General features: G+C 34.6%; 51 protein-coding genes (1 of these 51 running past the window's edge). 31 read left to right on the forward strand and 20 right to left on the reverse strand.

Annotation, left to right across the window (positions count from 1 at the left end; all coding sequences use genetic code 11):
• Positions 1-360 precede the first annotated feature (360 nt).
• The gene (locus GJV77_RS05960; RefSeq protein WP_155035467.1) at positions 361-1,686 is read right to left on the reverse strand and encodes a sensor histidine kinase; all 1,326 of its coding nucleotides are present in this window, start codon (positions 1,684-1,686) and stop codon (positions 361-363) included.
• A 7-nt stretch (positions 1,687-1,693) separates the two neighbouring features.
• A complete protein-coding gene (locus tag GJV77_RS05965; protein WP_155035468.1) occupies positions 1,694-3,046 on the reverse strand; it encodes a sigma-54-dependent transcriptional regulator in 1,353 nt (450 codons plus the stop codon).
• A gap of 154 nt (positions 3,047-3,200) precedes the next feature.
• Here GJV77_RS05965 and GJV77_RS05970 point away from each other — a divergent pair, with 154 nt between their 5' ends.
• The 11 genes from GJV77_RS05970 (at position 3,201) to GJV77_RS06020 (ending at position 15,994) form a co-directional block, all read left to right on the forward strand.
• A complete protein-coding gene (locus tag GJV77_RS05970; protein WP_155035469.1) occupies positions 3,201-4,442 on the forward strand; it encodes an efflux RND transporter periplasmic adaptor subunit in 1,242 nt (413 codons plus the stop codon).
• Between the two features lie 4 nt (positions 4,443-4,446).
• The gene (locus GJV77_RS05975; protein WP_155035470.1) at positions 4,447-5,151 is read left to right on the forward strand and encodes an ABC transporter ATP-binding protein; all 705 of its coding nucleotides are present in this window, start codon (positions 4,447-4,449) and stop codon (positions 5,149-5,151) included.
• A 3-nt stretch (positions 5,152-5,154) separates the two neighbouring features.
• Entirely contained in the window at positions 5,155-5,910 is a 756-nt protein-coding gene (locus GJV77_RS05980; protein ID WP_155035471.1) for a GIN domain-containing protein, read from the forward strand.
• 1 nt (position 5,911) lies between these two features.
• On the forward strand, positions 5,912-8,323 hold the full coding sequence (locus GJV77_RS05985) for an ABC transporter permease (RefSeq protein WP_155035472.1): 2,412 nt from the start codon (positions 5,912-5,914) through the stop codon (positions 8,321-8,323).
• Positions 8,324-8,383: 60 nt separating this feature from the next.
• Entirely contained in the window at positions 8,384-9,220 is an 837-nt protein-coding gene (locus tag GJV77_RS05990; RefSeq protein ID WP_155035473.1) for a GIN domain-containing protein, read from the forward strand.
• A 34-nt stretch (positions 9,221-9,254) separates the two neighbouring features.
• On the forward strand, positions 9,255-11,684 hold the full coding sequence (locus tag GJV77_RS05995; protein WP_155035474.1) for an ABC transporter permease: 2,430 nt from the start codon (positions 9,255-9,257) through the stop codon (positions 11,682-11,684).
• Positions 11,677-12,972: a TolC family protein gene (locus tag GJV77_RS06000; RefSeq protein ID WP_155035475.1), complete on the forward strand. Its 1,296-nt coding sequence runs from the start codon at positions 11,677-11,679 to the stop codon at positions 12,970-12,972. The genes GJV77_RS05995 and GJV77_RS06000 overlap by 8 nt, the downstream gene beginning before the upstream one ends.
• A gap of 118 nt (positions 12,973-13,090) precedes the next feature.
• Positions 13,091-14,221, forward strand: coding sequence for an Mrp/NBP35 family ATP-binding protein (locus GJV77_RS06005; RefSeq protein WP_155035476.1), 1,131 nt, complete (start codon positions 13,091-13,093; stop codon positions 14,219-14,221).
• A gap of 20 nt (positions 14,222-14,241) precedes the next feature.
• Positions 14,242-14,481, forward strand: coding sequence for a NifU family protein (locus tag GJV77_RS06010; RefSeq protein ID WP_155035477.1), 240 nt, complete (start codon positions 14,242-14,244; stop codon positions 14,479-14,481).
• Positions 14,482-14,600: 119 nt separating this feature from the next.
• Entirely contained in the window at positions 14,601-15,653 is a 1,053-nt protein-coding gene (locus GJV77_RS06015; protein ID WP_155035478.1) for an NAD(P)/FAD-dependent oxidoreductase, read from the forward strand.
• Positions 15,654-15,655: 2 nt separating this feature from the next.
• Complete coding sequence (locus GJV77_RS06020; protein WP_155035479.1) at positions 15,656-15,994, forward strand: 2Fe-2S iron-sulfur cluster-binding family protein; 339 nt, start codon at positions 15,656-15,658, stop codon at positions 15,992-15,994.
• A gap of 151 nt (positions 15,995-16,145) precedes the next feature.
• Here GJV77_RS06020 and GJV77_RS06025 read toward each other — a convergent pair whose 3' ends face one another.
• The gene (locus GJV77_RS06025; RefSeq protein ID WP_155035480.1) at positions 16,146-16,859 is read right to left on the reverse strand and encodes a DedA family protein; all 714 of its coding nucleotides are present in this window, start codon (positions 16,857-16,859) and stop codon (positions 16,146-16,148) included.
• Between the two features lie 23 nt (positions 16,860-16,882).
• Positions 16,883-18,115, reverse strand: coding sequence for a dicarboxylate/amino acid:cation symporter (locus GJV77_RS06030; RefSeq protein ID WP_155035481.1), 1,233 nt, complete (start codon positions 18,113-18,115; stop codon positions 16,883-16,885).
• A gap of 564 nt (positions 18,116-18,679) precedes the next feature.
• Here GJV77_RS06030 and GJV77_RS06035 point away from each other — a divergent pair.
• From GJV77_RS06035 to GJV77_RS06050, 4 genes are all read left to right on the forward strand, one after another.
• Positions 18,680-20,581, forward strand: a complete 1,902-nt coding sequence (locus GJV77_RS06035; RefSeq protein ID WP_155035482.1) for a S9 family peptidase — start codon at positions 18,680-18,682, stop codon at positions 20,579-20,581.
• A gap of 123 nt (positions 20,582-20,704) precedes the next feature.
• Positions 20,705-21,904: a C1 family peptidase gene (locus GJV77_RS06040; RefSeq protein WP_155035483.1), complete on the forward strand. Its 1,200-nt coding sequence runs from the start codon at positions 20,705-20,707 to the stop codon at positions 21,902-21,904.
• Between the two features lie 22 nt (positions 21,905-21,926).
• Entirely contained in the window at positions 21,927-22,754 is an 828-nt protein-coding gene (locus tag GJV77_RS06045; protein WP_155035484.1) for a mechanosensitive ion channel family protein, read from the forward strand.
• Between the two features lie 147 nt (positions 22,755-22,901).
• Positions 22,902-23,486: a DJ-1/PfpI family protein gene (locus GJV77_RS06050; protein ID WP_155035485.1), complete on the forward strand. Its 585-nt coding sequence runs from the start codon at positions 22,902-22,904 to the stop codon at positions 23,484-23,486.
• Positions 23,487-23,808: 322 nt separating this feature from the next.
• Here GJV77_RS06050 and dusB read toward each other — a convergent pair whose 3' ends face one another.
• Positions 23,809-24,801 (reverse strand): tRNA dihydrouridine synthase DusB, encoded by a 993-nt coding sequence (gene dusB, locus GJV77_RS06055; RefSeq protein ID WP_155035486.1) that lies wholly within the window; start codon positions 24,799-24,801, stop codon positions 23,809-23,811.
• Between the two features lie 159 nt (positions 24,802-24,960).
• Here dusB and GJV77_RS06060 point away from each other — a divergent pair, with 159 nt between their 5' ends.
• Complete coding sequence (locus tag GJV77_RS06060) at positions 24,961-27,327, forward strand: hypothetical protein (RefSeq protein ID WP_155035487.1); 2,367 nt, start codon at positions 24,961-24,963, stop codon at positions 27,325-27,327.
• A 45-nt stretch (positions 27,328-27,372) separates the two neighbouring features.
• Here GJV77_RS06060 and GJV77_RS06065 read toward each other — a convergent pair whose 3' ends face one another.
• Positions 27,373-28,524 (reverse strand): Pycsar system effector family protein, encoded by a 1,152-nt coding sequence (locus GJV77_RS06065; protein WP_155035488.1) that lies wholly within the window; start codon positions 28,522-28,524, stop codon positions 27,373-27,375.
• Positions 28,525-28,550: 26 nt separating this feature from the next.
• Between GJV77_RS06065 and GJV77_RS06070 the strand changes: the two genes are divergently transcribed.
• The gene (locus GJV77_RS06070) at positions 28,551-32,267 is read left to right on the forward strand and encodes a BamA/TamA family outer membrane protein (RefSeq protein WP_155035489.1); all 3,717 of its coding nucleotides are present in this window, start codon (positions 28,551-28,553) and stop codon (positions 32,265-32,267) included.
• On the opposite strand, the gene GJV77_RS06075 is transcribed toward GJV77_RS06070, so the two are convergent.
• Complete coding sequence (locus tag GJV77_RS06075) at positions 32,250-33,131, reverse strand: esterase-like activity of phytase family protein (RefSeq protein ID WP_155035490.1); 882 nt, start codon at positions 33,129-33,131, stop codon at positions 32,250-32,252. The two genes, GJV77_RS06070 and GJV77_RS06075, sit on opposite strands and share 18 nt — an antisense overlap.
• 289 nt (positions 33,132-33,420) lie before the next feature.
• Between GJV77_RS06075 and lepA the strand changes: the two genes are divergently transcribed.
• Positions 33,421-35,217: a translation elongation factor 4 gene (gene lepA, locus GJV77_RS06080; RefSeq protein ID WP_155035491.1), complete on the forward strand. Its 1,797-nt coding sequence runs from the start codon at positions 33,421-33,423 to the stop codon at positions 35,215-35,217.
• A 332-nt stretch (positions 35,218-35,549) separates the two neighbouring features.
• Here the strand turns inward: lepA and trxA are convergent, their stop codons facing one another.
• The 6 genes from trxA to GJV77_RS06110 form a co-directional block, all read right to left on the reverse strand.
• On the reverse strand, positions 35,550-35,867 hold the full coding sequence (trxA, locus tag GJV77_RS06085; RefSeq protein WP_155035492.1) for a thioredoxin: 318 nt from the start codon (positions 35,865-35,867) through the stop codon (positions 35,550-35,552).
• A 4-nt stretch (positions 35,868-35,871) separates the two neighbouring features.
• Positions 35,872-37,302 carry an MBL fold metallo-hydrolase gene (locus tag GJV77_RS06090; RefSeq protein WP_155035493.1) on the reverse strand — a complete coding sequence of 477 codons (1,431 nt, stop codon included), beginning with the start codon at positions 37,300-37,302 and terminating at the stop codon, positions 35,872-35,874.
• Between the two features lie 76 nt (positions 37,303-37,378).
• Positions 37,379-38,170, reverse strand: a complete 792-nt coding sequence (locus GJV77_RS06095) for a sulfite exporter TauE/SafE family protein (RefSeq protein ID WP_155035494.1) — start codon at positions 38,168-38,170, stop codon at positions 37,379-37,381.
• Positions 38,171-38,179: 9 nt separating this feature from the next.
• The gene (locus GJV77_RS06100) at positions 38,180-38,812 is read right to left on the reverse strand and encodes a Crp/Fnr family transcriptional regulator (protein WP_155035495.1); all 633 of its coding nucleotides are present in this window, start codon (positions 38,810-38,812) and stop codon (positions 38,180-38,182) included.
• A gap of 86 nt (positions 38,813-38,898) precedes the next feature.
• Positions 38,899-39,312 (reverse strand): YeeE/YedE family protein, encoded by a 414-nt coding sequence (locus tag GJV77_RS06105; protein ID WP_155035496.1) that lies wholly within the window; start codon positions 39,310-39,312, stop codon positions 38,899-38,901.
• A gap of 11 nt (positions 39,313-39,323) precedes the next feature.
• Entirely contained in the window at positions 39,324-39,884 is a 561-nt protein-coding gene (locus tag GJV77_RS06110; protein WP_155035497.1) for a YeeE/YedE family protein, read from the reverse strand.
• Between the two features lie 177 nt (positions 39,885-40,061).
• On the opposite strand from GJV77_RS06110, the gene GJV77_RS06115 reads away from it, so the two are divergent.
• The 8 genes from GJV77_RS06115 to GJV77_RS06150 all read left to right on the forward strand — a co-directional run bounded on the left by GJV77_RS06115 (position 40,062) and on the right by GJV77_RS06150 (position 49,099).
• A complete protein-coding gene (locus GJV77_RS06115; protein ID WP_155035498.1) occupies positions 40,062-40,421 on the forward strand; it encodes a DsrE family protein in 360 nt (119 codons plus the stop codon).
• A 79-nt stretch (positions 40,422-40,500) separates the two neighbouring features.
• Positions 40,501-42,939 (forward strand): bifunctional UDP-N-acetylmuramoyl-tripeptide:D-alanyl-D-alanine ligase/alanine racemase, encoded by a 2,439-nt coding sequence (locus GJV77_RS06120; protein ID WP_155035499.1) that lies wholly within the window; start codon positions 40,501-40,503, stop codon positions 42,937-42,939.
• 57 nt (positions 42,940-42,996) lie between these two features.
• The gene (mscL, locus tag GJV77_RS06125) at positions 42,997-43,443 is read left to right on the forward strand and encodes a large conductance mechanosensitive channel protein MscL (RefSeq protein WP_155035500.1); all 447 of its coding nucleotides are present in this window, start codon (positions 42,997-42,999) and stop codon (positions 43,441-43,443) included.
• A gap of 772 nt (positions 43,444-44,215) precedes the next feature.
• Entirely contained in the window at positions 44,216-44,830 is a 615-nt protein-coding gene (locus GJV77_RS06130; protein WP_155035501.1) for a 4'-phosphopantetheinyl transferase family protein, read from the forward strand.
• Between the two features lie 50 nt (positions 44,831-44,880).
• On the forward strand, positions 44,881-45,591 hold the full coding sequence (locus GJV77_RS06135; RefSeq protein WP_377087317.1) for a Bax inhibitor-1/YccA family protein: 711 nt from the start codon (positions 44,881-44,883) through the stop codon (positions 45,589-45,591).
• 75 nt (positions 45,592-45,666) lie between these two features.
• Entirely contained in the window at positions 45,667-46,308 is a 642-nt protein-coding gene (gene pnuC, locus GJV77_RS06140; RefSeq protein ID WP_155035503.1) for a nicotinamide riboside transporter PnuC, read from the forward strand.
• Positions 46,271-46,669 (forward strand): alternative ribosome rescue aminoacyl-tRNA hydrolase ArfB, encoded by a 399-nt coding sequence (gene arfB, locus GJV77_RS06145; RefSeq protein ID WP_155035504.1) that lies wholly within the window; start codon positions 46,271-46,273, stop codon positions 46,667-46,669. The genes pnuC and arfB overlap by 38 nt, the downstream gene beginning before the upstream one ends.
• Before the next feature lie 246 nt (positions 46,670-46,915).
• Positions 46,916-49,099, forward strand: a complete 2,184-nt coding sequence (locus tag GJV77_RS06150) for a TonB-dependent receptor (protein ID WP_155035505.1) — start codon at positions 46,916-46,918, stop codon at positions 49,097-49,099.
• Positions 49,100-49,166: 67 nt separating this feature from the next.
• On the opposite strand, the gene GJV77_RS06155 is transcribed toward GJV77_RS06150, so the two are convergent.
• The gene (locus GJV77_RS06155) at positions 49,167-49,631 is read right to left on the reverse strand and encodes a hypothetical protein (protein ID WP_155035506.1); all 465 of its coding nucleotides are present in this window, start codon (positions 49,629-49,631) and stop codon (positions 49,167-49,169) included.
• A 150-nt stretch (positions 49,632-49,781) separates the two neighbouring features.
• Between GJV77_RS06155 and greA the strand changes: the two genes are divergently transcribed.
• Together greA and GJV77_RS06165 are read left to right on the forward strand one after the other, a co-directional pair.
• Complete coding sequence (gene greA / locus GJV77_RS06160; protein WP_155035507.1) at positions 49,782-50,258, forward strand: transcription elongation factor GreA; 477 nt, start codon at positions 49,782-49,784, stop codon at positions 50,256-50,258.
• Between the two features lie 17 nt (positions 50,259-50,275).
• Positions 50,276-50,665: an HIT family protein gene (locus GJV77_RS06165; protein ID WP_155035508.1), complete on the forward strand. Its 390-nt coding sequence runs from the start codon at positions 50,276-50,278 to the stop codon at positions 50,663-50,665.
• A 38-nt stretch (positions 50,666-50,703) separates the two neighbouring features.
• Here GJV77_RS06165 and GJV77_RS06170 read toward each other — a convergent pair whose 3' ends face one another.
• A complete protein-coding gene (locus GJV77_RS06170; protein ID WP_155035509.1) occupies positions 50,704-51,858 on the reverse strand; it encodes a sensor histidine kinase in 1,155 nt (384 codons plus the stop codon).
• A gap of 126 nt (positions 51,859-51,984) precedes the next feature.
• On the opposite strand from GJV77_RS06170, the gene GJV77_RS06175 reads away from it, so the two are divergent.
• Genes GJV77_RS06175 through aat form a run of 3 tightly spaced genes read left to right on the forward strand, consistent with a single transcriptional unit; the run spans position 51,985 to position 54,195 of the window.
• Positions 51,985-52,857: a flavin reductase family protein gene (locus tag GJV77_RS06175; RefSeq protein ID WP_155035510.1), complete on the forward strand. Its 873-nt coding sequence runs from the start codon at positions 51,985-51,987 to the stop codon at positions 52,855-52,857.
• A gap of 30 nt (positions 52,858-52,887) precedes the next feature.
• Complete coding sequence (locus GJV77_RS06180) at positions 52,888-53,496, forward strand: DUF3127 domain-containing protein (RefSeq protein WP_155035511.1); 609 nt, start codon at positions 52,888-52,890, stop codon at positions 53,494-53,496.
• Between the two features lie 54 nt (positions 53,497-53,550).
• Positions 53,551-54,195 carry a leucyl/phenylalanyl-tRNA--protein transferase gene (gene aat / locus GJV77_RS06185; protein ID WP_155035512.1) on the forward strand — a complete coding sequence of 215 codons (645 nt, stop codon included), beginning with the start codon at positions 53,551-53,553 and terminating at the stop codon, positions 54,193-54,195.
• Between the two features lie 82 nt (positions 54,196-54,277).
• Here the strand turns inward: aat and GJV77_RS06190 are convergent, their stop codons facing one another.
• The 5 genes in view from GJV77_RS06190 to GJV77_RS06210 are tightly spaced (at most 11 nt apart) and all read right to left on the reverse strand, a layout consistent with a single transcriptional unit that may run on beyond the window.
• Positions 54,278-54,985, reverse strand: coding sequence for a HesA/MoeB/ThiF family protein (locus GJV77_RS06190; protein WP_155035513.1), 708 nt, complete (start codon positions 54,983-54,985; stop codon positions 54,278-54,280).
• Between the two features lie 11 nt (positions 54,986-54,996).
• A complete protein-coding gene (gene thiH, locus GJV77_RS06195; RefSeq protein ID WP_155035514.1) occupies positions 54,997-56,112 on the reverse strand; it encodes a 2-iminoacetate synthase ThiH in 1,116 nt (371 codons plus the stop codon).
• Positions 56,113-56,114: 2 nt separating this feature from the next.
• Entirely contained in the window at positions 56,115-56,891 is a 777-nt protein-coding gene (locus GJV77_RS06200; RefSeq protein ID WP_155035515.1) for a thiazole synthase, read from the reverse strand.
• Entirely contained in the window at positions 56,888-57,508 is a 621-nt protein-coding gene (locus tag GJV77_RS06205) for a thiamine phosphate synthase (protein ID WP_155035516.1), read from the reverse strand. Before GJV77_RS06205 ends, GJV77_RS06200 begins: the two co-directional genes overlap by 4 nt.
• Positions 57,505-57,671, reverse strand: partial view of a thiamine phosphate synthase gene (locus tag GJV77_RS06210; protein WP_155035517.1) — the 3' portion only. The gene runs 490 nt beyond the window's last position; only the last 167 of its 657 coding nucleotides appear in the window; its start codon lies off the right edge, out of view — the gene reads right to left on this strand; it ends in the stop codon at positions 57,505-57,507. Before GJV77_RS06210 ends, GJV77_RS06205 begins: the two co-directional genes overlap by 4 nt.

Below are 57,671 nucleotides of genomic sequence, written 5' to 3' on the forward strand. Positions count from 1 at the left end.
TTAAATGCTGTTGCATTTATTTGTTGAATCTAAGCTACTTAAATGAGTGGATGAATATTTAATAAGAATATAATTTTTTCAAAAGAAGTAACTTGTTTTAGCTCATAGCGCTTTCAAATTGACAGTATCTGTTGCCAAGCTTCTGCTATACGTGCAGTATTCCTGCAGTTTACTAGCCCAGAAGCAGGTTCTTGGCAAGGAAGGTGCAGGAATACTGCACGTATAGGTCAAGAAAGCACGGAAAAAAATTGTCTGTAAGGTAAACTACCTGTTACAATAGTCGGACTGTTAAAAAAAACCAATATTGACTAAATTATTGGATAGGAGTTAGCTAATATCTGTTTTTCGGTACTGAGCCTATTAATACAACGGCAGATTAATACTAAACACAGTAGTTTCTTCCCTTCTCTGATAAGTAAGATATCCCTTATGTAGCTCCACTATGTTTTTAGATAAAGGTAACCCAATCCCTGCTCCTTCTTCTCTAGTGGTATAGAAAGGTATAAATATTTTGTGCTTTATTTCTTCGGGTACACCATTACCTGAATCAGCAATATCAATGAGTACCCGATTGTTTTTTTCAAATAAGCGAACTGAAATGTTTCTAGTTGGTTGTTTGCATACTGCATGTATGGCATTGGTAAGTAAGTTAATTAATACTTGTTCTAGTTGTTGTTTATCTACTTGTATAGCTTGTGTATCAGCTAAGTTCGTTTCAACGGTTATTTGATGTTTTTCGAAGATGGGTAGAAGGGTTTTGAGGGTATTTGTTAATAGACCTTTTAAGTTGACAAGTTGTTTTTTAGGGCTAGGTAGCATCGTAAGTTTGCGGTAATTGTCAATAAATTGTTGGAGGTGGTTGGTTCGATTGACAATCGTTTGTACGCTTAGTTTGATATCGTCAATATCTTCTTCTGATAGATTATCTGTTTCGTTTAAAATTTCTTGAGTATTGTGCGCAAGGGAATGAATAGGAGTCAGTGAGTTCATTATCTCGTGAGAGATAATTTTCATTAAGTTTTCCCAAGTGTCTTTTTCCTTTTTATCTAACACATTTTGTATGGAGTCTAGTAGTACAATGAAATATTCTTGTTCCTGGCTAATAGTAGTTGAGGTTTGCAACATGAACGTTTGTTTGCTCTCTTGTTCTATTTGAATATCTATAGAACCTTTAGACTCTTTAAAGTTGAGCTGGACTAAATGGTCAGTTAATGAAGGCAGAAGTCTATTTAAGTTGTACCAAGTTCTAATGTTCGGAATGTCAAATAATTTTGTAAAATAATCATTGATAAAGAAGACTTCCAATTGATCATCTTTGCGTTCAAAGATAAGAATTCCAGTCTCTAAGCTATTTAATATATTGAGATAGACAAGTTCACGCACTTCATTTTTCTGTTGATCGGCTTGTCGTTTCAGGTACAGTTTATGTAGATTATTCAATAACTCGTTATCTTGAGGTTTAGATGATTTTAAGCTGTAGTCTTCATATAGCATCGCTAGTACAATTCGGTCAATAGTATTGTAGAATTTTTTTTGATAAAAGTAGAACTCGACAAACAAGAGTACAATAAGACTACAGATAAATGCAAATGAATAATACAGCTCTTGATTAAAGATGAACATAGCAGTAAATACTAAAATCAGAATAAGTAGTAAACGGAAAATAAGGTTGAGATGAAAAGACATAAGCGATTTAATAGTCGTTTTTAATATTGTATTTTTCTAGACGTCTGTATAAAGCTGCTCTAGATAATCCAAGTTCATCGGCTGTTTGAGAGATATTGCCTTGGTTTTTCTCTAGTGCTTTGATGATGGATAAGCGCTCCATATCTTGTAAGGTGTTTTCTTCCGTATCACTTTGTTCTACCATAATGGCAGAAATCCCAAAGTTGCTAAGTACTAATTGATCCGTTTCTGCTAAGATCATTGCGCGTTCGATACGATTTTCTAGTTCTCGTATATTTCCCTTCCAGTCATACTGTTGTAGCGCTTCAAAAGTATCCTTATTGATTGAAGAAATATTGCGATTGTACTTAGTAGCATATTGTTCAATGAAGAAATTAACTAGAGGTATAATATCTTCTTTTCGCTCTCTCAGGGGAGGAAGGTTTAGTACCACGGTGTTGATGCGATAGTATAAATCTTCTCTGAACATTTTGTCGTTTACTTCCTTTTCGATATCTGTATTTGTAGCAGTAATGATTCGGATGTCTACAGCACGTTGTTTGGACTCACCTAAGCGAATGACACTTTTCGATTGGATTACTTGCAGTAGCTTCGCTTGTAGGTGTAGTGGTACATTACCTATTTCGTCTAGAAAGATTGTTCCTCCATTGGCTGCTTCGAAGCGACCTTCTGTATCTTGCTTGGCATCAGTAAAAGCTCCTTTGGCATAACCAAATAACTCGCTTTCAAATAGGTTTTCGTTTAGCGATCCTAAGTCGACGTGGATAAAAGGCTGGTCTTTTCTAGGGGAGTGGTCGTGTATATATTTAGCCAAGACGTATTTACCTGTTCCATTTTCGCCAAGGATAAGTGTATTGACATCTGTAACAGCCACGCGATTTGCCATTGTGTACACTTTTTGTATTGAAGGAGCTATACCAAGATAAACTTGTTGATCAGCTGTTGATTCTTCAAGGGTAGTTAGTTTTTTACGTGTTTGTTTGACAGCAGTTTTGACAGTCTCTACTAGTGCTTCATTATTCCAAGGTTTAAGTATATAATCAATTGCTCCAAGTTTTATTCCTTCTACTGCAGTTTCTACATTTCCAAACGAAGTCATTAAGATGACCTGTGTATAAGGAGAAATACGCTTAATTTCTTTAAACCAGAAAATACCTTCTTTTCCATCTTCAAATCCCAAGCGAAAATTCATGTCTAATAAGACTACATCTACAGTGTTTTGAGATAAGTATTCGATTACTTTTTTAGGATTTGTATGGGTGTTTACTGTTTCGAAGTGACGTTTTAAAAGCATTTTAGCTGCAATTAGAATTTCTGAATTGTCGTCGAGGATAAGAATATTAGCAATTGTTTTTCTCATAGTAGTTGAACGGTTTTGCGATATCGGACAAAGTAGTGTTCGTATTCGGACAGTCTGTTTTTATATTTTTATTGTAAATGCTTGGTAAATAGTCTGCTAGTTATTTAATACTATTTGGCATATTTTTTCTTTTAAATACTTAAAAAAGAGTGCTATGGACAAAGTATTACCTCGTAAAAATAGAAAAAAAGTTAAAGCTATTGTAATAGTAATTGGGATATTCCTTTTAACTTTCATTACTTATAAGACTTTCTTTCAAGATGTGGTATTGAATGTATCAAAAAAGGAGGTGCGTATTCGTGTGGTGGAAGAGGGGTATTTTGAAGATTATATTTCTTTTCAAGGACAAGTAGAACCTTTACATTCTATGTTGGTTAATATCGTGGAAGGTGGTGCTATACAAGAGTTATTTGTGGAAAATGGTGCGATTGTAGAAACTGGTGAGCCGTTGGCACGACTATATAACCCAAGTACAGAATACAGTTTTATGTCTCAAGAAAATGCTTTGATCGAACAGATGAATAACCTCAATGTTAGTAAGATGAATATACGCAATCAGGAAATTAATTTAACAAAGGATTTGTTAAGTGTACAGCACGATTATAAAGAGGCAGAATTAATGTATGAGCTGAATAAGAAGTTATACGATCAAGAAGTATTGTCGAAAAGTGATTGGGAGAGGACTAAAGAAACTTTCCGCTATCAGAAAGAGCGAAAATCATTGATAGAGCAAAGCATAAGTAAGGAAAAACAAACGAGTGAAGTACAGCTAGCACAGATTGAGCAGTCATTATATGTGATGCAAAAGAGTTTAGTCAAACTACGTGAAAACAAAGAGAACTTTCTGTTAGTAGCTCCTATATCAGGGAGGTTGTCTTCATTCGATGTGATTTTAGGAAAGACTTATACAGCAGGAGAGAGTATCGGAAAGATAGACGTCATGAAAGGATATAAACTAGTGGCTCAAGTAGATGAGTTTTATCTTGAGCGTATTCAAGTGGGGCAAAAGGGACAGATTGATATGAAAGGTGAGTTAGTAGCAGTAGAGGTGAAGAAAATCATACCCGAAGTAAAGAGTGGGCGATTTGAGGTTCAACTAGATTTCATGATAGACAGAACATTGAAATTACAAGAAGGAACAAGTTTTGGGGTAAAGTTGTTTTTATCAGGAAAGGATAAAACGTTGTTACTTCCTAAAGGTAATTTTTACCAAGAAACCAAAGGGGAGTGGGTATATGTCGTAAAAGGAGATAAAGCAGAACGTAGAAAGGTAGAATTAGCAAGAGAGAATCCAGCTTATTATGAAGTGATTTCGGGATTAGAAGTCGGAGAAGAAGTGATTATATCTAGTTATAGAGATTATTTAAGAGTAGAGTATTTGAATATAAAAGAATAGTATTATGGTAATAAGAATTAAAGAGGTGTCTCGCGTGTTTCAAACAGAAGAAGTTGAAACAACAGCGTTAAATAGAGTAAGTCTGGAAGTAAGAAAAGGTGAGTTTATCTCTGTGATGGGGCCTTCTGGATGTGGTAAGTCCACTTTACTAAATATTATAGGGTTACTCGATAGTGCTACAGAAGGCAGTTATCAGCTATTAGACAAAGAAATGGTAGGACTGACAGAAGGACAACGATCAAAGGTTAGAAAAGAGAACATAGGTTTTATTTTTCAAAATTTCAACCTCATCGATGAATTAAGTGTCTATGACAATATAGAACTACCACTGTTGTATAATAAAGTGCCAAGTGGAGAACGCAAAAAGCGGGTGATGGAAATAGCTGAGCGCTTAAACATCGTTCATCGTCTCAAGCACTACCCACAGCAATTATCCGGAGGACAACAGCAACGTGTAGCAGTGGGAAGGGCTTTGGTTAATAATCCAAAGATTATTTTGGCCGATGAGCCAACTGGTAATTTAGATAGCAAGAATGGAAGTGAGGTAATGGAACTATTGACGGAGTTACATCAACAAGGAGCAACTATTATAATGGTTACGCACTCTAATCATGATGCTTCCTATTCGGAGCGTACAATTCTGATGAAGGACGGTATGATTCTTTCAGAGCGAGTAAATACAAAAATTGTTGATGTTTTTTCAGAGTAAGTTATGATGCGATTTATTATTAGTTTTTTCTTGACTCTAGTAGCTCTAGTGGCAAGTGCACAGGAGACAAAATTTGTTTCAATACAAGGAGATATTAAGACCCTATCAGTGTCTTATCCGATGAATGTTTATATCGATGCAGATACATCTAGTGATCAGGTTAAAATAGAGGCAAATAGTGAGGTGATGGAGTATATCGTCGTTAAGCAAGTTGGTCAGAAACTAACTGTTGCTCTAGATCACAAGGACAAAAAAAGAGGAGGACTTACACTAAAGACAGTGAATATTTATATCAGTCAACAGGGAATAGAAAAGTTCGTTGGAGAGGCTGCGGCAAAGATAGTTGTAGAAGGAAGGGGAAAAGTCGGTACATTAAAAATAGGACTTGATTCAGGAGCATCTTTAGTTGGAGATTTTCAGGCAACGAGTGTGCAGTTGAATTTAGATTCCTCGAGCAGGTATGAAGGAGATATTTCGGCAACTAAACTAAAAGGGAATATTGATTCAGCGGCGATTGCTAAAGTAACTGGAGATGTAAAGATTTTAGAAGTAGATGTGGATAGTATGGGGCAGTTTGAAGGAAGTGCGTTAATCGCAAAAGAGGTATATGTAAAAGCAGATTCGATGGGAAAAGCGAAAGTATACCCTACGGAACAATTGAATGCGTCAGCGGATTCAATGGGAAGCATAGAGTATTATAATACCCCCAAAATATTGAATACAACAATGGATTCGATGGGAACAGTTAAAAAGAAATAAGATGTTAAAGAACTGGTTAAAGATATATTGGTATCAAACAATGAAGCACAAGATGTACTTCTTGTTGACTGTTATCGGTCTGGCTATTGGTATAGCAGCTGTGGTATTGTCGTCATTGTATTATCTGGAGGAATCTAGTTATGACCAGTGGAATCCGAATAAAGAGAAAGTATTTGTTGTAGCAAGTCAACTTGATAAGGACAATATTTGGACGAAGCTTCCATATCCGTTTAAGGAGAAGTTGATGGAATCTTCATCGATTGATGATGTATTGTTTTTAAATGATTATTACGAGAGTGGGCATTTTGTTATCGATGGGAAGATTAAAGCTTATAATCATTTAGTTGAGGTTGAATCTAATTTTTTTGATTTTTTTCCTTACAAGGTTATTAAAGGAGATAAACAAAAACCATTTACTGGGCCGAATACTGCTGTATTGAGAGACAAAATGGCTACTTATCTATTCGGAAATATAGATCCTATTGGTAAAGTAATAGAATATGATCAAAAAGAATATGTAGTATCAGGAATATATTCACTTGAAGAAAAAAGAAGTTCTTTTCAGGCTAATATTTTAGTCAATAGTCAAGACGATAAATTAAAGGAGAATACGAATTGGGGTAGTTATAATGCGACCGCCTGGGTAAAACTAAAAGATGCCAGTAAGAAGCATGAGATAGAACAATTTATTCAGAAACTGATGATTGATAATCTCTATCGCAAATTAGCGAAAGGAGAAGGGGTAACTTTAGAAAAGTATATGGCTAATGAAAAGCTGGAAACATATAGTTTACATCCTTTGGAAGGACAGCGTATGCTCAAGAATAAGATGCATAACGGAACAGCTGAGCGTACTGCTAATGTACAACTACTTTATATCATGTTAGGGCTGTCCACTTTAATTCTAATTCTTTCTGTACTTAATTATATTAATATGGTTACTTCTCAGATGATAGTTAGAAGTAAAGAGATAGGTACGCGAAAAGTAGTAGGAGCAAGTAAGCAAAGTTTATGGTTACAATCAATTGTGGAGACAAGCCTGACAGTTGTTATTTCATTTGCCTTAGCGATGGTAATAATAGAGTTTGCTTTACCGAGTGTCAAAGTATATCTACAAACAAGTATAGTGTTTAACCTATTTCATTTGCTCCCTTATTTAGTTGTCTTGTATGTTATTCTTGTTTTAATGGTTGGAACAATTCCAGCACTTTTCATGATGAGCTTTAAGACACTTGAAGTTCTAAAAGGGAAGATTGATAACACAAAGAAAGGGTTGCGCCTAAAGCGAGGAATGCTTGTTATTCAGTTTGTTGTTGCCTGTTTTTTTATTACGGGAGCTATAATTGTTCAGAAACAATTAGACTATATGTTAAACAAGGATCTAGGTTTTAGAGGTGAACAAGTAATGGCAGTTAATTATAATGGTAGTATTCCATGGGAGCAAAAGAGAGAGACTTATCCAAGTGTAAAAGAAGATTTACTTCAGATAAGAGGTGTACTTGGGGTGACTACTAGTAGTGTAATATGGGGTTCAGGAGGAAGTAGTAGTAGATTGTATTATAATCAACAATCAGTACAAGTCCAAAACGGAGCAATGGATTACAACTTTTTAGAGATGATGCAGATTAAACTAAAGGAGGGAAGAATGTTGTCCTCTGTATATGCATCAGATAGTATATCCAATGTATTAGTCAATGAAGCAGTAATTACTGAATTGGGTATGGATAATCCAATAGGTAAAACGATTGATTGGAACGAGGAAAAGTTTACAATTGTAGATGTTGTAGAGAACTATCATATGTATGGATTGAAAACGGCTTATATACCGACGATTTTTATGTATTATGAAACGATACCTTGGGCTGGTAATACGATTAATTTCGTCTTATTAAAGCTTGATATGAAGGATGTAGACTATACGATGCGTGAAGTTGAAAAGGTATGGAAAAAAAGAGGTATTACGAATACGAGCATTGATTATGAGTTTGTTGATAGTGTATTTGAAAAGACTTTTCAATCGACAAAGAAGGAACGCAATGTTTTTCTAATATTGAATGGTATTGTCATATTCATTGCGTTGTTTGGTCTGTATAGTTTAGCATCTTTTACAATTAATAATCGGTTAAAAGAAGTAGCAATACATAAAGTTCTCGGAGCGGATAGTAGAGATTTGATAGTTAATTTATCCCTACAATATATATTATTAGCTCTAGTGGGTTTTGTAATCTCTGTTTTTCCAAGCTATTACTTATTAAATGAATGGCTGAAAGAGTATGCGTTTCGCATTGAGATTGGATTATTCCCTTTTGTACTTTGTTTCGGTGTGATCTTGCTATTAACGACTTTAATTGTTTGGATCAAGGCTTGGTCTGCTAGTCGATTAAATATTTTAAGGTATATAAAATACGAGTAATATTTTGTAACAAATGATTGGGTACCAAAGACTAATAAAGAAACTATAAAATTTTAAAAAATGAAAAAAGTAATGTTGTTCTTCTTATTGATAGGAGGAAGTGTATTTGCACAGGTTAAAGAAACACGTCAAGTTAATGACTTTAGTACAATTGGAGTATCACAAGGTATCCAAGTGAAGTTTACTTATGGAGAAAAGAAAGCAATTGAGGTTGATGCAGAGGATAAAGAGTTGTTGGATAAAATAATGACAGAAGTTAGTGCTAATGGTCATCTTTCAATTTATGTGGAAGGGAAGACAGTGAAGAAAAGAAATAGTGTTAAAACAGTATCTTATGGGACGAATGGAAAGTCTGTAGTAGTGACAATTAGCAACCCTACACTAGAAGGTGTATCGGCCAAATCATCGGGTAAATTCGAGTTACTAAATCAAGCGAAGGCTAGACACTTTAAATTGGCCGTTAGTAGTTCTGGAAAATACACTGGGCAAAAGGTAACAGCTGATGAATTGGATATTGATTTGAGTTCTTCAGGTAAAGCAACAGGTGCTTTTAATGTAATGAATGAAACGGAGATTAACACTAGTTCATCAGGCAAAGGAGAGTTTGAATTAACTACGAATGATCTAGAAGTATCAGTAAGCAGTTCTGGAAAGCTTAGTCTCAAAGGGAAAGCTCAAAAAGTGGACGCTCGTGTATCAAGTTCTGGAAAAATTGTAGCCGATGGTCTTGAGACAAAGGAGTTAGAAGGTTCAGCTAGTTCTTCAGGAGCAATGACTTTTCGTGTATCAGAAAAGGTAGAGGCCAAGGCGAGCTCGTCAGGTAAAATATCGTATATCGGCAATCCACAGGTAGAACGTAAGACATCTTCTGGGGGAAAGGTGCATAAAATAGAGTAGGTTTTTAATAAATAATGATAAAATAAGGGTTCGAATGATTGGTAATTGGTTTAAGTTGTATTTAAGACATTTTTGGAAGAATAGGTTCTTTTCGATCTTAAACATGTTAGGATTGTCCATGGGGATTACAGCACTGATTTTGGTGTTAATGTATTGGAAATACGAACACAGTTACAATCAGTGGAACCCTTATAAAGACAGAGTTTTTGAAGTATACAATGCGGGTTTTGACGATGGTGGGTTAAATCCATGGATGCCAGCTCCAATGGCTAACCAATTAGATCAGCTATCAGATGTTATAGAAAGTTATACGTTTTTATGGAATTTCACAAAGAGTAAGAGTATTACAATTGGAAATAGACAAGACTTTGTTTACAATTTAGCAGACCATCAAGCATCCTATCTTGATATGTTTCCTTTTCCTGCAATATATGGGACGATTAAAGACTATCAAGATAATAAGTTAGATGCTATTGCACTAGAACGCAAACAAGCAGAACGCTTGTTTGGTGTAGGAGTTGATCCTGTTGGAGAAGAGGTGATTTTAGATGGAGGGAAGCATGTAATCGTCAGATTAGTTTATGAGGTTCCTGGACCTACTTCAAATGCGCCAGATGCTTTCGTATCGTATAGTGGTGAACAAACGATTGTTGATAAAATTAATGTATGGAATGATCATAATTATAATATTCTAATAAAGCTAAAGCAAGGTATTTTACTATCAGATGTTAAAACTAGAATTATAAATACACTCTATCAACCTTTTTTAGAAGCGTACGCAAAACATGAAGGGATAACTGAAGATGAGTATAGAGCGAAGTATATGCAGGAAGATAGGTATGTGTTCTTTGATTTAGAGCATGCATATTTGAATCCCAAGTCAGAAATATATGGTAGCGGAGAGCATACTCAAAAGATATTGACAAGTATGTTGGTGGTAGCTGTGCTGTTATTGTTTTTATCTATATTGAATACCTTAAATTTGACAATGGTTCAATACTTCAAACGTGCGAAAGAAGTTGGAGTACGCAAAGTATTAGGAGCAGAAAAGGGTAATTTAATTGTTCAGTTTGTTTTTGAGTCTGTGCTTACGACAGTACTTTCATTTGTGCTTGCCCTTTTTTTAATTGAATTATTACTGCCATATTTTAATTTATTAGTTGACCAAACGTTGGTTTTTTATATAGGAGATTTTGTCTTCTTATTCATTGGTATATTAATAAGTATAATTGTTTTAGCGGCAATATTACCTGGTTTATTTGTGGTTTCTTTTAATACATTGACAGTCTTAAAGGGGAATTTTGTGCGCAGTAAGTCAGGTGTAGTAGTGCGCAGTACATTGTTGGTATTCCAATTTGTTATTGCTTTTTTCTTCTTGACAATAGCATTATTTATGAATAAACAGATTACGTATCTCATAAATCAAAATCTTGGGTTTAAAGGCGATCAAATCGTTAATATTAGCTATCACTTGTCGGGTATACAAAATAACTACGAAGTATTCAATGATTTTAAAGAAGACCTTTTGAAAATCAAAGGAGTAGAAGGAGTAACTGCGCATTCACTACGCATTGGTCAAGAAGAAGGAAGCTCTTCTACCAATCGAATTGGAGAGGTTTCTCTTCATAGTGGAAATATCATTGTAGATTCTGACTTTATTAATCTCATGGGAATTCAATTAAAGGGAGGAAGGTTTTTTGATCCAAAATTAAAATCAGAAGGAGAGAATAAAGTGTTAGTTAATGAAACATTTGAAAGAGCATTTGATTTTAAAGAAGGAGTAATTGGCAAGAAAATACAGTGGAATGGTAAGTATTTTGAGATTATTGGAGTAGTTCGAGATTTTAACATGAAAGGATTTACGGTAAATTCAACTCCGCAAACTTATTTTATGGGGAATGCTGCATCTTGGTTTCATTATTTATTAAGTACTGTTTCCGTTAAGATTAGTAGAGATGATGTACAAGGTACATTAGTAAGAATTGAAGATTTTTGGAAAGACCGTGTCGAACCTGTTTACCCAATGAAATATGCCTTTGTTAATGAACAGTTTGCCGATACTTATCGCAAGTCCGTTTATCAAAAAACATTGTTTATGGTATTGATGGGAGTGTCAGTTTTTACTGCGTTACTTGGATTACTTGCCATAGTATCTTTCAGTATTGAGAACAGATTGAAAGAGGTAGCGATTCGCAAAGTAATGGGAGCAGAGGGGAAGAGTTTGATCGTAAATCTTTCTGGTAAGTTTATTATTTATTGTACACTAGGTTTTTGTATTTCAGTTTTTCCAGTGTATTATGCTGTTCAACTATGGCTGGAAGACTTTGTGTATCGTATAGAGGTTGGTGTACTACCTTTTATTCTAGCGTTTATTATTTTGTTGTTTTTGTCTGTTCTTTTAGTAGTTTGGAAATCGTGGCTAGCGACACGTATTAATGTTTTAACCTATATTAATTATGAATAAAGTAGTTTGTTTTTTACTGTTGTTATTATCTATAGTTTCTGTGTCAGCACAAGAACAATGGGACTTAGCTTACTGTGTTAAATTAGGGAAGGAGAATAGTTATAAAGTTATGGTGGCTGCTATGGAAAAACAGGTTGCTGAACGTCAAAAGCAAAGTGTAGTGTCTTATTATATACCCAATGTGTCTTTGAATGGAGGTCAGAATTATAATTTTGGTTCGGCGATTGACCCAACGACGAATACTAGGGTAAGTTCAAATATCGCAACTACTCAATTGTCTTTAGATGCGAGTGTTGATTTGTTTAATTGGTCAAATGTTATTAGTTATCAATTGGATCAATTAGCTGTGAGTATGGCTGAGCTTTCAGAAAAAGAGGTTTGGTTTTATTATCAAAATACTATACTTAGTTCTTTTTTCGATATTGTTGGTTTGCAAGAATATTTAGAAATTCAGCAAGAGCAATTAAGAAATAGTGAAGCGAATTATAATCGTGTGCTCAAAGAAGTAGAGGCAGGGGCAAAGCCGAAAAGTGATTTATATGATATTGAATATATCTATAATAGCGAGAAGATTTCAATTGAAGTTACAGAAAATAGTTTAGATAATAAAAAGCTTCAGTTTATTCATTTACTCAATATAGATACCCGTGAACTAGGTGGTTTTGAGCTGGTGAATAAAGAGGAGTCTATGGAACTTTTTACCGATTATACATTTAATCCTCTACTTGAAAAGTTGCGTTTGCAGAATAGTGTTTTGTATAAGGATAAACAACAATTGAAAGCACAAAACTTACCTCGATTAACTGCTAGTTATCAGTATGGCTCGTTTTATTCTAAGCCTTTTAACTCAGTTGTAGAAACACAAGTTTATGCCTTTTCTAAGCAGTTGGGAGACAACAAAAGTCACTTCGTAGGGATTCGCTTGAGTATCCCTGTTTTTCAAGGAGGAATAGTATATCGAAACGTGAGAAAGAAAAATGTTGAAATTAATCTTAATAGTTTGAAAATAAAGGAAAAAGAGACAGAGCTTAGTAATGAGAATGTACAGTTGGAGCAAGAGATTAATCAGCTAAATAGGTTAAAGGATAAACTAAAGAAAAACATCGAAATGTCTAGTAAATCTTTTGTTACTACTCAGGTTAAATATGAAAATGGTAAGGTTGATATTTTCTCGTTTAATGCAGCGAAAAATCAACTGTTAAATGCTCAGTATGCATTGATTAAAAACAGTCTTAGCCGTCAGTTTTTAGAGAAAAAATTACAGCTAAACAATAGTAATACACTCTGATACTGAGTTTCTAGTGTAATTTCTATTTAGAATATATTAACACAAAAATCTCAATATTTCCTATTATCTTTGCATATAAGCGTTGTCATATTAATTTATTGAAAACTAATCTTATATAATGAAATTAGAGAGAAAAGAAATTCTTAAAGCATTAGAAACAATTACTATTGCTGGAGAAGGTAAAAATATGGTAGAGAGCGGTGCAGTAGCTAATGTAATGACTTTTGGAGATGAAGTTGTTGTTGATTTAGTTTTAACTACACCAGCATTACATATCAAAAAAAGAGCTGAAGTAGATGTGATGAAGGCAATTCACGATCACGTATATGAAAAGGCTAAAGTAAAAGTAAATATCAAAATAGAATCGCCAGAAAAACCAGAAATAAAAGGTAAGGCTATTCCTGGTATTAAGAATATTGTTGCTGTTTCTTCTGGAAAAGGAGGGGTAGGTAAATCTACAGTTACTGCAAATCTTGCAGCTACATTAGCAAATATGGGCTTTAATGTGGGAGTTTTAGATGCAGATATCTATGGACCTTCAATGCCTATCATGTTTGATGTAGAGAATGCTAGACCTATATCTGTTGAGGTTGATGGTCGATCTAAAATGAAACCAATTAGTGCTTATGGAGTGGAAATCTTATCTATTGGATTCTTCACAAAAGGGGATCAAGCAATTATTTGGCGTGGACCTATGGCGTCAAAAGCATTGAATCAAATGATTTTTGATGCAGATTGGGGAGAGTTAGATTTCTTATTAATTGACTTACCTCCTGGTACGGGAGATATCCACTTATCAATTATGCAATCGTTGCCAATCACTGGAGCTGTAGTTGTTTCTACACCTCAAGCAGTAGCTCTTGCAGATGCAAAAAAGGGGGTGTCTATGTTTATGTCTGAAAGTATCAACGTTCCTGTATTAGGTATTGTTGAAAATATGGCTTATTTTACACCTGCAGAATTACCAAACAATAAGTATTACATCTTTGGAGAGAATGGTGCTCGTAATTTAGCACAGGATTTAGATGTTCCTTTCTTGGGAGAGGTACCAATTGTTCAGAGTATTCGTGAGGCTGGTGACTACGGTCGTCCTGCTGCTTTACAAAATGATACTGTTGTGTCTGAGGTATTCGAGCAAGTTACTAGAAATATTGTAGAGCAAGTAGTAAAGCGAAATGATACATTGCCTCCAACTGAAGCAATTAAAATTACTACAATGGCTGGTTGTTCAGCTACAAATAAAAACTAAAAAAAAATCAATCAAAAAATATGGCATCAGAAACTATAAGAGAGAATGTAATCAAGGCGTTAGATGAAATACGTCCATTTTTACAAACAGACGGTGGGGACATCACTTTAATTGATATTGTTGAAGATAAGCATGTTCACGTTCGTTTAGAAGGTGCTTGTACAGCTTGCAGCGTTAATCAAATGACGCTAAGTGCTGGTGTTGAGACTACCGTCAAAAAATACGCACCAGAGATAGAATCTGTAGTTAATGTCGGATAATAATACAAAAAGTCAATCAATTTAAAGGACATTTGTGGTGTTTTTTGAAATTGATTGACTTTTATCATTTCTATTAATTAAAGCAAAGGTGATCTTTGCATAAAAGTAAACACTACATCATGATCGAGACTGATATAATTATTATTGGAGCAGGGCCAACGGGGCTCTTCGCTGTATTCGAAGCAGGGCTTCTAAAATTAAAATGTCACTTAATTGACGGATTACCACAACCAGGAGGACAGTTGACTGAGTTGTATCCTAAGAAGCCAATTTTTGACATTCCTGGTTATCCATCTGTAGGAGCAAGTGAACTTATTGATAACCTAATGGAGCAAATTAAACAGTTTCAACCAGGTTTTACATTGAATGAGGTTGCTGAGCAAATAGAAAAATTAGAAGATGGTACTTTTATTGTAACTACAAATAAAGGAACGAAACACCACGGTAAAGCTGTAGCTATAGCGGGAGGTTTAGGTTCTTTTGAACCGCGCAAACCTGTACTTGAAAATTTAGCGTTCTACGAAGATAAAGGAGTGGAATACTTCGTTAAGAATCCAGAAATGTTTGCTGGTAAAAAAGTCGTTATTGCAGGTGGAGGTGACTCTGCATTAGATTGGAGTATTTATTTGGCAGAATTGGCTGCTGAAGTTCACTTAGTGCATAGACGTAATGAATTTAGAGGTGCTTTGGATTCTGTTGAGAAGGTTCAAGTATTGAAAAACCAGGGTAAAATAAATCTAATTACACCTGCTGAGATTGTTGAGTTAAAAGGGGCAGATCAGTTAGAAGCTGTTGTTGTTGAAAGAGAAGGGGTAAAAGAGGAGATCGTTTGTGATCACTTTATTCCGTTGTTCGGATTAACACCTAAATTAGGGCCGATTGCTAATTGGGGATTAGAGATTGAGAAAAACGCAATCAAAGTAAATAACGCTTTAGATTATCAGACTAATATTTCTGGTATTTATGCTATTGGAGATGTTAATACTTACCCTGGTAAGTTGAAGTTGATTTTGTGTGGTTTCCACGAAGCGACTTTAATGTGTCAAAGTGTATATAATACACTTAATCCTGGTAAGAAGTTTGTTCTGAAATATACAACTGTATCAGGTATTAATGGTTTTGATGGTTCTCGTAAAGAAGCAGAAAAAGCAGTAGTAAAATCAATTGACTAATTATGGCTGAAGATATTAAAATAACGATTATTGACCGTGAAGGAGAAACGCATATTGTAGATGCTCCAACGGATATGGGAATGAATGTTATGGAGGTTGTACGCGCGTATGAACTAGCACCAGAAGGGACAATAGGTATTTGTGGTGGTATGGCAATGTGTGCTTCTTGTCAGTGTTATGTTTTGAATGCTGATGAGATAGAACTACCAGAGATGAATCCAGATGAAGAAGCAATGCTTTCTGAAGCATTTCATGTAAAAGATAATAGTCGTTTAGGTTGTCAGATACATATTGATCCAAGTTTAGAAGGACTGAAAGTACAATTAGCTCCAGAGAGTTAATTATAATGTGACTTTTAATACATACAAAAAAGGTTTGACAATTGTCAAACCTTTTTTCTTTGACTTAACTAAGTCAAAGAAATACAATAGTTAAAATAAAAAAAGCTCCTATTAGTAAATTGATAGGAGCTTTTTTGTATAGATCATTATATTAGTTTACATCATCTACGTCTGTTTGATTAGCAGCTTGTTTCTTTCCTTTGCTCTTTACTAATTTAATAACTACAGGTAAAGTAGTTGCTAAAACTAGGAATAATACAATGTACTCAATGTAGTGTTTTAAATTCACTCCATAGCTTTCTAGTAACCATACTTGTAGGTAGTGCCCCGCAAATATCAATGAAGTTGCCCATAAGAAAGAACTGATCACGTTATAAAACATAAATCGCTTAAGATCCATGCGAACAATTCCTGCGATTATCGGTGCAAACGTTCTTACTACAGGTATGAATCTTGCAAAGATAATTGCTCTTCCTCCATGTCTTTCGAAGAATACTTTTGATTCATATAAGTACTTCTTTTTGTATATAAAGTTGTCTTTTACATTGTATAGGTAATTTCCACTTTTTGCTCCAAACCAATACCCAAAAGAGTTACCTAATATTCCAGCAAGGGCTACCAAGGTAGATAATAGGGCTACATTTAAGAAGTCGCTATCGATGTTGAAAAGCTCTTGCATTAGGGCTGTACTATATATTCCTGATAGGAATAGTAAGCTGTCTCCTGGTAAAAAGAAACCTGCAAATAAACCTGTTTCAGCAAATACAATGAATAATACTACGTATATACCAATTGAGTGTCCCGCTATCTGTAGGTTTATATAGAATTCTGGGTTAATGAGTTGAGAAATATGAAATTCTTCCATAGTGTTTTTATCGTTTGTTTGTTTTATTCGTGTTCGTTTTGTGTTTCAAATTTATCAATTGCAGCTGTTGATAATCCATTACCCAAAACGTTTGTCATACTTCTTCCCATATCACAGAAGTGATCAATAGGTAGAATTAAAGCAATCCCTTCAGGAGGAATATTAAACATTGCACATGTTGCTACAATTACAATTAGCGATGCTCTTGGTACGCCTGCTACTCCTTTACTTGTAACCATTAATACTAATAGCATAGCAATTTGACTACCTAAAGACATTTCAACTTCGTATATCTGAGCAATAAATATACTGGCAAATGTCAAGTACATCATACTTCCATCTAAATTGAAAGAGTAGCCCAAAGGTAAAACAAATGAAACTACTTTTGGAGAACAACCGTATTCTTTTAAGTTTTCTACTAATTTAGGGAATACAGCTTCACTACTAGTTGTTGAAAAGGCAATTAATAGTGGTTCTTTTATTGCTTTTAATAAGCGCCATACGTCTTTGCCTAAGAATAAATATCCAACGAAGATTAAGACAATCCACAAGGCAATTAAACCTCCTGCAAAGGCTAATAGATACTTTCCGTAAACTAAGAAGATTGATAATCCATTTAATGCAACTACACCAGCAATTGCTCCTAGTACTCCTAGTGGTGCTGTCCACATGACATAAGTTACCATCTTTAAGACTACCTCAGATATCTTGTCAAATAGAGTGATGATTTGATTTCCTTTCTCACCAAGTGTTGTTAGTGCTATACCAAAGAATACTGCGAAAACGACAATTTGGAGGATTTCATTATGAGTAAAGGCTTCAAATACACTTTGAGGAATAAGGTGTTCTATAAAGGACTTTAGGCTTAATGCGTCTGTCTTAGATACTAGATCACCTGCGTCCTGCATATTTTCTAAATCAAACTTGGCATTTACTCCAGGTTTGAAGAAGTTTACAAATGCGAGTCCAATGGCTAAAGATATGAATGAAGCTGTGATAAACCATGTCATGGCTTTTACTCCTACGCGTCCAACCATTTTCATATCTCCCATTTTCGCGATTCCAACTACGAGCGTTGTGAATACTAATGGTGCGATGATCATTTGGATTAAACGGATAAAGATTGTCCCAAGTAAACGAATGTTACTTGCAAAGACTTCTTTGTACATTGGAAACTGATAAAATACGGCACAACCTAGTAGTACACCAATAACTAAAGCAATAATAATTGCGATAAAAAGTTTGTTGTTTTTCATCTACAATAAAGATTTGTGCGTGAAAATAGTTATTTTTTTATTATAAATTTCTTTTTCACAAAAAAATAACTACGACGAATGAATATTTATATACTATTCAAAAAACAGTAATGCTAATTTAGGAATGAATTATTCTCTAATAATTCGCGTCTATTGAACAGTTTGTTTTTTGATTGTTGGTTTTTGTAATTCCAAAACCTTGCCAATTTGTTATCCACTTAAAAATATTAATGTTTTTCTCACTTTTTTAGGTCTTTTTTTATTGTATTATTTTATTCAATTGAATTTATTTGCTCAGAAGAGTTAAACATTGTCTTTTTTGGTAAAAGATATAGTCAAATTACTCACGCGATGAATTATAATTATCACGTATACTTTTTGATGTACTATTGCTTTGTTTTTCTTGTGTTTAGAAGGGATAAGCTTCAGCATGAGGTAAGTAATCTATCTTTGATAATTCTCGTGATGTGTAATGTCATATTGTGTTGATACGCTTATTCTCTACTTAGAAGATTTGAGAATAAAATTAAAAGTTTAAATTTACGCTTTTATAAATCCCTAACAATGAAGAAAATATTTTTATTTGCCTTGAGTTTAGCTAGCTTTAGTGCTATGGCGCAAGAGGTAATGACTAAAGAATTACTTTGGAAACTAGGTAGAGTTACTCCTCTAGGAATTTCAAAAGATGGTAAAAACCTGATCTATAAGGTTGGCTATGCTAATATGGAAGAGAATAACTTTGATTCCAAAACTTATCAAGTTCCTTTAGCAGGTGGTGAAGCGATTGAAGTAGCTGATTATAAAGATTTATTACAGGATAAAAATGTATCGCCTGACGGTGAATTCATTTTAATGGACAAAGCTGTTAAGATGAATAGTGTTTTAGGCAGAGATTTATATCCTGAGATGACTAAATCTGACGCATATGTTTATGATGGTTTAGATTATAGACATTGGGATACTTACAACGATGGTAAGCATAATCATGTATTGTATGCTCCTATGGGTAAAGATGATCAAGCAATTGACATTATGCCAAATGAACCATTTGATTCTCCTCAAAAACCTTTTGGTGGTGATGAGGATTATATTTGGACGCCAGACGGAACAGGTATTGTTTATGTGTCAAAGAAGAAGTTTGGTACTGAATATGCATTAAGTACAAATACAGATCTGTATGAGTATAATTTAGAGACTAAAGTAACAAAGAATTTGACTGAAGAGAACTTAGGGTATGATACAAACCCTACATATTCTCCTCAAGGGCATTTAACTTGGTTACAGATGAAGCGCGATGGATATGAGGCAGATAAGAATGATTTAATCGTTCGCTTTATGGGGGTGGACCAAAATCTTACAGCTAATTGGGACGGTACTGTAGCTAGCTACAAATGGAGCAAAGATGGTGAGAGTATTTATTTTACAGCTGCTGTTAGTGGTACTGTACAATTATTTGAAGTAAACTTCCCTGGTAGAAAGCGTATTGCACCAGTTGTGAGACAATTGACAGATGGTATGTTTGATGTGACAGGTATCGTTGGTATAGAAGACGATAAAGCTATTGTTACACGTACAGATTTTAACCACGCTACGGAAGTGTTTTCATACGATTTTAAAAAGAAAAAATGGAATCAGATTACAAAAGTTAATGATGAAATCTATTCTAAAATTGCACTAAGCAAAAGCGAAAAACGTATTGTGAAAACGGTTGATGGAAAAGACATGGTAACGTGGGTTATTTATCCGCCAAACTTTGATCCGAACAAGAAGTATCCTACATTATTATATGCTCAAGGTGGACCTCAATCTGCTTTATCTCAGTTTTACTCTTTCCGTTGGAACTTCCAATTGATGGCTGCGGAGGGATATATTATTGTCGCTCCAAATCGCAGAGGTATGCCTGGTCATGGTGTTGAGTGGAATGAAGCGATTAGTAAAGATTGGGCTGGTAAACCAATGCAGGATTATTTAGCTGCAATTGATGATGTTGCTAAAGAAAAATATGTAGATAAAGATAGATTAGGTGCTGTTGGTGCTAGTTATGGAGGATATTCTGTTTTCTATTTGGCTGGTATTCACGAAAAGCGTTTCAAGTCTTTTATTGCTCATTGTGGTGTATTCGATTTAGTGAGTATGTATGGAACGACAGAGGAGGTTTTCTTCCCGAACTTTGATACAGGTGGTGCTTATTGGGATAAAGATAATAAAGACGCTCAAAATGCGTATACTAACTTTAATCCAATTAACAATGTTGATAAATGGGATACTCCTATTCTTGTTATCCATGGAGGTAAGGACTACCGTGTGCCAATTGGACAAGGTCAAGCTGCTTTCCAGGCTGCTCAATTAAGAGGTATTAAGAGTAGATTTTTATTCTTACCGGATGAAAATCACTGGGTTGTTCAACCACAAAATGCTCAAGTATGGCAAGGTGAATTTTTCCGTTGGTTAAAAGAAACGCTTTAATTGAAGTATTTATTTAGATATAGTGAGGCTATCCATATTGGGTAGCCTCTTTTTTATAAACTTGAGTTAGATTTGGTATAGATATATAGCTTTTTTTATCTTTACGGCTCTAACACCTAAACTATGTATATAAATCAAATTAAAGTATGGGCTTTAGCCGCTGTTCTATCAGCTGGTTTTTCAGTGCAGTCTTTTGCACAAGATAATCTTGTAAACGCATTAAAGTATAATGCGAGTGAAAAGAGTAAAGAGCTTTTTCAGTTTACTCCAGTGATTGATATTGAGAATACGTCGATTAAAAATCAAGGGTCGTCAGGAACTTGTTGGAGTTATTCAGCAAATTCGTTTTTAGAGTCTGAGATGATGCGTATGGGAAAACGACCAGTCGAAATTTCTCAAATTTTCTCAGCGCGTAATGCTTATGTGGAAAAAGGAAAAATGTATGTGCGTATGCATGGTGCTGTTACTTTAGGTGACGGTGGTGCATTTCACGACGTGATTAATATGTATCGCAAATATGGTGCTGTTCCTCAGTCGATTTATGATGGACTGAACTATGGTACTACTAAGAATAAGTTCGCTGAAATGGCTGCTATTCAGAAAGGAATATTAGATGCTGTTGTTTCTAATCCGAATAAAAAATTGACTCCGAATTGGGAGAAGGCATATACCGCTGCTATTGATGCTTATTTAGGAGAAGTTCCTGAGAAATTTACTTGGGAGGGTAAAGAATATACGCCGATGACTTTTGCTAAAGAGGTAGTAGGAATTAATGCAGATGATTATATTGAAATTGGTTCTGATGTGAATTATCCTTGGTATGAGAAATTTGTACTTTTAGTACCGGATAACTGGGCGTTTGACCAAGTGTATAACGTGAAAATGAATGAACTTACTGATATAGTTGATCATGCAGTAAATAACGGTTTTACTGTAGCGTGGGCTGGTGATGTAAGTGAAAAGTATTTTAGCTGGAAAAACGGTGTAGCTTTCGTACCTGAAAAGGATTGGGAAGATATGACAGATGAGGAGAAAGATGAGATGTTTAATGGACCTAAACCTGAGCGTAAAGTAACTCAAGAGATGCGTCAAGTTGCTTTTGACAATTATACAACTACAGATGACCACGGAATGCATATCGTAGGTATTGCTAAAGATCAAAATGGTCGTGAGTATTATATCATCAAAAACTCTTGGGGTGTGACAAATGACTACAAGGGCTATATGTATATGTCTAAAGAGTTTGTGAAGTATAAGACTACTGATATTATGATTCACAAAGACGGTCTTTCTAAAGACATGAAAAAGAAATTAAAACTTTAAACTCAAATAAATTAAAATTGTTATGGAAAAAATCTCCCTAGGGGCAGAAGCATTTATGGAAACAGCTCTTAAAGCGTTCCCTCAAGTAGCCGTCGGTTTACTAATTCTTATTGTTGGAACGTATGTTATTAAGTTAATATTGAATACGTTGCGAAATCGATTTGAGAAGAAAAATCTTGAGAAGTCATTAAGTGGATTTTTGTTAAGTATGATTAAAGCAATATTGTATATACTGCTTTTGATTACAGTTGCCACTAAGATGGGAATTGAGATGACTGTATTTACTGCAATGTTTGCCTCTGCTGGTTTAGCGATTGGTCTAGCATTACAGGGAAGTTTATCTAACTTTGCTGGAGGTGTACTAATCTTGTTATTCAAACCTTTCAAAGTAGGTGATTATATATCTAATACAGGTAATACAGAAGGTACAGTGGAGCGTATTGATTTGTTATACACAACATTGACAACAGCTGCTGGATTAAAAGTGTTTAGCCCAAATGGACCATTAGCGAACTCTGTTATTACGAATTATAGTGAAATCAAATCGAGAAGATATGACTTTGTGGTTGGTATTTCTTATAATGCTAATATCAAAGAGGCTAAAGAGGTATTGTTGAAAGCTTTGAATGCTCATCCAGCTATTTTAGATACTCCTGCACCGAATATTTTCGTGAATAGTCTTGCAGATAGTTCAGTGAATTTGAATGTGCGTGTTTGGATCGGAAATGATGATTTCTGGAATGTAGTCTTTGAAGTTCAACAATTAGTGAAAGAAGCTCTTGATGAGGCGAACATTGAAATTCCTTTCCCTCAAAGAGATATTCACATCGTGTCTGACAATACCAAATAAGAATTATTTTTTATTTCATATTCAAACGACCTATAGCGATATAGGTCGTTTTTTTATGACATTTAGTTTTATTTTGCTATAATTAATAGCATTTATTAGTAGCTGTTTTGCTATTATATAGTGTATTTTTGTTTAAAAGATTAAGAAATGAAGCAAACAATATGTATTTATTTATTTGAGGGATTTTCGGATTGGGAAATCTCTTTTCTGACTCCTGAATTGAAAAAATTAGACCAATGGAAGGTGGAGTTTGTTACCGATGATGGAAAGGAAGTAACTTCAATGGGAGGGTTAAGAGTAATTCCAACCAAGCCAATTCATGCTATTGATTTTAGTAATGTGGTTTTGTTGATAGTACCTGGAGGAAAACTATGGGAAAGTGAATTAGCAAAACAGACCCAATTGTTTACTATAATTGATGGACTCAAAGGAGATCAATGTATGATTGCAGGAATATGTGGTGCTACGGTATTATTAGCACAGAAAGGCTTGCTAAATGATAATATGCATACAAGTAATGATTTGAATTATTTGCAAGCAATGGTGTCTGAATATAGAGGAGCTGATCTTTATTTAAACCAAAATGCAGTGGTTGATCACAATATTATTACGGCTAATGGTATTTCACCAATAGAGTTTACTAGAGAGATCTTACTCGTATTAAATGTGAATAAAGAATATGTAGAACAATGGTTTCAATTGTTCAAATACGGTATATGGAAGGGAGAGTAAAAGGGATTGAATTGAAATAGAAAATTGCACTGTTTGTTAGTGATGCGATAAAGACTTTGTTCTTGTCGTTGTAAAATAGTATAAACTGAAAGGAAGAAGTAGTATTTTGTTTATGGAGTACTGCTTCTTTTTTTATTTGCAATGATAGCAATTTGGTCGGCAGTTAGTCGGGTAGTGGTCGGGATATTTTTGCCTAAAATATCCCGATCATGTCCCGACCACCTCCCGATCATATCCCGACCATTCGGAAAAAGACTTGTCTCTGTTTTCTCAACTGATTAAACATAGTTAGCCGAATTTTGTTTGGTAGGGTGGTTATTTTTTACTCAATAGTATAGTCTTTATATTCCTCAGCGATAAGGTCGAAAAGGTTAAGTAACTCATTCACATCGTCAGTTGTTACTAATTTTAAACGATGAGGTTTGAAACCGTGGATTCCCTTAAAATAGTTTGTGTAGTGTCTTCTCATTTCTACAATTCCTAAACGTTCCCCTTTCCACTCCATAGACCAAATCAAATGGTTTTTTGCAGCTTCCAGTCGATCTTTCATCGTAGGAGGGGCTAGTGTATTTCCTGTCTCGAAAAAGTGTTTTATTTCGTCGAAAATCCAAGGGTAACCGATAGCAGCACGGCCAATCATCATACCGTCTAATCCAAATTTTTCTTTGTACTCCAAAGCTTTTTGAGGACTATCTATATCTCCGTTTCCAAAGATTGGAATCTTGATGCGTTGGTTATTTTTGATTCGTTCAATATGTGTCCAGTCAGAATGTCCTTTATACATCTGAGCACGTGTACGGGCGTGAATCGTCAAGGCTTGTATTCCTACATCTTGTAAGCGTTCAGCTACTTCGTCAATATTAATGGATTCATCGTCCCATCCTAATCTTGTTTTGACTGTCACAGGGAGATGAGTACTATCAACAACTGCTTTAGTCAAGCGAATCATTAAATCAATATCTTTTAAGACTCCAGCTCCAGCCCCACGCGAAACTACTTTTTTTACAGGACAACCAAAATTAATGTCCACTAGGTCTGGCTGTACAGTTTCTACAATTCTTGCTGATTCAGCCATTGCTTCTTCGTCTCCACCAAATATTTGAATTCCTACTGGTCTTTCATAGTCAAATATATCTAGTTTCATTTTGCTTTTCATAGCATCTCGAATCAATCCTTCTGAAGAAATAAATTCAGAGTACATCAAATCAGCTCCGTGCGCTTTGCATAAACGTCGGAAAGGAGGATCACTAACATCTTCCATTGGTGCCAAAAGTAATGGGTGATCAGGGAGTTCTATATTGCCTATTTTTACCATAGTTGTTATTCGGAAATTTGACGCAAAAATACAATATTTTTGTTTTCTTATCGTATTCTATTCCTTTTTGCCTTTTAGCTTATTCTGTAGTTAGAGCTAACACTAAAGTCAGTCGTATTTTTTGTACCTTTAAACCTCACTTTATATTCTGCATATACTATGAAATTGATAGCTTATGAAAAGACTCCATTTCAAGTTCATTTTTCATTTCATCGCTTGATTAATGAAATTGAAATGTTTGTAAAAGACAACTCACATAGCGCTGCTAAGCGTGTTTATTATGAGGATTTGATGGAAAGGACACGTCAAGTACCTGAACTAAGTGTTTTTGTCAATGAAGCTATTATTGCAGAAAATCGTGATTTAATAAATGAATTATTTGAAGTCTTGTTTCCTAAAGGTCTTCAAGATAATGAGATTAAGGCTATCTCTATGCCCTTTCAAAGTTTGATGTTTAATCATACGCGACGTTTTCGTAAAATTATTGATGAGAGTGGTGGAAATTATGATATGGAGATTCGAAATTTTAGTGCTCATCAGTACTATATTTCGTGTTGTTGTATCATTATGAATAGTTATTTTGACTGCGATTTTGATACATCATATCCTTTGTTTGTGGATCTTCTGGATAGCAAAGGTATTATTCATCATTATCGAGTATTATATAATGCAGATTTTGTGGAAGTATTTCCTACAGAAAATGCTTTGATGCTTACTCGTGAAGATATTGAATTGTTACAAGATAACTATGATGATCTGGATTTGTGGATTAAATACTTTCCACAGGAAAGTTGGATATTACGAGGATTTGGTATTGTCAGTTTGGTAGATGTCACTGTAGAAAATGCGCTGTCATTGTTGAAAGAGAATTTCTTGAAGACAGAATTGCAACGCGAACCTATAGGTAGTACATTAGATCAATTGTTTAGTTCTATATTTAAAGTTCCAAATCTTAAAGTTGGTTTTACTCCCTTGGAATTTGATAGATTAATTCAAATCGAGACGCGTGATATAATGGCACTTAATAGCTATTTAATTGATGATGATTCTCGTGAAATGGTGATGTCTGCTCAGGCTTATGAAAAAGTTGTTAGGCAAGAGGAATACTATGCTATATCAGATGTGGATAAAGAGTGTTTGTTGCCAGAAGAAGCTCGTATGTGTAAACATTTACAACGACGAGGGATAAAGAGTTGCTTGTTTAGCCCTTTGGTTATTTCTAGTGGTATTGAGGGGATATTGGAAATTGTCTCTGATGATACTCGAGCTATACACAGTGTTAATTCGCGAAAGCTCAATGCGCTTTTGCCAATCATTTCTGAAACGTTTGAACGAGTAAAGACAGATCTACTCAATCATGTAGAGGCAATCATACAGCGCGAGTTTACGACCATTCACCCCAGTGTGTATTGGAAGTTTCTAGAAGAAGCCAAACGTAATTATGTGGAAAGTGTGATAGAAAAAGACTATTATATCAATCCAATCTCTTTCCCTGATGTTTTTCCACTATATGGAGAAATTGATATAAAGGGGTCTAGCCAATTGCGCAATGTGGCGATTATTAAAGATTTAGTGGAGCAATTAGAATTGCTAATGAAGATATTAGCTAGTGCGAAATTGGGACTAGGAACTTTGATTCTCGAAAAGCATAGCTTTCGTTTAACGGCTTATTTAAGAGAACTACAGACGAGTTTTTATTCTGGATTGGAGCGAAAAATAGAGCATTATATAAAAGAAGAGATTCATCCGTTTCTCAAAAAAGAAGAAGAACTGTTTACTGTAGATTTACTGAAACAATATTTAAGTCATATCGATGTGCAATTTGACATTTATTATAAATATCGGAAGATTTTTGATGTACAAGTAGGGCGTATGAATAAGTGTTTTTCCGATGTTTTAGATATGCGTCAAAAGGTAGTACAGCAGGTTTTTCCTCATTATTATGAGCGTTTTAAGACAGATGGAGTAGAACATAATATCTATATTGGGGAGTCTATTTGTCCGCAGTATAGTTTTGATCCAACGTATTTGCAAAATCTTCGATTGTGGCAGTTACAAGTGATGAGTGAGTTAATGTGTACGCATTACCGCAATAATGTTCAAGAGGCAATACCAATGGATGTAACGGTATTAGTGTTTGTATATGATACATCTTTGGGAATTCAGTTTCGCATGGATGAAAAAAGGTTTGATATTGATGGATCATATAACACTCGTTATGAAATCATCAAGAAGCGTTTGGACAAGGCACATGTAAAAGATACTGATGAACGCATTGTACAGCCAAAGAAAATCACTATCGTATTTGTGTCTACAAATGATTTAGAAGAGTATAAGACCTATCTTTGTTTCGGGCAAAAGCAAGGTTTGTTTACTGCAGAAATAGATCAATTCGAAGTAGAAGACCTACAGGGAGTTTCTGGGCTAACAGCGCTCAGAATAGGGGTGAATTTAGAGTTTAATATTGATTCGTTTGATTACGATAATTTAATGCACAATTTTTTACGCGATCATTATTTAGAGTAATCATTTGATAGCATAAGCATATATAGATTGCATTTAGAGCTGTACTTATACAGCTCTAAATGCATAGACAAATGCAATAACAGAAGCTAATATACCAATAGTAAATACGGTATATGTGATATTTAGCAATTTGTATTTTTTGTTTAAGACTACGCCTAGGCTATATAGATCTTTGGTTAGAGCATGATATAGGTAATCGTTGTCTTTCATGATTGTCATCAATGTATCTTCGTATTCTTGATAGGGCATTTGGTGAAAGGTACCAAAAAACAAAAGGTTAACTTGTCTTTTCGTTACCTGTTCTTTTGTAAACTTACCAGAGGTTATTTTAGGGCGAGTGGATAAAATAGCAAATATCACTGTAGCTACACTAAACATTAATAAAATAAAGGTAGGGTAGATTAGATGTGCATTGCTTGGGCTGTCAAGTTTAGGAATTAGTGTCGATAAACAAATAGAAATAATAATGGCATTAACAGATAATAGAATATTGGCTTTGCGGTCAGCAATGGCACTAAGTTGTGTGTGATTGCGAAGTGTAGTTCTAAACAGCGTGTCAATTGTTCGGTTTGTTTCTGCTTTTTGTTTTTTCTGTCCTTTCTTTTTTAACTTATCAATAATCTTAAGGATTTCTTGCAAGTTTTTTTGTTTTTGAGGTTGCCAGTTTTGTTGGGCATAGGATGTATAGTAACGATGTTTATAGAGCATTACATCTCTATTCTGCTCGTTCCACTCTAATTCAGTAAATACTTTTCCGCAGCATAGTTCAATTTCATTTTTAAGCAAATGGCTAGTATCGATGTAATTGTCATCAGCGAAGTGAGCAAAGTCAGCATCTTTGATGATACATTCTAAATCTGTTTTAGGGTTGTAGTCAAGTTTTGTAGCTCGAATCAGCTCCATGACAAGTGTTATGTCATTTTCATTAACACCTTGTTCTAGTAAATAGGTTCTAGCGATTTGTGCACTGCGCTCTTCATGACCTTCCCAACTATTTGTGTATCCTACATCGTGAAACCAAGCAGCGTATCGAAGAAGTAAAGCCTCTTTTTCATCAATAATGTGGTGTTTCAGAATTTCTTCTAAACCATTTACTACACGTAAGGTATGGTTGAAATTGTGATATGTATATCGCGATGATAGTGTATCTTTGTGTATCTGAAAGATGTGTTCTTCAACTTTTTGCAGAATTGTCATTGCTAAAACTTTATAATCTCTAAAATATGAAAAATATTACACTCAAATTACTAAACGCTGTAAAATATTCTTTAGTATTTATTATCTGTAGTATTTTATTGTTGAGTAGCTGTGCTACGTATCGTGATCAAATAGGAGCGAACTATGAAGATATGAATAAACAGACTTATGATAAGTCTGAGATTTCACATACGTATTATGTAATGGGAAATGCAAGTGGAAAGGAATTTAGTGTGTTTAAATCCTTTTTCTCAGAAAGTGAAAGGGCAGATAAGAATCAGACCATCGTCTTCTTAGGAAATAGTATTAGTAGAGGTTTTCCATCTCAGAAGAAGAAAAGTTATCAGAAGACAATAGATGAATTAGATGGTCAAATAGCCTTGGCAAAGCAATACAATGGTCAAGTAGTCTTTGTCAATGGGGTCAACGAATGGAAGAAAGGTTATGAAGGAATTAAGCGTCTGAGTTATTACTTGGAGGTAGAATTACAAACTAAAAAAGCGCTTTTACCGCGAAAAGTTTGTGGGTTTGAACGATATAAAATAAATGAAGAGACTGTTTTGTTAGTGGTTGATAGTCAGTGGTATTTAGAGAATTGGGACGACCAGGCTAATATTAATGAAGATTGTAGTATCAAAACGAGAGCCGATTTTTTCGATGAGTTGAGAGGAGAGATTAATAAACAGCAAAACAAGGTTGTATTGTTGGCGATGCATCATCCTGTTTATTCTAATGGGAATTACGGAGGAAAGTTCTCTTTTAAGGATCATATTTTTCCGTTTGAATATCAGGTCCCTCTACCGATAATTGGCTCAGGGGTTAATTATATCCGTTCGATGTCAGGGATATCTAATCAAGATATTCAAAGCAAGAAGTACAATGATTTGAGTAAACATATTCGTACAATGGCTCAGATGTATGATAATGTGGTCTTGGTCTCAAGTCACGACAAGAATTTGCAGTATATAGAGAAAGACGGAATACGTCAAATTATTAGTGGGTCATTAGCTGAAATAAATCAATCTGCACGAGCGATTAACTCAAGTGACTTTAGTTCTACCAAAGAGGGGTATGCTCAGATTGATGTATTAAAAAACAAGGAAACTTGGGTTTCTTTTTGGACTATTATTGGAGGAAAAAAGCGATTAGTATTTAAGCATAAAGTTTTTTCTATAATGGATAGTCAGCAAACTGATTTTGATGAGATGAATACAGCTGAGGTTTCTGAAAGTGTCTATCCAAAGGAATGGACAAAGAAAACAAAGAGTTATCAGTTTTTTTGGGGTAAGCACTATAGAACAATTTACGGTACAGATGTTACGGTGCCAGTTGGAGATTTAACAACAATACATGGAGGGCTAACTCCTACTATTTCAGGAGGAGGGAATCAGTCCATGTCCTTGCGTTTACTGGATAACGAAGGAAAAGAATATGTGATGCGTGGTATTCGAAAAAGCGTTTCTAGATTAGTGCAAACAGCAGTGTTTAAAGATCAGTATGTAATGAATTCTTTCGATAATACCTGGGCGGAACGCTTTGTATACGATTTCTATACTACTTCACACCCTTATACAGCTTTTATCTTAGGAGATTTATCAGATAAGATTAATTTATATCACACAAACCCAAGACTTTATTATATACCAAAGCAAAAGGCACTTGGGCGTTTTAATGAGAAGTATGGTGATGAGTTATACATGATAGAAGAGCGATTGACTGATGGTTTTGAAGAAGAGGAAAGCTTTGGGAATTCAGAAAGAATCATAAGTACAAGAGATGTAATTTCTAAATTGCGCAAAGATGAAAAGTACGAGGTTGATCAAACACTGTTTTTAAGAGCCCGTATCTTTGATATGTTAATTGGCGATTGGGATAGACACGGAGATCAGTGGAGATGGTCAGAATTTAAGGAAGGAGATAAAGTAGTGTATAGACCAATTCCTAGAGATAGGGATCAGGCATTTGCAAAAATTGATGGAGCATTGTTAAGTCTGGTTAAAAAATTACCACCCTTGCGCCATATGCAGAATTACGAAAAGAGTTTTGCTACCCCGAGATGGATAAATAAGACAGCATTTCCTTTAGATCAATACCTACTTCGTTCAACGAGTTTAGAAGATTGGATAAGAGAGGCGCAGGATATTATTAACAGTCTAGATGATGAGACCATTACAAATGCTTTTAATCAATTGCCAGAAGAATTGGATCCTAAAGACTCAGATCAAATAGTAGATATATTAAAGTGGAGAAGAGATAACATTGTAGCATATCTGCCCAAGTACTATGATAAGTTACGTCAATATGTAGTATTAGCTGGAACGGATAAGAAAGATCGATTTGATATTGAACGTTTAGTAGGAGGAGATGTTTATGTGAAGCAGTTTAGAACAAAGAAAAGTGGAGAAGAACTATTTTTCGAAAAGATCTATAATTCAAAACAAACAAAGGAAATATGGGTATATGGTTTGAATGATGAAGATACTTTTAGGATACACGGGAATGAAGTAGCTAAGATTAAACTTCGTTTGATAGGTGGGAAAAATAAGGATACCTTTACAGTAGAGAATAAAAGTAAAGTAATTGTTTACGATTATGCAGATAAGAAAAATGAAATAGTAGGTGATAATCAAGGTGTTCGTACCTATATGAGCAATCGTTATGATTTGAATAATTTTAATTATGAGTCATTGCCATTACGTACGAATATTTTATTACCAAATTTAGGATACAATCCAGAAGATGGCTTGAAATTGGGATTTTTGTTTAGTTCTGTTCAGTCTAAGTTTATTCAAGATCCTTATACATCAAAACACGTATTGAAAGGTTTATATTCTTTTAATACAAAAGGAATGGAAGCGGAATACCAAGGAAGCTTTCCTAATGCTACGGATAATTGGATGTTTACGTTAAATGCACGAGTGACAAGTCCTAATTTTGCGGTGAATTACTATGGCATAGGGAATGAAACACACTTTTTTGATGAAGAAAAAGGAGATGAGTACAAACGAGTAAGAATAGAGAGTTATTCTGTAAAGCCAGGATATCGATATGAAGGTAAGCAAGGGGGGAATTTTGAAGCTGGTTTAGAATACAAAGCCTTAAAGGTACAGCACCATGCCGATCGTTTTATCACTAGCAGTCCGGAAGTAGTTAATCAGCAAGTCTTCGACATTCAACAATATGCTACAGTAGGGGCAATGTATAGTTATGAACAATACAATTATAAAGCAGTTCCAACAGTTGGTTTTGGCTTTCAGACAAAGACAGGATGGAGAGTCAATTTACAAGAGACCAGTCAGAATTTCGCCTATTTAGATATGCAGATGAATTTTGTTCATTACCTAGAACGAAGTGAACGATTAATATTGGCTAGTAAATTAAATTATCAGACACGATTTAACGATAAATACGACTTCTACCACGCTTCTACAGTTGGAGGGAATGGGAATTTAAGAGGCTTTAGGCCAGAGCGCTTTACAGGTAAGACATCTTTTGTTCAAACAACAGATATACGTTATAACATGGCACAATTTACAGCAGGTTTCTTGCCATTGACATTTGGTGTGTATGGTGGTTTTGATTATGGAAGAGTATGGACTCCATTAGAGCATTCAGATAAGTGGCATAATGCTTATGGTGGAGGTTTTTGGTTTACGGCAGTAGATCAAGCAACCCTCCATTGCTCTTATTTTTCGAGTGCAGATGGAGGTCGCTTTGTTTTTGGATTAGGGTTTGGGTTTTAAGTCTCCCAAATCTACTTTATATATTTTACCACCTTTTTTATCTTTTACCTCATCGGCAAGATATAGTGTGTTGTTGTCTTTAAAAGTGATTGATTCTTTCTGAGAGACGTGATGTAATTTTCGCTCAGTAATTTTACCATCCATAATAGCATTAGGGTTAAAGCCATCAACGATCCATATTTTTGAATGAGATAGAAGAACAAAAGTATTTTCATCTGGACTAATGGCTGCACCTGTAATTGCACATTGCTTGTAGATATTACATCCTTTAAATGTCTGAACATGTTCTGCTTTGTGGTGTCCTGGGATATTAGGTACTTTATAAACTAATGATGTACCATCAAAAGCCTTGCTTCTATTCTTAGTGAAGATATAGAAATCATCATTGTAGAAAAAGAATGCCTCCGCATCATAAAGCAGTTCTGTATCTTTTGGAGGGAAAGCTGTTTGCTCAGGATATTCAAAGGTAATAATAGCAGCTGGTGTTGCTTTTTGATTTGTTAAGTCTTCTTTGTTTATTTTAAGGATTCGCAAATCTTTACGTTGGTTCTTGTTGTTTCCGAAATCACCAATATATAAGTTTCCTATTCGGTCGGCTGTTAACTCTTCCCAATCGATGTTTTTCTCTTTAGTAATTTTTAAAGTGTGTACAATATTTCCTAAAGTATCTAACTGATAAAGCTCGTTCTTGTTACCACTATCTTGTAATGTCCAGAATGTGCTATTTGACGGATTATAATGTAGTCCAGAAACCTCTTTTAGTTGGTTAGGTAGAGTGAGGTAATCATTGGTAATTTCTTTTTTATTACCACAACTAGTCAAAGTAACTAGGCTTAGTAAAAGTAAATTGGAAAGTGCTTTCATAACAAAATTTGTTTATAGGTATAAAATTACTAAAGAGATAAAGATTAATAAAATAGGAGCAATGAAAATATTGAAATATTCTTAAAAAAGTAGTTTAAGATTTACTTTGCATAACTGAAAAAAAATATATATAATTCAAACTTTAAAGTATATTTGCAAAATATAGGCGTATTGTGTTTTCTGTTTAAATAGGAAGTAGCCTTAAAATGATGGTTATATGATTATTGAAAGTGGTTTCAATACTTCTAATGGGCATATAATCAATAATTAAACTTTGATATTACGAAGAATGAAGAACATTAGAAACTTTTGTATTATTGCTCATATTGACCATGGTAAGAGTACGTTAGCAGATAGATTATTAGATGCTACACAAACGGTAACAGCTAGAGAGCAACAAAATCAGTTGTTGGATAATATGGATCTGGAGCGTGAAAGAGGTATTACGATTAAATCTCACGCTATTCAGATGGATTATATCCACAATGGAGAGAAGTATGTATTAAACTTAATTGATACTCCAGGACACGTAGACTTTTCTTATGAAGTTTCTAGGTCTATTGCAGCGTGTGAAGGAGCTCTTTTAATTGTTGATGCAGCACAAAGTATTCAAGCACAGACCATATCTAACCTATACTTAGCTTTAGAAAATGATTTGACAATTATTCCTGTTCTTAATAAAGTTGATTTGCCAAGTGCTAATCCAGAAGAAGTAAGTGACGATATTGTTGATCTATTAGGCTGTGATTACGAAGAGATTATTCCAGCTTCTGGTAAAACAGGACTTGGAGTAGATAAAATATTGGAAGCTATTATCAATAGAATTCCTGCGCCGAAAGGAAATGTTGAGGAGCCACTACAGGCATTGATATTTGACTCAGTGTATAATCCGTTTAGAGGTATTGAAGTAATTTTCCGTGTTATCAATGGTAAAATCACTAAAGGACAGAAAATTAAGTTCATGGCTACAGGCAAGGAATATTTTGCTGATGAGATTGGAACATTAAAACTTAACCAAGTACCAAAACAAGAAATATCAAGTGGAGATGTTGGTTATTTGATTTCAGGTATTAAGGAAGCAAGAGAGGTTAAAGTAGGAGATACTTTAACAGATGCTAAAGTACCTACTCAGAATATGATTGAAGGATTCGAGAATGTTAAGCCAATGGTATTCGCGGGAATTTATCCAGTAGATACAGAAGATTATGAGGAGCTTAGAAACTCTATGGAGAAACTACAGTTGAATGATGCATCTTTAGTATTTGCTGCTGAGAGTTCTGCTGCATTAGGATTTGGATTCCGTTGTGGATTCTTGGGAATGCTTCACATGGAGATTATTCAAGAGCGTCTAGAACGTGAGTTTAATATGACAGTAATTACTACGGTACCTAACGTTTCATACTTAGCTTATACTAAAAAGGAGCCAGACACAGCAATTGTTGTAAATAATCCATCAGATCTACCAGAGCCTTCTAAATTAGAAAGAGTTGAAGAACCATATATTAAGGCAACAATTATTACAAAAGCTGACTTCGTTGGTCAAGTAATGAGCCTATGTATTGACAAACGTGGTATTATTACTAATCAGACCTACTTGACGGAAGATCGTGTAGAATTGATGTTTGATATGCCACTAGCAGAGATTGTATTTGATTTTTACGATCGTTTGAAAACAGTGTCAAAAGGATATGCCTCTTTCGATTATTCTCCAATAGGAATGCGTTCTTCTAATTTGGTTAAAGTAGACGTAATGTTGAACGCGAATGTAGTTGATGCTTTATCTGCTCTTATGCATGCTGATAATGCTTATTCAATTGGAAAGAAGATGTGTGAGAAACTAAAAGAATTAATACCACGTCAACAGTTTGATATTCCAATTCAGGCGGCTATTGGTGTAAAAGTTATTGCACGTGAGACAGTGAAAGCTTTGCGTAAAGACGTTACAGCTAAATGTTATGGAGGGGATATTTCACGTAAACGTAAATTACTTGAAAAACAAAAAGCGGGTAAGAAGCGTATGCGTCAAGTAGGTAACGTAGAGATTCCACAAGAGGCATTTATGGCTGTATTAAAATTGAATGATTAAGGTATAAGAAGCCTAAAATAAATAAAAAGAGACAATTATTTTTTATGTAATTGTCTCTTTTTTTGCTTTAGAGTTACCCCTTTTATTTAAATATGCATAAAAATATTTTGTATCAGAAATATGATGGTGATTTTGGTTATACTTGTAAAGACAATTAGCAGGTGCCAAAAGGGACTAATATTATATCTCGGTTTACTTGTCGAAAGATGCTAAAAGTTCGTTGTATTTAGCTGGAAAAAGAGACTATGAATTTAGTAGTTTATCACTAGATATAGTTTATTTATAACTAGAAAAGGGGCTTGTTTATTGAAAAACAAGCCCCTTTTGTTATTTTAGTAATTGTCTTTGTATTGATTAATGTAGCCCATCAGTGTATGTGTATCCATATAACCTGATTGGCGCCATAACAATTTACCCTTTCTAAATAGCATAGTAGCAGGAACACCTCTTAGTTGGTATTGCGTGCTGTATTGAGCTACTATTGATTGGTTTTTATCGACGTCTATTTTGACGATTTTTATTTGATCTCCTAGTGTTCTCTTAACCTCCTCTAAAACAGGGGCAAACATTTTACATGGGCCACACCAAGTTGCAAAGAAGTTAACAAGAACTAATTGATCACTTTCGATTAGTTCTTGAAAATTATTCATTTGATTATTGTTTAGTTGTTGAACATGTCGATGAACAGCTTCCTCCTTCTTCTAGGGTTATTCCTGTGTTTTTAATTGCTCCGAAACCTCCGATAACATCTATCATATTGTGGTATCCTCTTGCTTTTAGGATTGAAGAAGCGATTAATGAGCGATATCCTCCTGCACAGTGAATATAGAATTTCCCTGTAGTTGGAAAATCTGTTATATTCTCATTGATATAATCTAAGGGAGAATTTGTCAAATTGTTATATTCAATATGAGCGGCGTTGTATTCTCCTTTTTTGCGTACATCAAGTACTGGAATAGGATCATTCGCTAATTTTTCTTTGAACTCCTCTGCTGTTATTTGTTGAACGGTATCGTATTCATTTCCGTCTTTTTTCCAAGCTTCAAACCCTCCTTCAAGATATCCTAATGTATTGTCATATCCAACACGTGATAGGCGAATGATTGCTTCTTCTTCACGTCCTTCAGGTGTAATTAATAGAATTGGCTGTTTGATATCTGTAATTAAAGCACCAACCCATGGAGCAAACTGTCCGTCTAATCCGATAAATATAGCTCCTGGTATATGTCCTGAAGCAAATTCACTCGCTGGACGAACGTCCAATAAGATAGCGCCTGATTCATCGGCAAATGCTTGAAAATCTTTTGCTGAAAGCGCCTTATTATTATTGATGATTGTTTCTACATTTTCGTATCCTTCTTTGTTTAATTTTACGTTTAACGGGAAATATGCAGGAGGAGGTAGTAAACCATCTGTTACTTCTTTTACGAATTCAGCTTCTGTCATATCTGCACGTAACGCATAGTTTGTTTGTTTTTGCTCTCCTAACGTACCGATAGTTTCTTTACTTAAGTTTTTACCACATGCAGACCCTGCTCCGTGAGCTGGATATACAATAACGTCATCTGCTAAAGGCATAATTTTAGTGCGTAAGCTTTGATATAACGTCGCTGCTAATTGCTCTTGTGTAAGATTAGCCGCTTTTTGTGCTAAATCTGGACGTCCTACATCTCCTAAGAATAAAGTGTCTCCACTGAATATCGCATGATCTTTGCCATTTTCATCTTTTAATAAGTAAGTCGTACTTTCCATTGTGTGACCAGGTGTGTGTAGCACAGTGATTGTAATATTACCTAGTTTGAAAACTTCACCATCTTTTGCAATATGAGCTTTATAAGAAGGGTTTGCATTTGGTCCGTAAATGATTGGTGCATTTGCTTTCTCAGCTAGAGTTACGTGACCACTTACGAAGTCAGCGTGAAAGTGTGTTTCAAAAATGTATTTAATTGTTGCATTGTCTTTAGCTGCCTTGTCTAAATAAGGTTGTACTTCTCTTAGTGGATCTACAATTGCTACCTCTCCATTGCTTTCTATATAATAAGCTCCTTGAGCTAAACATCCTGTATAAATTTGTTCTATTTTCATATGAGTATTTATTTTTTTATTTGATATTGTAAAGGTATAAAGTTGTATTATAATTTACAGTAACCTAAGTTACAGTTTACAAAAAGACTTCTTTAATTAATATATAAATTGCCATAATCAATACAAAATAACCAAAGCCTTTTTTTAGATTTTTATCAGGAATAAAGCGTGTGAGGTATATTCCGATAAATATTCCGATAACAGCGATTAAGCTAAATGTTAATAGCATAGCCCAATCCATTGTCGTATGTTGTAGGTCTCCTAAAAAACCTATTAGAGACTGTATTGCGATAATACACAATGAAGTACCTACGGCAGATCGCATAGGCATATTAGCAAATAGCACTAATGCTGGTATGATTAGGAACCCCCCACCAGCTCCTACAGTTCCTGCTAATAGTCCAATTAACACTCCTTGAATAACTAAAGCTGATAGACTTTGATTGTTGTCTGTTGTTTCCTTTTGCTGTCTTGGTCTTATCATCTTGGTTGCTGATGTAAACATTACTAAGGCAAATAAGATCATTAGTATAACGTTTTTATCCAGAGACAAGGAACTTATTATGATCGTATCAGGAACTAAAGGGAGTAAATAGGCTCTTGTAATATAGACACTAATTACAGATGGGATTCCAAATAGAGCAACTGCTCTTAAATCAACTTTTTTATCAATATAATTTTTTATTCCTCCGACAAGCGAACTCGTACCGACAATGAATAGTGAATATGCTGTCGCGAGAAATGGTTCTACTTTCATGATATATACTAGGATAGGTACAGTAAGGATTGATCCTCCACTACCTATAAGGCCTAGTGATATTCCTATAAGTAAGGCCAAGCCGTATCCTATTATTGATGTGAATTCCATAATTGTTTTTTAAGGTTTCAACAACTCAATGTATTTTCTGTTGAGTTGAATGATGCCCTCATTCTCTAAGGTTTTTAGTATTCTAGAAATAACAACTCTAGAGGTGTTGAGTTCATCGGCTAATTCTTGATGTGTATTATGGATGAAACGACTGTTGTATATCTTTGCTTTACTTCTTAGCAGGTTGCACAATCGTTCCTCCATATTCATAAAAGCTAAACTATCAATTGCAGTTAGCATTTCATTCATTCTATTGTTGTAGCTGTTTAGGACAAAGTTTCTCCAGCTTTTGTATTTGACTAACCATTCATCCATTTTACCTACTGGTACCATGACTACACTTCCGTCTCTTTCTGCGATTGAGCGGACTTGGCTCTTAGTTTCTCCTAAGCAACAAGTTAGTGTCATCGCACAGGTGTCTCCTTCCTCAATATAGTAGAGTACAATCTCTCCTTCTTTTTGATCTTCGCGAATGATTTTTATTGCTCCAGATAATAGTAGTGGAATTTTCTTGATGTACTCGCCAATCTCCATTAGCTTCTCTCCTTCTTTGAAGTCTTTTATTGTAGATACTTCGATGATTTCATCTAGAAGCTTTTCCTCAAAGATGAAGCGGTACTTGTCTTTAATAGCATTTTCCATACATGAATAAACAATGGGTTAGAAAGTCTCTAATATACTTTATGCAAATAATATACTCAAAGTATTTGAAACATTTCTTTTGTTTATTAATGTGGCAACCATTTTTTAATGACTCCATAGAACCACGTTCCTAATAATGCTCCTACAATTGCAATTAGTATTGGGTAGAAACCAGCTCCTGCCAAAGCAAACATTGGTCCAGGACATGCTCCTCCTAATGCCCAACCTAATCCAAAAAATATTCCTCCAATTAAGTATCGTGGTACACTCTTTTCTTTTGGGGTAAAATCAATAGGGTTTCCTGAGAAATCTTTGACCTTATTTTTCTTAATTAAGTAGGTAACTAGTACAGCAATTGTAAGTGCTGTTCCCATAATACCATACATGTGGAAACTGTCAAATTGAAACATTTCATATATTCTAAACCACGATGCTGCCCCTGATTTGAACATTCCTATACCGAACAGCATTCCAACGAATAAGTAGGCTAATTTTTTCATCTGTGTAATTTTTAAAATATTAATGGAAATAATACGTGTACCATAATTAATCCTCCAATGAAGAATCCTATTACGGCGATTAATGAAGGTAGTTGAAGGTTACTCAATCCACTGATTGCGTGTCCAGAAGTACATCCTCCTGCATATCTAGATCCAAAACCAACAAAGAATCCTGCTAATAGTAATAAGCCAATAGTCTTTAATGAGCCAAATGCTTCTGAACCAAATAGCTCTGTTGGAATATATGCTTGACCTGCACTTTCTATACCTAATTCGTTGAGTTTTTGAACTGTGTTTTCTCCAAGTGGTACAGCTGCAGGTTCCACGCTTAAGAAATGGTAAGCGATAAACCCTCCAGCAATTGTTCCTACTAAGAATAGTAAATTCCAAGTTTGTGCTTTCCAGTTGAAACAAAAGAAATCACATGTCTTACCTGCTCCTAGCATCGAACACATCGTTCTTAGGTTTGATGAAAATCCAAAGGTCTTACCCATAAATAGCAGTAAAATTAAAGTCGCTGCTATGAATAAACCACCCACATACCATGGCCAAGGTTGTAATATCAAATCCATATTTATAAAAGTATATTGTTATTAATGATGCAAATGTCTTGATTAAATTTGACTCGAAATGTAACCTAGGATACAGTAATCAAAAAAAGTATTTAAAGTTTCATTAGGGCAATATACTCTGATTTTGTAGTTTTATGGAGTAATAACAAGATATCAAAAACACTAAAATGTAGTATTATGAAAGATGTAAATCACAAAGTAGTTTTTCAATTAAATACCGATAACATAATTGAACAAAACGCTTTAGTTACGTATACCAATAATGTAAAAAAGCATTGGGGAGATGATGTAGCGATCCACGTTGTTGTACACGGACCTGGAATTGGAATGGTTAGAAAGAGTAAGTCAATGATTGAAGACTCAATTAAAGCGTTAATGCAAAAGGGAGTGGTTTTTATTGCTTGTGAAAATACGATGAAAGCTCGCCAGATCGAAAAAGTGGATATATTCGAAGATGTGTTGTTTGCTCCTTCTGGTTTAGTCTATATAATTGAAAAACAAGAAGAAGGTTGGTCATATATTAAATGCAATCTTTAAATCAAATTATAATTAAAAAAAATGACTCTATATTCATAGAGTCATTTTACATTTGTTATTTATTTCAAACGTTTTAGTGATGATATTTAATACGGATATTTTTAGTCAATATATTGATTCCGAGATCGTAGGAGTGAATTTTCCTGCTGAGTTAACTATAAATAATGTATCTGTAGATAGTCGATCACTATTGAATGATGAACATACTTTGTTTTTTGCTTTGGTTGGAAAGAATCACAATGGACATCATTATATCGCCGAATTAGCTCAAAAAGGCGTTCGTTATTTTGTGGTGGATCAGCTACCAATCGTGCTACATAAAGAGGCAGTTTATTTTAAAGTAAGCGATACTTTACTAGCTTTTCAAAAAGCTGCTGCTTTTCATCGTGCTAGTTTTGATCTACCTGTTATTGGTATTACAGGTAGTCGAGGTAAAACCGTTGTCAAAGAGTGGCTAAACTTTTTGTTAGGACAGGACTATAAGGTAATTAAAAGCCCCAAAAGTTATAATTCTCAAACAGGTGTTCCTTTGTCTATTTTTGGGATTAAAGAGAGTCATAGTTTAGGTATTTTCGAAGTAGGAATATCTTTACGTGGGGAGATGCAGCGATTACAGCCTATCGTTCAGCCTTCTATTGGAATTTTGACTGCGATTACAGACGAGCACAATGAAGGTTTTATCAGCATAGAAGAGAAGATTCAAGAGAAATTAGTGTTGTTTTCTTCTGTTGATGTTTTGATAGCAGAAGAGGGGCCTATTATACGCAGCCTTACTTCGGATAAGCCTTTGATGACTTGGAGTTTGTATAATACTGATGCTACAGTATACGGGTCTTTGACGGGAGATGTCTTATCGATTGCTTACGCAGAGCAACCGTTATTCTCTGTTCAAATTCCTTTTACAGATGTGATTTCAGTTAAGAATATGATGAGTTGCATTAGTGTCATGCTATATATGCAGATGCCAATTGAAGCTATCGTGACGGGGATTAGTCAGTTGTATCCTGTAGAGCTTCGTTTGCAAGTGACCTCTGCGATTAATAACTGTACAGTAATTGACGACGCATATAGTGCTGATTTTCAATCGTTAGTTATTGCATTAGATTTTTTAGAAAAACACAAGATTAGTAAGAAAAAAACAATCATTTTATCAGACCTTTTTTTTAATGGAGATAATGAAGAAGAATATTATCTATCTGTACTTCAATTACTAAAGAGTAATAATGTGACACGTATATATGGGGTAGGAGAATGTATTAGTCGATTTTTAGCTGATTGTCCTGGGGTATTCTTATACGAGACGACAGATGAGTTTTTACAGAAAATCTCTCTTGACGAATTTGCAGAAGAAACTATTTTAGTCAAAGGTTCACGGGCTTTTCGATTTGATCGTATTGTTAGTTTTTTTGAGACAAAAACACACGAGACTGTTTTAGAAGTAAATTTAAATAGTATCCAATATAACCTTAATTTTTATCGATCAAAGTTGAAAGTGGGAACTAAAGTGATGGCTATGGTTAAAGCATTTGGCTACGGAAGTGGAAGTTTGGAAATAGCAAAATTGTTGTCACATGAAAACGTTTCTTATTTAGGTGTTGCATTTGCTGATGAAGGAATTGAGCTGCGAAAGTCTGGAGTAAAAGCAAATATTATTGTTATGAATCCTGAAATTAATGCATTTCCTGCAATGATAGCCTATGATTTAGAGCCAGAGATTTATTCTATTAGAGAACTTAAAGCTTTTTTAAAGGTTGCACGAGCGCGTACTTGTTATAAGTACCCAGTTCATATTAAATTGGAAACAGGTATGCATCGTCATGGCTTTACAACTGCTGAGTTAGATGAGTTAATTGCTATTTTGCGTTTTACGAATGTGGTAGAAGTGCAATCAATCTTTTCACACCTTTCATCTAGTGATATGCCTGAGTATAGAGAATTTACTTTAGATCAGATCGAATTGTTTACTAAAAATGTAAATTACCTTAGTGAGGCTTTGAATATAAATCCAATTCGCCATATTTTGAATACTTCGGGAATTTATAATTTTGCCTCTTTTCAAATGGATATGGTACGTATAGGTATTGGATTATATGGTGTTGGGAATGATCCTTTGGAAATGGAGCAGTTGCGCAATGTGACAACACTTAAGACCCGTATTATGCAGATTAAGGAAGTGGAAAATAATGAAAGTATAGGCTATGGTCGCAGGTATAGGGTAGAAGGTAGCCGAATAGTGGCTACTGTGCCGATAGGTTATGCAGATGGAATACCACGAGCTTGGGGTAATAATGGAGGATATGTACTAATAAATGGAAAAAAGGCACCAATTGTAGGGGCGATATGTATGGATATGTTGATGGTCGATGCGACGAATATCGGGTGTAAGGAAGGTGATGAGGTAATAATATTTGGAGAGCAACTTCCTGTAACTATCATTGCTGAGGCTATACAAACGATTCCGTATGAAATATTGACTAATATTTCACAAAGAGTTAAAAGAATTTTTTATCAAGACTAAAAATGTTATATTTTTGCGAACAAAGTGTTTCTTAATAAACGTAAAAAGAGAATATTTATGGGATTTTTAAAAGAGTTTAAAGAGTTCGCTGTTAAAGGGAACGTAATGGATTTAGCTGTAGGAGTAATCATTGGAGGAGCATTTGGTAAAATTGTTACTAGTGCTGTAAATGATGTAATCTTGCCTTTGGTATCTGGAATTATTGGAACGCCAGATTTTACCAATCTATATGTGGTATTAAAAGGAGCTGTAGAGCCAGGTAGCCCATTAAAGGAGGCTAAAGCAGTGGAAAATGCAGTAATCTTTGCTTATGGTAGCTTTATTACAGAAGTGGTAAGCTTTACTATTCTTGCTTTCGTTGTATTCTTAATGGTTAGAGGAATTAACAAACTACGCAAAAAAGAAGAAAAAGCACAAGAAGTAGCGGCACCTGCTGCACCAGCTGGACCGACACAAGAAGAATTATTGACTGAAATTAGAGATTTACTTAGTAAACAAAAGTAAGCAATATAGATTCATGCTTTCTTTTAATACTTAAAAGATCGAAATAATCAAATAAAAAAGTAGCCAATGCCCATTGGCTACTTTTTTATTTGATTATTTCATTGGCTGTAATGAATAGACTTAAATAGCAGAAATTAGACATATACCTTCGTTTACTATTATATCTATTTATAGTCCTCAAAAAAGTAGTTCTATGTTATTTCGTTAGGGAATTATTAACTTGGCTTTCTTCTCACTTCAAGCAGATATTCATAAATAATGCTATCTAATACTTTAGTTAGCATTCTATTTTTATATTGATCAGGTTGTTGCAATTGATTATATACTTATGGACAGTTTTTTTACATGCTTTCTTGACCAATGCTTGGAGAATACGTGCACTTTGCTTGCCAAGGAAGTACTCCTGGGCTCGTAAACTGCACGGATACTGTACATATAGCAGTAGCTTGGCAACAAATACTGTTATTTTGAAGTTACTATGCACTAAAAGAATGTATTTGTTTATAAAAAAAAATTGTTTCCTTATTAAGTCTTATACTAATAATTTAATAGTATGAATAATGGATTTTCGAAAAATATAAAACGATCTCCTGTTAATACCCCGAAAAGGTCTACACAATAGTATTTTAAATTGATTTGTTAATCGTTTTTTAAAGATTAGTCAGTTTAGTTTTTTATTTTTAGGAAGTGGAAGGCAGACTCTTCTTTAGGTATTTGGTATATGTAGTAATTTTTAAATGGTTATTTTTGTGGATTTAATTTGATTATAAGCATGCCATTATATAAAACAATAGACCATAGTAAGACAACTACAATTTGCATCTGGAAGGTTGAAGAGACACTTGAAGAGTTGAGAGAAGGTCTTGTATTAAGAGAAGAGACACAAGAGCGCTTGATAAGCATGAAGTCAGAAGTACATCAAAAAGGTTTTTTGGCAATTCGACACTTGCTTATAGCATGTGGGTATTCAGATTTAGATTTGAGCTATGATGCTTGTGGAAAACCGTATTTGAATGATGGAATGGCAATTTCGATTTCGCATTCTTTTGATTATGCGACTATTATAATAGGCAATGAGGTAGTCGGTATAGATATTGAAAAAATAAGAGAGAAAATCATTAGAATAGCGAATAAGTTTTGCCGTTTTGAGGAGTTAGAAATGATTAATCCATTGAATAATATTGAAGAGTTAACAGAGATTTGGTGCGCGAAAGAAGCAATGTTTAAAATGTGTGATTCTCGCAGTCTAAGCTTTAAAGAGGATATGTCTGTTGATTTGAATGGTTTTAGTGAGGTAGGTCAGGCTGCTTTTACACAGCGTTTTAGTTATTATACTGTTAAACTTGAAGGCTTTTTATTAGTATATGCTGTAGTAAGGAAGGATTAGTGTTTTATCTGTTCGTATTTTTTGTAATTTCGTCAAAATATTAAATGGATATGGAAAATAATTTAGGGTATGCAACACCAGTTGCAGATGAATCAGATGCGGTAAGAGCACAGTTTTATAAGAAGACGTATGCTAACTTAGCATTAGGGGTGTTAATGTTTATTGTTTTTGAATTAGTATTGTTAAACACGCCTGTCGTAGTCAATGGAATGATGTCATTTATACTATCAGGGAAATACTCATGGTTGATTGTATTGGGGGCTTTTATGGGGGTGACTTGGTTTGCACAAAGTTTAGCTTATAATTCGGCTAGTAAGCCAAAACAATATGCGGGTTATGCATTGTATGTATTAGCACAAGCATTTATTTTTGTACCACTTTTAGTGATGGCTATGGCACAGACTGGTGATACAAGCTTAATATCACAAGCAGGTATTCTAACTTTAGCATTATTTGGTGGATTGACTGGAGTAGTATTCGGATCAAATGCTAACTTTTCGTTTTTGCGATCAGTGATGATTATAGGATCATTTTTAGCATTAGGAGTTATTGTAGCAGGTATGTTGTTTGGTTTTGAGTTAGGGCTTTGGTTTTCTCTAGCAATGGTAGGATTGGCGTCAATCTCTATTTTATACAATACTTGGCAGATAAAAAATGAGTTTGCAGCAGATCAATATGTAGCAGCTGCATTGTCTTTGTTTGCTTCTTTAATGTTATTGTTCTGGTATATCTTGAGAATTTTAATGAATAGAAATAGTTAATAAAGAAAAATATTAGTCATACATTTGAACCACATTATAGCTATAATGTGGTTTTTTTATGTAAAGAAGGCAGACATGTTTGAGTTTTTTTTTGGTGTCTATAAAGAGGCTACCCTGACACAGGTTGTTTTAGAATGTATCGTGTTTATTTTTGGAATCTTGAGCGTTTGGTATGCGGGTAAGGAAAATATATTAGTGTATCCGACAGGGATTATCGCAACGATTATTAGTGTGTATTTATTATACATAGCTGGCTATTTAGGTGATATGATTTTGAATGGATATTATTCTATCATGAGTGTATATGGTTGGTATAATTGGTCGCGATCAACAGGAGAAGGGGATACGTTGAAAATCAGTAGAACCAATGCGAGGGAAAAGTGGATTGGTATTGGTGTTTTTCTATTGACCTTGATGGTCATTTATGGGGTTTATACCCTAGTAGGAAATGAGATAAAACCTGAAAATTATATTGATATATTTACATCAGGAGTTTTCTTTACAGGGATGTATTATATGGCTCTGAAAAAGATTGAGAACTGGACATTGTGGATTTTTGCGGATTTGATTTCCGTACCATTATATGCTTATAGAGGACTAGGTATCATCGCTGTACAATTTGCTATATTTACTGTATTAGCAATTATGGCTTATATATCGTGGTATAAAATTTTGAAAAATGAAAAAGAAAATAATAGAACAAGAATTGAACTTTAAGGCTGTTCGCAGTGGAGGAGCAGGTGGACAACACGTAAATAAGGTGTCGTCTAAAGTTGTTTTATCTTGGAATTGTCAAAAATCTGTAGGAATAACAGAAGAGGAGAAAGTACTATTATTAGAGCGATTAAAAAATCGAATTAACAAGGATGGAATACTCATTTTGGAGACAGATACGACACGTAGTCAAGTGAAAAATAAGGAGCTTGTCATCAATAAACTGTTTGATTTAATTGCGAAGAGTTTGAAAGTTGATAAAGTTAGAAAAGAGACGAAGGTTCCGAAAAGTGTGATTAATAAACGCAAGGAAACAAAAGTGAAGATGTCTCTCAAAAAGGCCTTGCGTAAACGAGTGCTTTAGGTGTTAGTTTAGATGGGGTAGAACCCCGTATTATAAAGGAATCATTAAGGCTTGTAAATTGGTGAAGAGTAACTATATTTGCAAAACAAAATCTCAAAGGGGTGCCGTACGGCTGAGATCATACCCATAGAACCTGGGCGGGTAATGCTGCCAAGGGATAATACAGTAATTCTATGCTGTAATGGACAATGTGTAATTATTAGTAATAAAAAATAATTGCCCCTTTTATTTGTAAATTTTTTACGAATGAAAAAAACTTTACTTCATCCTATCTACTTTTTAGGATTAATTGCTACAACGACTGCTGTAGCTCAAGAACAGCAAGCAGTAGATACGCTAAAGACTACCGCATTAAACGAGATCCTTGTATCTTCTGTTCGTGTGACTGAGAAAGATCCAATCGCTTTTGAAAACTTATCTAAATCTGCTTTATCTAAGAGAAACTTAGGGCAAGATATTCCTACGATGATGTCCTATATGACTTCTGTAGTGAGTACAACTGATGCTGGTAATGGGATAGGATACTCTAGTTTTCGTGTTAGAGGGACTGATGCTACACGTGTAAATGTAACTTTGAATGGTATTCCTTATAATGATGGAGAGTCTCAAGGTACATTTTGGGTAAATATGCCTGACTTTACTTCTTCGGTGCAGAATATTCAGTTGCAACGTGGGGTAGGAACTTCAACAAATGGGTCAGCAGCATTTGGTGCTAGTTTGAATTTAAACACTGATAATTACGCCTATGATGCATCAGGAGAGATAGCAAACTCTTTTGGTAGTTATAATACGCGCAAGTCGACCGTTAAGTTTAGTACTGGTCTTATCAATGATAAGTTTGAAATAGCAGGACGTTTGTCTGATATGAAATCAGATGGATATATTGACCGTGCATCGTCTCGAATGAAATCTTATTTCTTACAAGGAGCGTATTTAGGAAAAACGTCATTAGTAAAAGCACTAGTTTTTGGTGGAAATCAAAAGACATATCAAGCGTGGAATGGAGTTAGTCAAGAAGAAATTGATGAATTTGGTCGTCGATATAATTCAGCTGGTAAGTATAAAGACGAAAATGGTCAAGTACAGTTTTACGATAATGAGACGGATAATTACAGACAAGATCATTATCAATTGCACTGGAGTGAGAAGTGGTCAGATCTTTGGTCGTCAAATGTATCTTTACACTATACTAAAGGTTTTGGTTTTTATGAGAATTATAAACGTGGTCAAGATTTAGGCTCTTATGGATTAAAACCAGTGGCGGGAAGTAATGGAACAATGATAGAAGAGAGTGATTTGATCCGTCGTAAGTTTTTAGATAACCATTTTTATGGTATGGTATTTAATGCAAATTATACTGGAGATAAAATCAGTGTAATTTTAGGAGGTGCTGCAAATAAGTATGAAGGAGATCACTTTGGAGATATTTTATGGGTAAAAGAACCAGTAGATTATAAATATAAGCAAGAGTATTATAGAGATCATTCAGTGAAAACAGATATGAATTTCTATACGAAAGCGAATTGGCAGTTTGCTAATCAATGGAATTTATATGGAGATTTGCAATATAGACGTGTAACTTATGAAGCAAATGGACAAGATACTGGATTAGTCAATGAGCAATTTAATTTTTTTAATCCTAAAGCAGGGATTATCTATCAGTTAGATGCGGCTAATCAATTTTACTTATCATATGCGCGTGCTAATAGAGAACCTAATCGTACGGACTATGAAGAGAGACAAAAAAACGTTATGCCTAAGCATGAGCAATTAGATGATTTTGAATTAGGGTGGAGATATAAAGGAGATAGAGCAGAGATCAACGTTAATGCGTACTATATGAAGTACAAAGATCAATTGGTCTTAACAGGTCAGCTTAATGATGTCGGAGCTAATGTGAGAGAGAACATTGCGGATAGTTACCGTTTAGGGTTAGAAATAGATGCTAATGTTCGTGTATTAGATCAATTACATTGGTCGCCAAGTATAGCAATTAGCAGTAATAAGAATAGAAATTTGAATTATTCTTGGGCAGGAGAGATGAAAAATTTCGGCAATACATCAATTGCTTTTTCTCCTGATTTTGTAGCATCGAATGCAATTACATATTTACCAATGAAAGGCATGAGTGTTTCCTTGTTGACTAAGTTTGTGGGTGAACAATATATGTCGAACATTGAAACAGAAACCTCAAAGTTAGACTCCTATTTTGTTAATGATCTAAGTGTAAACTATGAGTTCCCAATCAAAGGATGGGTTAAAGGAATACAGCTTTCAGTATTAGCAAATAATATATTTAATACTAAATATATATCTAATGGGTATTATTGGACTGCATATGACGGAGGAAGTAATACGATGTATGATGGAGCGGGATATTATCCACAAGCAGAGTTTAACATCTTAGGAGGTGTGACGATTAAGTTTTAAGTAAATTGAAACAGTTATAAGTTAGTCAAAGAGGGGTGATATTAAGTATTACCTCTCTTTTTTATATCTAGTACCGTATGACAATATTGTCACCTACACGTTTTGTGGGATAGGGTTTTAGTGCATATTGAAGCTTTTGATTGATAGGTCTTCCCCACGTAGCCACGTCGTAATACACTTTTTCTCCATTGTGTAAATGAGTTGCCCTACAATAAAAAAATGTTTTTTGTTTTGGATCTGGACTAAGGATAGAACTACCATCAGGCTGGATAGGATGATTAGGGCAAGTTAGTTCATAGCTAGTATATTCATCCATACCGTTTACTGAATAAATAACCAAACCAGATATTCCATAACCGATAGTATAATTATAATATACGCCACCGGCAATTCGTAGGTCATTAGCAAATACTAATGGAACAGATACATTTACACTTTGGCTAGGTAAATAAGGGTTTGAGTTGCTAATATCGCTCTTGGAACAGCCAATCATTGAGAGTATAGTGATAAAAAGCATTAATGTCTTTTTCATTGTATAAATGTTTGTAAAACAAATATAATTAATTAACTTTGACCTAGTGTTCAAACACAAAAGATTAAAATATAGAAACGTAAAATAAGTACAATATTGTAAGAAATCCCGTAGTTATGGGATTTTTTCTATTTATATAAATCATTAATTATGAGTAAGATTTCGTATTATACTGCAGAAGGTTTAAAGAAATTGAAAGACGAATTGGAGCAGTTAAAAAGTGTTGAGCGTCCGAAGGCTTCTCAAGCAATTGCTGAGGCTAGAGACAAGGGAGATTTATCGGAGAATGCGGAGTACGATGCGGCTAAAGAAGCGCAAGGTTTATTAGAACTTAAAATTGCTAAATTAGAAGAAGTAGTTGCTAGTGCAAGACTAATTGATGAATCACAATTAGATACTTCAAAGGTATTGGTGTTATCAAAAGTTAAGATTAAGAATCAAGCAAATGGAATGCAGTTAACATATACGCTAGTAGCAGAAAGTGAAGCAGATTTGAAAACAGGTAAAATATCTGTGACATCACCTATTGGAAAAGGATTGCTAGGAAAAGTTGTAGGAGACATTGCGGAGATTAAAGTTCCAAATGGAATACTTAATTTTGAGATTTTAGAAATTAGTAGAGACTAATCAAAAACTAAAATAGTATGAGTTCAATATTCACAAAGATTATCAACGGAGAAATACCTGCATATAAGGTTGCTGAGAATGATAAGTTTCTAGCTTTTCTAGATATTAATCCAAATGCAAAGGGACATACATTATGCATTCCTAAACAAGAGATTAATAAGATCTTTGATATGGAAGAAGATCATTATGTAGAGCTAATGAAGTTTTCACGTGAAGTAGCAAAAGCGTTAGAGACGGCAGTGCCTTGTAAACGTATTGGTATGGCTGTGGTAGGGCTTGAGGTACCTCATGTTCACGTACATTTGATTCCATTACAAGAGATGGATGATATGCGTTTTACTAAGAAGGAGAAATTAACACCGAGTGAGTTCGAAGAAGTTGCAAATGCAATTAAAGAATCGCTATAGGGTGTAGTAAATACTATAACGTAAAAAGGTCAGCATCATTAGTGCTGACCTTTTGGTTTTTTATAAGTAATGCAAAAGGTTGTTCCTTTGCCAATTTCAGATTGATGTACACGAATTTTTCCATTTTGAAATTGTTCTACAATTCGCTTGGTTAGTGATAATCCTAATCCCCAACCCCGTTTTTTAGTTGTGTATCCAGGTTCAAAAATTTTGGAATGTAACTTCTTAGGTATTCCACTACCCGTATCGGTAATAAATATATTTACAACTTTAGGGGTATCCTGTACTTGAATACTTATTTTTCCTTTTCCTCTCATAGCATCTATAGCATTTTTGATGAGATTTTCTATTGTCCAACTATGTAGTTCCTTATTGATAGGGATTAGTATAGGATAATTAGGGAAATGAGTAGTGTATTCGATTTGTTTTGAATTTCGGGGGCTTAGATATTCAAATGTTTTTTTTGTCTCTTCTACGATGTCGTGAAGCGTTAATTGTGGTTTTGAACCTATTTTTGAAAATCGGTCAGCAATCGTTTGCAATCTGGAAACATCTTTATAAATTTCAGAAGTTATTTGTTCATCTACATTTTCAAGTTTCATAATTTCTATCCAACCGAGTAGGGAGGATAGGGGAGTTCCTATTTGATGAGCGGTCTCTTTAGCCATTCCTGTCCAAAGTTTGTTTTGCATAGCACTTCTGTGACTACGATAAAAGTTGAAAATTAGAATTGAGAAAAAGAGAAAGACTAACACTAAAGAGATAGGATAGTATTTCAATTTGGTCAATAAAGATGAGTTACCATAATACAAGTATTGTACTTCATCCCCAATAATAACTTCCATAGGGTCATTTTGCGCTTTGAGTTTACGCAAATACTCTTTAGCTTTTTTAGGATTGTTTACAATCTTTTCATCAACATTAATAAAAGAGAGTATGCTGTCATTTTCAGTTGTTTGAACGATGGGAATAGTTTTGTTTTCCGTCAAAATAAGCAAAGACAGACTTAGGCTAGTATCGCTTAGTTTTGCATTATATAAAGTATTTGTTGTTTCTGCCCAAATATTCATTTTAATACGTTCTTCTTCTTTATACATCTGAAAGAAAGAATACGTATTCCATAAGATGACTACTAGCGTAAAGAATGCAGCAGTGACAAGTAACCAGCGAATTATTTCCTTTTTATTGTTCAATTCTTAGTAATTAAGGCATATAAAAGTATATAAATAAAACGAAAAAGGTGTTTTTTGAATTGTAATTGTATAAAATTTTTCATTTCTAAAAGCTTTTGTAAATTTACTACTTTAGAAATGGAAAATATGAAAACTATAAAACCTAATGATATAAGCGTTGTAGAATTACAAGGCTTATTGCAAAGTTCAGTAGGTCCACGACCAATTGCACTTGCTAGTACTGTTGATGCAGATGGAAGACCTAATTTATCACCATTTAGCTTTTTTAATTTATTTAGCGCAAATCCTCCAATATTAGTCTTTTCTCCATCGAGAAGGGTACGTGATAACAGTTGTAAACACACATTGTTTAATGTGCAAGCAACAATGCAGGTTGTGATTAATGTTGTAACCTTTGATATTGTCCAACAAACATCATTGTCAAGTACAGAATATAAAGATGGAGTTAATGAGTTTGAAATGGCTGGTTTCACAATGTTAGCTTCTGATGAGGTACGTCCATTTCGTGTAAAGGAGAGTCCTGTTCAATTTGAATGTAAGGTTCACGAAGTGATAGGATTAGGGAATGAAGGAGGAGCAGGAAACTTAGTAATTTGTGAAGTGGTGAAAATACACGTTTCAGAAGAAATCTTGACTAGTGAAGGAAAAATTGACCAAAAAAAATTAGATTTAGTTTCTCGTATGGGGGGTAATTGGTATTCACGAGCAAATATGGGGATGTTTGAAGTAGAAAAACCATTAACAACATTAGGTTTAGGAGTAGGTGTAATTCCTCAAGAAGCAATAGTTAGCGGGGTTTTTACGGGTAATGATTTAGGAATATTAGGAAACGTAGAAGTGCTGCCTATAGAGGAAGAAATTCAAGTGTTTGTAGAGTCAAATCATGAATTAATGCATATATTGCAATCAGGAAGTATAGTTGATAAATTTAAGCTTGCTAAAAAGTATTTAGAAGAAAATAATGTACCTTTGGCATGGAAAACTATATTGGCAAAATAGTAAATTAAAAACGAGGAAAATATTTAAAAGATGGAAGTTACTGGAAGAATCAAGTTGATAGGACATACACAAGATATAAGCTCAAGCTTTAGAAAGAGAGAGGTAGTAGTAACTACTGAAGATCAATATCCACAACACATATTGATTGAGTTTACTCAAGATAGAGTAGGTTTATTGGATACGTTTCAAGTAGGTGAGCCAGTGCGTGTTTCTATAAACTTAAGAGGGAGAGAATGGGTAAGCCCACAAGGAGAAACTAGATACTTCAATACAATTCAAGGTTGGAGAATTGAAAAGTTAGGAGCTGAGCAACCAAACTACAATAACCAACAAGCTCCTGAACAAGGTTTTGGAGGAAATGCTCCACAAGGTCAGCAACAACAAGGAGGTTTTAATCAACAGCAAGGAGGTTTTAATCAACAGCAAGGAGGTTTTAATCAACAGCAGCAACAAGGAGGTTTTAATCAACAGCAACAGCAAGGAGGTTTTAATCAACAGCAACAGTATGCAGGAGGTTTTAACCAACAACAGCAACAAGGAGGTTTTAATCAAAACCAACAAGGACAACAGAATGTGGGGAATCAATTCCCGCCTGCTTCAAGTTACAATGAAGAGGATCACGATGATTTACCATTCTAATTTATAAAATTAAAATCCCTAAGTTATCTTAGGGATTTTTTTATCTTTTTTTATATGATAACACTTTTAGATGAACACTACTTGTATTTTCCCAATGTAGATGAAACGCATGAGTCGGGTATTATTGCCTTAGGGGGAGACTTGTCAGTTGATCGACTGCTGTTGGCGTATAGTTCAGGTATTTTTCCATGGTTTGAAGATGGAGAGCCAATTACTTGGTGGGCTCCAAATCCTCGAATGGTTTTGTTTTTTGATCAATTAAAAGTGTCAAGGAGTATGCGAAATGTCTTGAGTAAAGGTGTTTTTCGTATTACATGGAATACCGCTTTTCGGGAGGTAATGTTGAATTGTCAAAATGTACCACGTCGAGGACAACTAGGAACATGGATAACAGATGATATGTTAGAAGCATATTGTAAGTTGAATGAGATAGGAGCTGCTAAATCAATTGAGGTATGGCAAGGAAATGAACTTGTTGGGGGGTTATATGGGATTGATTTAGGTCATATCTTTTGTGGGGAGAGTATGTTTTCTAAAGTTTCTAATGCTAGTAAGGTAGCCTTTATTTACTTAAGTTATTATTTAGAAGCTGAAGGATATAAGTTATTGGATTGTCAGGTGTATAACGACCATTTAGCTAGCTTGGGAGCAGTAGAAATCCCTAGAGAAGTATTTATGGAGTATTTGTATGATCGTTAGTATCTTTCGTATCTAAAAGGATAAACCTCTAAATACCGATATAGTCGTATATTTGAGAGGTTTTTTTATTATTGATTTGTATTCAATAGGTAAGTAAATCAGTTTGCCAAGTGAGTGTATCAATTAGGAGTAATTTGTTTGTAAGGCAAGGTAATTCTAAGACTACTTTAAGTGTTTCATGAGCCATAATAGTTCCGATGATACCTGGGAATGTACCTAATACACCATTTAAAGCACAGTTTTGGACATCTTCTTTTTTGGGTGGCGTTGGAAATAAGTCACGTAGATTAGCTGAGTTTTTGTGATTAAATACGCTTATTTGACCTTTGAAACCAAGTATACTTCCGTAGATAACTGTTTTGTCTAATAAGACGGCTGTATCATTGACTAAATAGCGTGTTTCGAAATTGTCACTACCATCTACGATTATTTCATATTGATTAAAAAGATGTATTGCATTTAGTTCAGTCAGCTTTTCATTATATGAGATAATATGTATGTGTGGATTGAGCTCTTTAATCTTTTTTTGAGCGATAATTGTTTTGCTTTCTCCTATTTCAGCTTCTGTGTATAATGTTTGTCGATGTAGATTATGCTGTTCAATAATATCATGATCAATAATGGCTAATGTCCCAATTCCACAACTAGTTAAATAGGTGAGTATTGGCGAGCCCAATCCACCAGCTCCTATGACAAGTATCTTAGCAGCTTTAATTTTATTCTGGCCTTCTACTCCCACTTCAGGTAAGTTCATTTGCCTATTATACCGTAAAAAATCCGTTATATCCATAGTTCAGCCTTTTATTGTTGGTAAAATGTTTTGTCCCAATCTTTCCATACAGGATCATAACCTGCTGTTTTTATTAGGTTGTATATTTCTGTCGTATTTCTATTATCACAGATTTCAAATTGTTCTAGAGAGTCTTCATCTACACTATATCCTCCTGGGTTTGTTTTAGAACCAGCACTCATCGTTGTTGCTCCAAGTTTGAATACATTATTTCTTAATAATTCACTTTCTCTTGTAGAGATTGAGATTTCTAAATCTTCATTCCAAAGGCGATAAGCACAGATTAATTGAATAAGATCTCTGTCTTCCATAATGAAGTTTGGTTCTATAACACCTTCTGCAGGTCGTAGTCGTGGAAAAGAAACAGAGTATTTAGTTTGCCAATAGGTCCGCTGTAGATAATCGATGTGTAATGCATTGAAAAAACTATCTACTCGCCAGTCCTCTAGTCCAAGTAATACTCCTAGTCCAATTTTGTGAATACCTGACTTACCGATTCTATCTGGAGTATCTAGGCGATATTCAAAGTTTGATTTTTTACCTTTAGGATGATATTGTTTATAAACTTCTTGATGATAGGTTTCTTGATAGACTAATACGGCATATACGCCTATATCCGCTAGTTCTTTGTATTCGTTTTCTTTTAAAGGCTGTACTTCTATTGAAATAGAAGAAAAGGATTGTTTTATTTGAGTTATACTTTGTTTGAAATATTGGAGATTGACGATATGGTTTGCTTCGCCAGTTACAAGGAGAATACTATCATATCCTTGAGATTTTATTATTGAAACTTCTTGCTCTATTTCTTTTGCTGTAAGTGTTTTTCGTTTGATCTTATTATCTAAGCTAAACCCACAATATGTACAAATATTGTTACACTCATTGCTGAGATACATTGGTGCATATAGGGATATTGTCTTTCCAAATCTTTTTTGAGTTAGTTGTTGGCTACATTGTGCCATTTCTTCTAAGTAAGGAGTAGCCGCTGGAGAGATGAGGTGGAGAAAGTCTGTTAAGGTTCTATTCGATTGACTAAGACTTTGTTTTACTTGTCTATCAGTCGTATTATAAATAACCTTTTTGACGTTATCCCAATTGTATTGTTGATATGTATTAATGAAAGACATAGTTAATCTAATAAAAATGCGGTTAATGGACTTGATGCATTGGCGTTGTCGGTTATAGCGCCTAACTTAGCTTCATAAGCTAATCGACCTGCATATACTGCTTTTTTAAAAGCAATAGCCATTTGTTCTGGATTCCCATTGACAGCTATTGCAGTATTGACTAATACAGCATCTGCCCCAATTTCCATTGCTTTTGCAGCATCTGAAGGTGATCCAATGCCTGCATCTACGATGACAGGGACTTTACTGTTTTCAATTATAATTTCTAGAAAGTCTATTGTGCGAAGACCTTTATTGGTTCCAATTGGTGAGCCTAGTGGCATAACAGCAGAGGTTCCCACCTCTTCAAGTCTTTTGCACAATACTGGATCTGCATGTATATAAGGTAAAACAATAAAGCCTTGTTTAACTAATTCTTCAGTGGCTTTGAGCGTTTCTATTGGATCTGGAAGTAAATACTTCGGGTCTGGGTGTATTTCTAGTTTTAGCCAATTAGTCTCTAGTGCTTCTCTAGCAAGTTGAGCTGCAAATATGGCTTCTTTAGAGTTTCTAGCTCCTGAAGTATTTGGTAATAGGTTTATATGTGGGTGCTGTAAGTGTGTCAATATAGTGTCAGTATCCGTTGTTGTATCTATACGTTTTAATGCAACAGTAACTAATTCACTAGCTGAAGCTAAGGTTGCTTTTTCCATTTCACTGTTAGAACCATATTTTCCAGTACCTAAGAATAGACGTGAATGAAAAGTTTTGTCTGCAATTTTTAGTACTTGTGTTTTCATGATAGTAAATTGTTTAGTTGTTTTATTAGCATTGGCTTATCGTTTATGTGTTGTAATAATCCAGAAATAGCTATTCCGTCTACCCCCATTTGTTTTAGTGCTCCAACATCTTCTAATTGTATACCTCCAATCGCAATGATAGGTATATTGATACCCAATGCTTTGGTTTGTGTGATTAACTTATTATACCCTGTCAGACCTAGAACAGGACTTAGATTTTTCTTAGTTTGTGTGAATTGATAGGGTCCTAGACCGATATAATCACAAGATTCACGATGTCTTAATAAAATATCTTCAAATGTATTTGTGGTACCTCCAATAATTTTGTTAGGGATTATTTGTCTTGCGCACTTTATAGTCATATCGTTTAGGCCTAAATGAACTCCATCAGCATCGATGGCTTTTGCTAGGTCAACATGGTCGTTTATGATTAAAGTAGCATTGTATTGTTCACACAGTTTCTTTACTTGCTCTGCTGTATTCCAAAGTGTGGTTTTAGTTGCCGATTTAAATCTGTATTGAACCCATTTTTGTCCAGCAGCTAATACGGCCTCAATATGGTATAATTGCTCTTGTGGTGTGTCACCATCACTGATATAATGTATTTTGTTAATCATAATTGTTGTGTATTTCTTTGATTAATCCAGTATTTCTGTTCTAGACTTAAGCATTGGTCAAAGGTTGTGATTGGATTTATTGACGTCCATAAACTGCCTAGTAATGCGTAGTCATCTACCCCTATTTTAGCAAGTGTTTTGATATGCTGAGGTTGTATTCCTC

Source organism: Myroides pelagicus (assembly GCF_009711055.1).
GTDB classification, from domain to species: Bacteria; Bacteroidota; Bacteroidia; order Flavobacteriales; family Flavobacteriaceae; genus Flavobacterium; species Flavobacterium pelagicum.

Excerpts from the sequence above, each read along its gene's own strand:
- GJV77_RS05980 (WP_155035471.1), top strand. The coding sequence starts at position 5,155 with ATGATGCGATTTATTATTAGTTTTTTCTTGACTCTAGTAGCTCTAGTG.
- GJV77_RS06110 (WP_155035497.1), bottom strand. The coding sequence starts at position 39,884 with ATGGATTTGATATTACAACCTTGGCCATGGTATGTGGGTGGTTTATTC.
- GJV77_RS06180 (WP_155035511.1), top strand. The coding sequence starts at position 52,888 with ATGGAAGTTACTGGAAGAATCAAGTTGATAGGACATACACAAGATATA.
- GJV77_RS06150 (WP_155035505.1), top strand. The coding sequence starts at position 46,916 with ATGAAAAAAACTTTACTTCATCCTATCTACTTTTTAGGATTAATTGCT.
- dusB (WP_155035486.1), bottom strand. The coding sequence starts at position 24,801 with ATGGTAAAAATAGGCAATATAGAACTCCCTGATCACCCATTACTTTTG.
- GJV77_RS06115 (WP_155035498.1), top strand. The coding sequence starts at position 40,062 with ATGAAAGATGTAAATCACAAAGTAGTTTTTCAATTAAATACCGATAAC.
- GJV77_RS05995 (WP_155035474.1), top strand. The coding sequence starts at position 9,255 with ATGATTGGTAATTGGTTTAAGTTGTATTTAAGACATTTTTGGAAGAAT.
- GJV77_RS06045 (WP_155035484.1), top strand. The coding sequence starts at position 21,927 with ATGGAAAAAATCTCCCTAGGGGCAGAAGCATTTATGGAAACAGCTCTT.
- GJV77_RS06025 (WP_155035480.1), bottom strand. The coding sequence starts at position 16,859 with ATGGAAGAATTTCATATTTCTCAACTCATTAACCCAGAATTCTATATA.
- GJV77_RS06000 (WP_155035475.1), top strand. The coding sequence starts at position 11,677 with ATGAATAAAGTAGTTTGTTTTTTACTGTTGTTATTATCTATAGTTTCT.
- aat (WP_155035512.1), top strand. The coding sequence starts at position 53,551 with ATGATAACACTTTTAGATGAACACTACTTGTATTTTCCCAATGTAGAT.
- GJV77_RS05990 (WP_155035473.1), top strand. The coding sequence starts at position 8,384 with ATGAAAAAAGTAATGTTGTTCTTCTTATTGATAGGAGGAAGTGTATTT.
- GJV77_RS06090 (WP_155035493.1), bottom strand. The coding sequence starts at position 37,302 with ATGAAAATAGAACAAATTTATACAGGATGTTTAGCTCAAGGAGCTTAT.
- GJV77_RS06070 (WP_155035489.1), top strand. The coding sequence starts at position 28,551 with ATGAAAAATATTACACTCAAATTACTAAACGCTGTAAAATATTCTTTA.
- GJV77_RS06190 (WP_155035513.1), bottom strand. The coding sequence starts at position 54,985 with ATGGATATAACGGATTTTTTACGGTATAATAGGCAAATGAACTTACCT.
- GJV77_RS06095 (WP_155035494.1), bottom strand. The coding sequence starts at position 38,170 with ATGGAATTCACATCAATAATAGGATACGGCTTGGCCTTACTTATAGGA.
- pnuC (WP_155035503.1), top strand. The coding sequence starts at position 45,667 with ATGTTTGAGTTTTTTTTTGGTGTCTATAAAGAGGCTACCCTGACACAG.
- GJV77_RS06175 (WP_155035510.1), top strand. The coding sequence starts at position 51,985 with ATGAAAACTATAAAACCTAATGATATAAGCGTTGTAGAATTACAAGGC.
- GJV77_RS06050 (WP_155035485.1), top strand. The coding sequence starts at position 22,902 with ATGAAGCAAACAATATGTATTTATTTATTTGAGGGATTTTCGGATTGG.
- GJV77_RS06015 (WP_155035478.1), top strand. The coding sequence starts at position 14,601 with ATGATCGAGACTGATATAATTATTATTGGAGCAGGGCCAACGGGGCTC.
- GJV77_RS06075 (WP_155035490.1), bottom strand. The coding sequence starts at position 33,131 with ATGAAAGCACTTTCCAATTTACTTTTACTAAGCCTAGTTACTTTGACT.
- GJV77_RS06005 (WP_155035476.1), top strand. The coding sequence starts at position 13,091 with ATGAAATTAGAGAGAAAAGAAATTCTTAAAGCATTAGAAACAATTACT.
- trxA (WP_155035492.1), bottom strand. The coding sequence starts at position 35,867 with ATGAATAATTTTCAAGAACTAATCGAAAGTGATCAATTAGTTCTTGTT.
- GJV77_RS06065 (WP_155035488.1), bottom strand. The coding sequence starts at position 28,524 with ATGACAATTCTGCAAAAAGTTGAAGAACACATCTTTCAGATACACAAA.
- GJV77_RS06200 (WP_155035515.1), bottom strand. The coding sequence starts at position 56,891 with ATGAAAACACAAGTACTAAAAATTGCAGACAAAACTTTTCATTCACGT.
- GJV77_RS06100 (WP_155035495.1), bottom strand. The coding sequence starts at position 38,812 with ATGGAAAATGCTATTAAAGACAAGTACCGCTTCATCTTTGAGGAAAAG.
- GJV77_RS06020 (WP_155035479.1), top strand. The coding sequence starts at position 15,656 with ATGGCTGAAGATATTAAAATAACGATTATTGACCGTGAAGGAGAAACG.
- GJV77_RS05970 (WP_155035469.1), top strand. The coding sequence starts at position 3,201 with ATGGACAAAGTATTACCTCGTAAAAATAGAAAAAAAGTTAAAGCTATT.
- GJV77_RS06205 (WP_155035516.1), bottom strand. The coding sequence starts at position 57,508 with ATGATTAACAAAATACATTATATCAGTGATGGTGACACACCACAAGAG.
- thiH (WP_155035514.1), bottom strand. The coding sequence starts at position 56,112 with ATGTCTTTCATTAATACATATCAACAATACAATTGGGATAACGTCAAA.
- GJV77_RS05965 (WP_155035468.1), bottom strand. The coding sequence starts at position 3,046 with ATGAGAAAAACAATTGCTAATATTCTTATCCTCGACGACAATTCAGAA.
- lepA (WP_155035491.1), top strand. The coding sequence starts at position 33,421 with ATGAAGAACATTAGAAACTTTTGTATTATTGCTCATATTGACCATGGT.
- GJV77_RS06035 (WP_155035482.1), top strand. The coding sequence starts at position 18,680 with ATGAAGAAAATATTTTTATTTGCCTTGAGTTTAGCTAGCTTTAGTGCT.
- mscL (WP_155035500.1), top strand. The coding sequence starts at position 42,997 with ATGGGATTTTTAAAAGAGTTTAAAGAGTTCGCTGTTAAAGGGAACGTA.
- GJV77_RS06120 (WP_155035499.1), top strand. The coding sequence starts at position 40,501 with ATGATATTTAATACGGATATTTTTAGTCAATATATTGATTCCGAGATC.
- GJV77_RS06030 (WP_155035481.1), bottom strand. The coding sequence starts at position 18,115 with ATGAAAAACAACAAACTTTTTATCGCAATTATTATTGCTTTAGTTATT.
- GJV77_RS05985 (WP_155035472.1), top strand. The coding sequence starts at position 5,912 with ATGTTAAAGAACTGGTTAAAGATATATTGGTATCAAACAATGAAGCAC.
- GJV77_RS06135 (WP_377087317.1), top strand. The coding sequence starts at position 44,881 with ATGGAAAATAATTTAGGGTATGCAACACCAGTTGCAGATGAATCAGAT.
- GJV77_RS06155 (WP_155035506.1), bottom strand. The coding sequence starts at position 49,631 with ATGAAAAAGACATTAATGCTTTTTATCACTATACTCTCAATGATTGGC.
- GJV77_RS05975 (WP_155035470.1), top strand. The coding sequence starts at position 4,447 with ATGGTAATAAGAATTAAAGAGGTGTCTCGCGTGTTTCAAACAGAAGAA.
- GJV77_RS06130 (WP_155035501.1), top strand. The coding sequence starts at position 44,216 with ATGCCATTATATAAAACAATAGACCATAGTAAGACAACTACAATTTGC.
- GJV77_RS06010 (WP_155035477.1), top strand. The coding sequence starts at position 14,242 with ATGGCATCAGAAACTATAAGAGAGAATGTAATCAAGGCGTTAGATGAA.
- GJV77_RS06040 (WP_155035483.1), top strand. The coding sequence starts at position 20,705 with ATGTATATAAATCAAATTAAAGTATGGGCTTTAGCCGCTGTTCTATCA.
- GJV77_RS06105 (WP_155035496.1), bottom strand. The coding sequence starts at position 39,312 with ATGAAAAAATTAGCCTACTTATTCGTTGGAATGCTGTTCGGTATAGGA.
- GJV77_RS06165 (WP_155035508.1), top strand. The coding sequence starts at position 50,276 with ATGAGTTCAATATTCACAAAGATTATCAACGGAGAAATACCTGCATAT.
- GJV77_RS06060 (WP_155035487.1), top strand. The coding sequence starts at position 24,961 with ATGAAATTGATAGCTTATGAAAAGACTCCATTTCAAGTTCATTTTTCA.
- arfB (WP_155035504.1), top strand. The coding sequence starts at position 46,271 with ATGAAAAAGAAAATAATAGAACAAGAATTGAACTTTAAGGCTGTTCGC.
- greA (WP_155035507.1), top strand. The coding sequence starts at position 49,782 with ATGAGTAAGATTTCGTATTATACTGCAGAAGGTTTAAAGAAATTGAAA.
- GJV77_RS05960 (WP_155035467.1), bottom strand. The coding sequence starts at position 1,686 with ATGTCTTTTCATCTCAACCTTATTTTCCGTTTACTACTTATTCTGATT.